At 42.2% G+C, this 57671-nt stretch carries 44 protein-coding genes and 1 pseudogene (1 of these 45 running past the window's edge); 24 read left to right on the top strand and 21 right to left on the bottom strand.

Annotated elements, in window-relative coordinates:
* The 3 genes from gyrB to rpoD form a co-directional block, all read left to right on the top strand.
* Window positions 1-166: the end of a DNA topoisomerase (ATP-hydrolyzing) subunit B gene (gene gyrB, locus AACX33_RS24920; RefSeq protein WP_194002922.1), read on the top strand. Its footprint begins 1772 nt before the window's first position; 166 of the gene's 1938 nt are visible here — the last part of the coding sequence; the start codon falls outside the window, past its left edge; it ends in the stop codon at window positions 164-166.
* Window positions 167-699: 533 nt separating this feature from the next.
* Window positions 700-1317 (top strand): fasciclin domain-containing protein, encoded by a 618-nt coding sequence (locus tag AACX33_RS24915; RefSeq protein ID WP_194002924.1) that lies wholly within the window; start codon window positions 700-702, stop codon window positions 1315-1317.
* Between the two features lie 1623 nt (window positions 1318-2940).
* Window positions 2941-4116, top strand: a complete 1176-nt coding sequence (gene rpoD, locus AACX33_RS24910) for an RNA polymerase sigma factor RpoD (RefSeq protein WP_089090975.1) — start codon at window positions 2941-2943, stop codon at window positions 4114-4116.
* A gap of 145 nt (window positions 4117-4261) precedes the next feature.
* Here the strand turns inward: rpoD and AACX33_RS24905 are convergent, their stop codons facing one another.
* Together AACX33_RS24905 and gyrA are read right to left on the bottom strand one after the other, a co-directional pair.
* Window positions 4262-4441 (bottom strand): chlorophyll a/b-binding protein, encoded by a 180-nt coding sequence (locus tag AACX33_RS24905; RefSeq protein ID WP_194002926.1) that lies wholly within the window; start codon window positions 4439-4441, stop codon window positions 4262-4264.
* 639 nt (window positions 4442-5080) lie between these two features.
* A complete protein-coding gene (gene gyrA, locus AACX33_RS24900; protein WP_194002928.1) occupies window positions 5081-7591 on the bottom strand; it encodes a DNA gyrase subunit A in 2511 nt (836 codons plus the stop codon).
* Between the two features lie 227 nt (window positions 7592-7818).
* Here gyrA and AACX33_RS24895 point away from each other — a divergent pair, with 227 nt between their 5' ends.
* Window positions 7819-8223: a response regulator gene (locus AACX33_RS24895; protein ID WP_194002930.1), complete on the top strand. Its 405-nt coding sequence runs from the start codon at window positions 7819-7821 to the stop codon at window positions 8221-8223.
* A 195-nt stretch (window positions 8224-8418) separates the two neighbouring features.
* Here AACX33_RS24895 and AACX33_RS24890 read toward each other — a convergent pair whose 3' ends face one another.
* Complete coding sequence (locus tag AACX33_RS24890) at window positions 8419-9273, bottom strand: tetratricopeptide repeat protein (protein ID WP_194002932.1); 855 nt, start codon at window positions 9271-9273, stop codon at window positions 8419-8421.
* Window positions 9274-9955: 682 nt separating this feature from the next.
* Between AACX33_RS24890 and AACX33_RS24885 the strand changes: the two genes are divergently transcribed.
* The 6 genes from AACX33_RS24885 to AACX33_RS24860 all read left to right on the top strand — a co-directional run bounded on the left by AACX33_RS24885 (window position 9956) and on the right by AACX33_RS24860 (window position 18058).
* Complete coding sequence (locus tag AACX33_RS24885; RefSeq protein WP_194002934.1) at window positions 9956-11500, top strand: efflux RND transporter periplasmic adaptor subunit; 1545 nt, start codon at window positions 9956-9958, stop codon at window positions 11498-11500.
* A 21-nt stretch (window positions 11501-11521) separates the two neighbouring features.
* Window positions 11522-12793, top strand: a complete 1272-nt coding sequence (locus tag AACX33_RS24880) for an ABC transporter permease (RefSeq protein ID WP_194002936.1) — start codon at window positions 11522-11524, stop codon at window positions 12791-12793.
* A gap of 193 nt (window positions 12794-12986) precedes the next feature.
* Window positions 12987-13658, top strand: a complete 672-nt coding sequence (locus tag AACX33_RS24875; protein ID WP_275973763.1) for an ABC transporter ATP-binding protein — start codon at window positions 12987-12989, stop codon at window positions 13656-13658.
* A gap of 54 nt (window positions 13659-13712) precedes the next feature.
* Entirely contained in the window at window positions 13713-15128 is a 1416-nt protein-coding gene (locus tag AACX33_RS24870) for a TolC family protein (RefSeq protein WP_194002938.1), read from the top strand.
* 209 nt (window positions 15129-15337) lie between these two features.
* A complete protein-coding gene (locus tag AACX33_RS24865) occupies window positions 15338-16807 on the top strand; it encodes an efflux RND transporter periplasmic adaptor subunit (RefSeq protein ID WP_194002940.1) in 1470 nt (489 codons plus the stop codon).
* A gap of 33 nt (window positions 16808-16840) precedes the next feature.
* Window positions 16841-18058 (top strand): ABC transporter permease, encoded by a 1218-nt coding sequence (locus tag AACX33_RS24860; protein ID WP_194002942.1) that lies wholly within the window; start codon window positions 16841-16843, stop codon window positions 18056-18058.
* Window positions 18059-18206: 148 nt separating this feature from the next.
* Here AACX33_RS24860 and AACX33_RS24855 read toward each other — a convergent pair whose 3' ends face one another.
* Window positions 18207-18890 (bottom strand): DUF4351 domain-containing protein, encoded by a 684-nt coding sequence (locus AACX33_RS24855; protein WP_227788821.1) that lies wholly within the window; start codon window positions 18888-18890, stop codon window positions 18207-18209.
* 381 nt (window positions 18891-19271) lie between these two features.
* Complete coding sequence (locus AACX33_RS24850; RefSeq protein ID WP_194002995.1) at window positions 19272-19460, bottom strand: hypothetical protein; 189 nt, start codon at window positions 19458-19460, stop codon at window positions 19272-19274.
* A gap of 185 nt (window positions 19461-19645) precedes the next feature.
* Between AACX33_RS24850 and AACX33_RS24845 the strand changes: the two genes are divergently transcribed.
* Window positions 19646-20410 (top strand): ABC transporter ATP-binding protein, encoded by a 765-nt coding sequence (locus AACX33_RS24845; RefSeq protein ID WP_194002944.1) that lies wholly within the window; start codon window positions 19646-19648, stop codon window positions 20408-20410.
* Window positions 20411-20565: 155 nt separating this feature from the next.
* Here the strand turns inward: AACX33_RS24845 and AACX33_RS24840 are convergent, their stop codons facing one another.
* The gene (locus tag AACX33_RS24840) at window positions 20566-21096 is read right to left on the bottom strand and encodes an orange carotenoid protein N-terminal domain-containing protein (RefSeq protein ID WP_194002946.1); all 531 of its coding nucleotides are present in this window, start codon (window positions 21094-21096) and stop codon (window positions 20566-20568) included.
* Between the two features lie 203 nt (window positions 21097-21299).
* On the opposite strand from AACX33_RS24840, the gene AACX33_RS24835 reads away from it, so the two are divergent.
* Window positions 21300-21674 (top strand): hypothetical protein, encoded by a 375-nt coding sequence (locus AACX33_RS24835; protein WP_194002949.1) that lies wholly within the window; start codon window positions 21300-21302, stop codon window positions 21672-21674.
* 138 nt (window positions 21675-21812) lie between these two features.
* Here AACX33_RS24835 and AACX33_RS24830 read toward each other — a convergent pair whose 3' ends face one another.
* Both AACX33_RS24830 and queG read right to left on the bottom strand, forming a co-directional pair.
* A complete protein-coding gene (locus AACX33_RS24830; RefSeq protein ID WP_194002951.1) occupies window positions 21813-22448 on the bottom strand; it encodes an HAD-IA family hydrolase in 636 nt (211 codons plus the stop codon).
* A pseudogene (gene queG, locus AACX33_RS24825) lies at window positions 22423-23398 on the bottom strand (tRNA epoxyqueuosine(34) reductase QueG). Before queG ends, AACX33_RS24830 begins: the two are co-directional and overlap by 26 nt.
* A 342-nt stretch (window positions 23399-23740) precedes the next feature.
* On the opposite strand from queG, the gene AACX33_RS24820 reads away from it, so the two are divergent.
* The gene (locus tag AACX33_RS24820; protein WP_194002955.1) at window positions 23741-24187 is read left to right on the top strand and encodes a ketosteroid isomerase family protein; all 447 of its coding nucleotides are present in this window, start codon (window positions 23741-23743) and stop codon (window positions 24185-24187) included.
* 18 nt (window positions 24188-24205) lie between these two features.
* Here AACX33_RS24820 and AACX33_RS24815 read toward each other — a convergent pair whose 3' ends face one another.
* The 5 genes from AACX33_RS24815 to AACX33_RS24795 form a co-directional block, all read right to left on the bottom strand.
* Window positions 24206-24646, bottom strand: coding sequence for a hypothetical protein (locus AACX33_RS24815; protein ID WP_194002989.1), 441 nt, complete (start codon window positions 24644-24646; stop codon window positions 24206-24208).
* A gap of 338 nt (window positions 24647-24984) precedes the next feature.
* On the bottom strand, window positions 24985-25410 hold the full coding sequence (locus AACX33_RS24810; RefSeq protein ID WP_194002957.1) for an ATP-binding protein: 426 nt from the start codon (window positions 25408-25410) through the stop codon (window positions 24985-24987).
* Window positions 25411-25413: 3 nt separating this feature from the next.
* Entirely contained in the window at window positions 25414-27087 is a 1674-nt protein-coding gene (locus tag AACX33_RS24805) for a SpoIIE family protein phosphatase (protein ID WP_194002959.1), read from the bottom strand.
* A gap of 180 nt (window positions 27088-27267) precedes the next feature.
* The gene (locus AACX33_RS24800; RefSeq protein ID WP_194002961.1) at window positions 27268-27987 is read right to left on the bottom strand and encodes a response regulator; all 720 of its coding nucleotides are present in this window, start codon (window positions 27985-27987) and stop codon (window positions 27268-27270) included.
* Window positions 27988-28393: 406 nt separating this feature from the next.
* Window positions 28394-36457 (bottom strand): putative Ig domain-containing protein, encoded by an 8064-nt coding sequence (locus AACX33_RS24795; protein WP_227788820.1) that lies wholly within the window; start codon window positions 36455-36457, stop codon window positions 28394-28396.
* 853 nt (window positions 36458-37310) lie between these two features.
* Between AACX33_RS24795 and AACX33_RS24790 the strand changes: the two genes are divergently transcribed.
* Window positions 37311-38063 carry a WecB/TagA/CpsF family glycosyltransferase gene (locus tag AACX33_RS24790; protein WP_194002963.1) on the top strand — a complete coding sequence of 251 codons (753 nt, stop codon included), beginning with the start codon at window positions 37311-37313 and terminating at the stop codon, window positions 38061-38063.
* 213 nt (window positions 38064-38276) lie between these two features.
* On the top strand, window positions 38277-39050 hold the full coding sequence (ftsE, locus tag AACX33_RS24785) for a cell division ATP-binding protein FtsE (protein WP_194002965.1): 774 nt from the start codon (window positions 38277-38279) through the stop codon (window positions 39048-39050).
* A gap of 182 nt (window positions 39051-39232) precedes the next feature.
* Here ftsE and AACX33_RS24780 read toward each other — a convergent pair whose 3' ends face one another.
* The gene (locus tag AACX33_RS24780) at window positions 39233-40000 is read right to left on the bottom strand and encodes an armadillo-type fold-containing protein (RefSeq protein WP_227788818.1); all 768 of its coding nucleotides are present in this window, start codon (window positions 39998-40000) and stop codon (window positions 39233-39235) included.
* Window positions 40001-40363: 363 nt separating this feature from the next.
* Between AACX33_RS24780 and AACX33_RS24775 the strand changes: the two genes are divergently transcribed.
* A complete protein-coding gene (locus AACX33_RS24775; protein WP_194002967.1) occupies window positions 40364-41260 on the top strand; it encodes an alpha/beta fold hydrolase in 897 nt (298 codons plus the stop codon).
* Window positions 41261-41358: 98 nt separating this feature from the next.
* Here the strand turns inward: AACX33_RS24775 and AACX33_RS24770 are convergent, their stop codons facing one another.
* Window positions 41359-41892 (bottom strand): DUF4330 domain-containing protein, encoded by a 534-nt coding sequence (locus AACX33_RS24770; protein WP_194002969.1) that lies wholly within the window; start codon window positions 41890-41892, stop codon window positions 41359-41361.
* 241 nt (window positions 41893-42133) lie between these two features.
* On the opposite strand from AACX33_RS24770, the gene AACX33_RS24765 reads away from it, so the two are divergent.
* The 3 genes from AACX33_RS24765 to AACX33_RS24755 all read left to right on the top strand — a co-directional run bounded on the left by AACX33_RS24765 (window position 42134) and on the right by AACX33_RS24755 (window position 44522).
* Complete coding sequence (locus AACX33_RS24765; RefSeq protein ID WP_194002971.1) at window positions 42134-42271, top strand: hypothetical protein; 138 nt, start codon at window positions 42134-42136, stop codon at window positions 42269-42271.
* A 70-nt stretch (window positions 42272-42341) separates the two neighbouring features.
* Entirely contained in the window at window positions 42342-43196 is an 855-nt protein-coding gene (locus AACX33_RS24760) for a M48 family metallopeptidase (protein ID WP_194002973.1), read from the top strand.
* A 117-nt stretch (window positions 43197-43313) separates the two neighbouring features.
* Window positions 43314-44522 (top strand): RNA-guided endonuclease InsQ/TnpB family protein, encoded by a 1209-nt coding sequence (locus AACX33_RS24755; protein WP_227788817.1) that lies wholly within the window; start codon window positions 43314-43316, stop codon window positions 44520-44522.
* A gap of 41 nt (window positions 44523-44563) precedes the next feature.
* On the opposite strand, the gene AACX33_RS24750 is transcribed toward AACX33_RS24755, so the two are convergent.
* The gene (locus AACX33_RS24750) at window positions 44564-45322 is read right to left on the bottom strand and encodes a metallophosphoesterase family protein (protein ID WP_194003826.1); all 759 of its coding nucleotides are present in this window, start codon (window positions 45320-45322) and stop codon (window positions 44564-44566) included.
* A 295-nt stretch (window positions 45323-45617) separates the two neighbouring features.
* On the opposite strand from AACX33_RS24750, the gene AACX33_RS24745 reads away from it, so the two are divergent.
* The gene (locus AACX33_RS24745; protein WP_194003824.1) at window positions 45618-45902 is read left to right on the top strand and encodes a DUF2470 domain-containing protein; all 285 of its coding nucleotides are present in this window, start codon (window positions 45618-45620) and stop codon (window positions 45900-45902) included.
* An 18-nt stretch (window positions 45903-45920) separates the two neighbouring features.
* Here the strand turns inward: AACX33_RS24745 and AACX33_RS24740 are convergent, their stop codons facing one another.
* The 3 genes from AACX33_RS24740 to AACX33_RS24730 are packed head-to-tail and all read right to left on the bottom strand — an operon-like array spanning window position 45921 to window position 47348.
* A complete protein-coding gene (locus AACX33_RS24740; RefSeq protein ID WP_194003822.1) occupies window positions 45921-46280 on the bottom strand; it encodes a type II toxin-antitoxin system PemK/MazF family toxin in 360 nt (119 codons plus the stop codon).
* Window positions 46267-46497 (bottom strand): type II toxin-antitoxin system MazE family antitoxin, encoded by a 231-nt coding sequence (mazE, locus tag AACX33_RS24735; RefSeq protein ID WP_194003820.1) that lies wholly within the window; start codon window positions 46495-46497, stop codon window positions 46267-46269. Before mazE ends, AACX33_RS24740 begins: the two co-directional genes overlap by 14 nt.
* Window positions 46498-46550: 53 nt before the next feature.
* A complete protein-coding gene (locus AACX33_RS24730; RefSeq protein ID WP_194003818.1) occupies window positions 46551-47348 on the bottom strand; it encodes a Tab2/Atab2 family RNA-binding protein in 798 nt (265 codons plus the stop codon).
* 27 nt (window positions 47349-47375) lie between these two features.
* On the opposite strand from AACX33_RS24730, the gene AACX33_RS24725 reads away from it, so the two are divergent.
* The gene (locus AACX33_RS24725) at window positions 47376-49187 is read left to right on the top strand and encodes an ABC transporter ATP-binding protein (RefSeq protein ID WP_194003816.1); all 1812 of its coding nucleotides are present in this window, start codon (window positions 47376-47378) and stop codon (window positions 49185-49187) included.
* Between the two features lie 7 nt (window positions 49188-49194).
* Here AACX33_RS24725 and AACX33_RS24720 read toward each other — a convergent pair whose 3' ends face one another.
* Window positions 49195-49821 carry a Uma2 family endonuclease gene (locus tag AACX33_RS24720; protein ID WP_194003814.1) on the bottom strand — a complete coding sequence of 209 codons (627 nt, stop codon included), beginning with the start codon at window positions 49819-49821 and terminating at the stop codon, window positions 49195-49197.
* 93 nt (window positions 49822-49914) lie between these two features.
* Window positions 49915-50670, bottom strand: a complete 756-nt coding sequence (locus tag AACX33_RS24715; protein ID WP_194003812.1) for a YebC/PmpR family DNA-binding transcriptional regulator — start codon at window positions 50668-50670, stop codon at window positions 49915-49917.
* Between the two features lie 177 nt (window positions 50671-50847).
* Here AACX33_RS24715 and AACX33_RS24710 point away from each other — a divergent pair, with 177 nt between their 5' ends.
* The 3 genes from AACX33_RS24710 to metH form a co-directional block, all read left to right on the top strand.
* Complete coding sequence (locus tag AACX33_RS24710; RefSeq protein ID WP_194003810.1) at window positions 50848-52137, top strand: extracellular solute-binding protein; 1290 nt, start codon at window positions 50848-50850, stop codon at window positions 52135-52137.
* Between the two features lie 500 nt (window positions 52138-52637).
* Window positions 52638-53759, top strand: a complete 1122-nt coding sequence (locus tag AACX33_RS24705) for an acyltransferase family protein (protein ID WP_194003808.1) — start codon at window positions 52638-52640, stop codon at window positions 53757-53759.
* Window positions 53760-54149: 390 nt separating this feature from the next.
* Window positions 54150-57671: methionine synthase (gene metH / locus AACX33_RS24700; RefSeq protein ID WP_227788816.1), on the top strand; the 3522-nt coding region annotated here is incomplete at its 3' end.

Below are 57671 nucleotides of genomic sequence, written 5' to 3'. Positions count from 1 at the left end.
TACTACTATGAACCCAGAATCTCGAAAAATGAAGCAAGTAGAAATTGAAGATGCCGCCGAAGCTGATCGTATTTTTACCATTTTAATGGGCGATCGCGTTGCACCCAGACGCGAATTTATCGAAACCTATGGTTCTAAACTCAATTTCACAGATTTAGATATCTAAACATCCAGCTAATAAGTAGCCATCTTCCATCAGTGAACAGTTATCAGGCGGATGGTGGAGGATTTAAACCCGCTACCAACGCCTTTAACCAATTAGTAAGGGACTTAAACGCGGCGAATGAAATTGATCACTATCAACGGTTAACACTCTGAAAAAATTAAATACTCATAGGTTGGGGAGTCACTGTTTCCCGACTTATAAGTAGGTAAGCAGGAATAAACAAAACTATATTACAGCTTGTAAATACTCCTGAAACCCTTACCAATGACCAATGACAAAGGACAAATGACGACCCTAGCTAGTTAACTTTATTTACGCCGACCTACTTAGCACGTTTTGAGCAACGCAAAACCCAACGCTGGCGAAGATGTTGGGTTTCCTTACGTGCAGCCAACCGACACATCTGAAGTCATAAATATTCGTGCCTACCTACTGAAGTATTTTCAAACTATGCCGTTAGGCTGAGGGACAATATACCTAAAATTATTAACTATTGTCAGTAATTGTCTACTTAACGGAATTTTCACAAAACGATGAAAGTCAGTCAAAAGTTCATCAGAAAAGTATTGTTTAATATGATCAGTTTAGGCAGCCTAGTGGCTCTATCTGCCTGTGCCGAACCGATTACACAAGCTCCACCTTCTTCACCTCCCGTAACCGAAACTTCTCCGGCGGCTCCTCCCGTTGCAGATACTCGTCTAGAAACAACTGCTGATCTCAATTTAGCCGAACTGACACAAGCAGCCGCCAAGGAAGGACAGTTTCAAACGCTAACAAGGGCAGTGGAAGCCGCCGGCTTACAAGATCAATTGGCAACCCCAGGGCCTTACACAGTATTTGCACCTACCGATGCCGCTTTTAACGCCTTACCCGCAGGTACTTTAAACAACCTCTTGAAACCAGAAAACAAAGACCAATTAACGAAGTTACTTGCCTACCACGTTGTCCCAGGACAATTTACCTCTAGTCAACTGACATCTGGAGAAGTCAAGACAGTTGAGGGTAGTCCTGTCACAGTCAATGTTGATGATGCTACCAAAGGTATCACTATTAACAATGCTAAGGTGACTCAAGCAGATATTCCCGCTAGCAACGGCATCGTTCACGTAATTGATCAGGTAATTCTGCCACCTAATTTTCCAGATACTTAGAATACAAGCCCAATATCACATAATTTCATAAAAAACAATGGCTCCCTGGTTTGATTTTCGAGAAAGCTAGAACAAAAACCGGGGAAATTTTATTTGTGCTTTTTAGTCAGTGAAAATTGTTTGATAAAATACATAAGGATGGAATTATCATCACTATTAGTTTTTAGCTATGACTTAAAACACACAACTGATTTATTGTCAAGGTTTATCCCACAGTGATGAAGTAATCACTAGTCATTAGTTGTTTGGAGTGCATACCCCACCGCTTGTGGTTTGCTGATCTAAAGACTAATGACTTGGAGTAGGGGGTTGATTTCCGATGATTGCGAGATCCCAACTGTATCGGCACTTCAGTCAGAGTCAAAAGCACAGCTCCATAACTTTGGGCTTAATTTCTCCCACAAGTTAGAAGAGCATTTGTTATGCTTGAATAGCAAAGCGAAATCTTGTCTAAAAAGCAAAATTGGCTAAATATCTTAAGGATTCAATATCACAGAATCACAACATTATCCTTAAGCCAAAAGTATTATATTTAACAATTTTGTTACTGAAAGCCCCTCTGCAAGTAGGTTCTCAACCGATCATCTGACTGTTCTATGTCCCAACTTTTCACTGCTAATACCTTCCAGTATTGCCGAAGTGATGGCGATTATTTTGCCTGTATCATCTAGATATTTGGTTTAAGTAGGCTAATATCTCTAATTTTGACTGTCAAATTTCTGCTGAATTGATTAAAATATCGGTGTATACAATAAGAACAGTTTGTCAACTTTCATTGGGTTGAAATTTCAGCAGTGCGCTAACGTGTGAATAAGACCAATCAGTCAAATCTCAATTGTTTGCCATTTCGCTGATTCTGCCACAGCCTCAACTCCTTAGTTTAGGCATTTGGCCTCAGTAAGTTAAGTGTCTTAAGATCAGCATTACCATTCTTGCTGTACTTAGACTGTCAGAATCTTCATGCAACTCTTAAGATTGAGCCATTTATGAAGGAAATGTAATAATGGGTGCATTAATATTTCTCGCTTAAGTTAACATTAAAAAAACTGTTTCTAAGTAATTAATGTTGCAGATCATACTGAAAAGTATGTAAAAGCGGGTGTAGTTTCCTTTGAATGTAAAGATAATGTCACTAAGATGCCAAAAAGTTTGAGAAAACTTTAAGGGCATGACTACCATTTCCAATATCTTTTTGTTATTAGTGGCTTTACCTTGCACAATGGCATCATGATTAATACACAAAAAGAGTGCAATTTTTGTGAAACAGGCTACAATCGGAAAAGTCTTTATCAGAAAATATGCCAACCCTCATATTACAGTCCTATTTTGTTTATATGGAGTGGTAGATTTTTGAGATCAAGACAAGCCTTTGTTTAGACGAATTAGTTAAAACTTGTATGTGATAGCAACACATATGATTTCTAACTAAAATGAGCAAGTCAGCAGTAACTGCGACTTTCCATATACAGTCAAAAAATCCTCTATGAAGAGGAGCAAAACTTCCGAAAAGATTTCCGGGAAAACAGCCTAAAACCCGATTTTCGGTAGTTAACTCGCTCATTTAAAAAGAGCAGTAAACACATCTTGAGTAATTGATTCTGCAAGGAGCATGAGGAACGCGGCATGAACCAGGCTAACAACGTACTCGAAAGCATTTATCAGCCTGACCTAGAAATAATAAATCAGCCTGAGCTCGAGTTAGAACTCTTAGTCGAAGAAGAAGAAGAAGAAGAGGACTTGCTGATTAACGATGATGGCGAAGATGAGTTTTTAGAGCCTCAGTCTGATGAGGACGACACAAAGTCTGGAAAAGCCGCTAAATCACGTCGTCGGACACAAAGCAAGAAAAAGCACTACACCGAAGACTCGATTCGCCTTTATCTGCAAGAAATTGGTCGGATTCGCCTATTGCGGGCAGACGAAGAAATCGAATTGGCGCGAAAAATCGCCGATTTGTTGGAATTGGAAAGGGTGCGGGATAGACTGCAAGAACAGTTAGAACGCGAACCTGAATATCGGGAATGGGCAGAAGCCGTACAGCTACCATTACCAGCATTTCGTTATCGCCTGCATATTGGTCGCAGGGCAAAAGATAAAATGGTGCAATCGAACCTGCGTCTTGTGGTGTCAATTGCCAAGAAATACATGAATCGTGGCTTGTCCTTCCAAGATTTAATTCAGGAAGGTAGTCTCGGTTTGATTCGCGCCGCAGAAAAATTTGACCACGAAAAAGGTTATAAGTTTTCTACATACGCTACATGGTGGATTCGTCAAGCAATCACCCGTGCGATCGCTGATCAATCCCGTACTATCCGCCTACCGGTTCATCTCTACGAAACCATTTCGCGGATCAAGAAAACTACCAAGTTGCTATCTCAAGAAATGGGTCGCAAACCCACTGAAGAAGAAATCGCTACTCGCATGGAAATGACCATCGAGAAGTTACGATTTATTGCTAAATCTGCCCAGTTACCCATCTCATTAGAAACGCCCATCGGTAAAGAAGAAGATTCTCGATTGGGCGATTTTATTGAATCCGATGGTGAAACTCCAGAAGATCAGGTTTCCAAAAATCTGCTGCGTGAAGACCTGGAAAAAGTCCTCGATAGCCTCAGTCCTCGTGAACGTGATGTTCTCCGACTCCGCTATGGTTTGGATGACGGTCGCATGAAGACTCTGGAAGAAATTGGACAGATTTTCAACGTCACTCGCGAACGGATTCGTCAAATTGAAGCGAAAGCACTCCGCAAGTTACGTCACCCGAATCGCAACAGTGTTCTTAAGGAATATATTCGGTAGTTATTAGTTATTAGTCATTAGTCATTAGCTTTACACCAATGTCTGATGACTAAAAAAATGACAAACAATTAAAAAACCTGGTAGTGAATCAGCATTACCAGGTTTTTCTTTATTTTTTTATGTAGCTAATTCTGTATAGTCAAATTTACAGAATGCCCCAAAAATGCAGAAAACCTTGACCAGAAAATAACTCAACGAGTGCGGCTGCTAAAAAGCCAATCATTGCCAAGCGACCATTCCAAATTTCGGCTTGGGGTGTAAAGCCCCAACGCCAATCGTTGCGATTTTCATTTACGGGAGCATTAACATTTGTTGCGTTTGTCATGGTTGGCACTCCAAACTAGATTTACGAAGTATTATTTCCTTATGTAAACTAATATAACAAAAATATTGAGAAATACCAAGTTTATTTATATTTTTATTGCTATATATTGACTAAGTTATTTATCTTTGATATCCAAAAACCAGCATCTATCGTAGGGTAGATTTACTAAAGGACTGACAAATAAATATATTTATTGCTATATATTAGCAACTATTGCACCATTTGATTGGAGATTTTTGGCTCAAAAGTTCAGATAATCTGTATTTGTTATGGAAAATCAAGATTTAGCAGTTGTCTTTCTTATAGAAAATTTTTGCAGTTATGGCAACCGCTAAGGAAGTTAAGAGATAAACTGATAATCAAACTTAGATACCAAAAGGGTTTTAACCCACTCCCTACTCCCCACTCCCCACTCCCCAGCTATATGACAATACGGTTCAGTTAAGGAACCAAATTGTTTGTCACAGTAATTTTTTTTAACGAACCGCAGAGGCACAGAGGACACAGAGAGTTAAGAAAGAGAAGAAAAATTTGCTTAACTGAACTGTATTGAGCTATATGAAAGTAAAAACCTCACAGGTAGAATCAGTGTGAGGTTCAAATCAGTTTTACTGGTTGTTCTGGTGTCAATTGGGCTGATTACATTCGCACTTCGGCAACAGTGATAATTCTTTCATCACGGTTCAGGTCAATAATGCTTTCACCCTTACCATCTCTACCTAATATCGGCACTGTGTCCACAGGTATCCGCACAACACGCTCTTTATTGGTTACTAGTGCGACCTCAGCAGAGGCGATCGCCTGAATCATACCAGCTAAATGATCGGTTTTGCTGGCAAATTTCAGCGATTGTGTGCCTAAATTACCCCGGTCAGCCCGTTTTAAATGACTCACAGGTAGGCGTTTGGCATATCCTTCTTCTGTAACTAGCAACAAGTTATCTTCCCCAGCCGCAGTGACACAGCCCACCATTTTTTGATGTTTCAGCAGGCGCAATGCTTGTAACCCCATGGCCGTCCGACCCATAATCGGCAGTTGTTGATCATCGGCGGCGAATTTTAACAAGCGTCCGCCCGAACTGGCTAAAATCAAATTTTCCTTGGGAGTGGTTAACTGGGTAAATAACAATTCATCATCTTCTTTGAGCTTTAAAATCGTAATTCCCCGACGAGTCAGATTCGTAAATTCTCCCAAAGTCAGGCGCTTAATTCGCCCCTCCTTGGTCAGGAGAACCATCTGCCTAGTTTCCAAATTCTCTGGAAGAATCAGGCGACCAACCAAGGCTTCTTGAGCGCCTTGAGCCGTAGTACTGAGCATGGTAATCAGTGGTGTTCCCCGTGGAGAACGTCCGGTGGTAGGGCGAATATCTCCCACATTCACAGGGTAAACTTTGCCACTGCTGGTAATGACCAGCAAGTCTTGATCTGTGGCGGTCAAATCGGTTTGGATGATGAAGTCATGATCAGGTAGACCGTTTTCAACTTTCGATTTCTTTCCTGATGGCTGAAGGCGACGCACATATCCCCGTTGGCTAAATTCTAAGACTACTTCTTCTGCTGGTTCAGAAGAGGGTGAATTTTGGGGATTGATTTCGGCGGCTGTGCTGGGAAGTTTTTCGACTCCTTTGACTTTGGCAAACTCCTCATTACTCCTAGCTAAGAGCTTCGTTCGGCGAGGATTGTTATATTTGCGCTTGAGCGATCGCAAATCTTTTTTCAGTGTCTTCAGTAATTCGTGGCGATCGCTGAGTAATCTTTGCAATGAATCAATTTGCTCACTGAGTTGCTCAAATTCTTGCTGCAAATTGTGCCGTTCTAAACTGGTGAGGCGGCGTAATGGCATCGCTAGAATAGCATCTCCCTGTGACTCACTCAAATCCAGACGGCTACAGAGGCTCATTTTTGCCGTAGTCCCATCAGCAGCTGTTCGCAAAATTTCAATTAATTGATCCAGTTGCGATAATGCTTTGAGCAACCCGGACACGATATGCAACCGACTTTCTGCCTTACCCAACTCATAACTGTAACGACGGTTGAGGGTTTGCTCGCGGAATTTCAAAAATTCCTGTAACATTTGCCGCAAACTTAACTGGCGGGGTTGTCCATCTACCAAGGCTAAGAGAATCGCCCCAAAGTTGCTTTGCAAGGCGGTTTGGTGATACAAGTGTTGCAGAAGTTCTTGGGGGTTGGTATCGCGTTTGAGTTCAATTACTACCCGCATTCCTTCGCGATCGCTTTCGTCCCGCAAATCAGAAATTCCATGCAAACGACCGTGATTGACTAAATCTGCTACTTTTTCAATCCAGGCAGCCTTATTCACTTGATAAGGCAATTCTGTGATAATAATTGCCGTCCGTCGCTTACTTCCTCTAGTAGGGGCAATTTCCTCTGTATTGGCGACTCCTCGCAACACAATACTACCCTTACCACTGGTGTATGCTTCCCGAATCCCTGTATCACCAACTATTTCTCCCCCGGTAGGAAAGTCGGGGCCAGGAATGATTTCCCATAACTTTTGTTCTGACAAATCCGGTTGGTCAATTAAAGCAATCAAGCCATCCACTAATTCTCCCAAGTTGTGCGGGGGAATATTGGTAGCCATACCGACAGCAATACCAGAACAGCCATTCAGCAATAGAAAAGGCAATTGAGCCGGGAGTACGGTGGGTTCTTGTTGGGAATTATCAAAGTTACCGATAAATTCCACAGTTTCATCGCCAATTTCTGCCAACATTCCTTCATGGCTGATGGCGGCGAGACGCGTTTCTGTGTAACGCATGGCGGCTGGTGGGTCATTATCGACGCTCCCAAAGTTACCATGTCCTGACAATAGGGGATAGCGGCAGGAAAATTCTTGTACTAATCTGACTAAGGCATCATAAACTGATTGGTCACCGTGAGGATGGTATTTACCCAGGACATCTCCGACTACACGGGCGCACTTACGATAGGGTCTATCTGGCGTTAAACCTAGTTCATGCATAGCATATAAAATCCGCCGATGCACTGGTTTTAAGCCATCACGCACGTCTGGTAACGCCCGCCCAACAATCACACTCATGGCATATTCTAAGTAAGACCGTTGCATCTCCGTGTGCAGGGCTGTTGTGATTACCTGTCCCGTGGGGAGAAGGTTTAACTGTTTTGCCATGAGTTTTTTCCCTGAAATTTAATTACACAAAGGTCACTTGAATTGAACACCGCAGCAAACACAGCATAACGGATGAAATGGCTTTCCTAACACAATCTTGATAGTCAAAGGATAAATAGCAGTAGTATTATCCTTGATGACGGGGTGGTAATTTGATCATTAAAAAGGAGCTAGACAACTGTTTTTGTCAGGTTGTCATCTCCATCTAGTCTATAAATAAAATTCTCATGAAAACTGTTCTAATTGTTGAAGACGATCTGATTAATGCTCGCGTTTTTTCCAAAATTTTGACCAAGCGGGGTGGCTTGGATGTAAAACATACAGAAAATGTGGAAGAAGTTATGGAAATCGCCCACTCAGGAGCAGCCGACCTGATTTTAATGGATGTTTCTTTGTCTAGAAGTGTTTACCAAGGTCAGTCTGTTGATGGGATCAAAATTACACAAATGTTGAAATCCAACCCAAAAACGGCACATTTACCTGTTATTCTGGTAACCGCACACGCTATGCAAGGCGATCGCGAGAACTTTCTCAAGCAAAGCGGCGCTGATGGCTACATCTCTAAGCCCGTTGTTGATCATCAACAGTTTGTTGAACAAATCATTGCACTTCTCCCCCAAGATATCCACTAAAAACTGACGATTTATGTCAGGAATACTCGCCCACTCAGACTTTGGGCGAATAGTTCCTGCATTATATAGTATTTATGTACTATAAGATGTCAAGTAAAAAAGGCAGAAGGTAAAGATTGTTGAATTTTGCCTCTGGGGATAGCACCTGTAAATCCGAATTAGCAATGAGTAATTACGCCCTTACCTGACGGCTGATTAGTTTTCCTGTGGCTCTAGAGCCGCTTGAATGCGTGGCAATTCTAAGAACTTTTTCGCATCAGAGAGTAATTTTTCACCCCAGAGATTTTCCTTGAGGAAATCTAAATTGGCATAGCGCTGATCTATGCCGAGTGCGGCTTCTCCCATTGACAGGGCTTGTTGGCGGTCGCCTTGATTATACAGTGCCACTGCTAATGCTAATAAAGGTTCTGCGGCTTGTTTGTCGATGTTAACAGAAGCTCGCCATTGCTTAATCGCGCTGTCAACATCACCCTGTTCGTATTTGATTAAGGCAACGTTGTTAATCGCCGGCCAGAATTTTGGATCTTGAGAGAAAGATTTATTGTACTGGGCGATCGCTTCTGGCAATCGACCTAACATATAGTAAGCATTCCCCAAATCAAACAAGCCTTCTGGGTTGTCAGGTTTTAACTGCAAACCTTTTTGGTAAAGCGCCGCCGCTGCTTGGTAATTTTGCTGTTGAAAATTAGCCGAACCCAAAGCAAACACAACGTCAGAATTTTGGGGATTGATCGATTGTGCTTTTTGCAAAGCCGCGATCGCCGCATCAAAATCTTTGGCTTGCAAATGTAAACCACCTAACAGAAACCAGACTCTATCATTATTAGGAGCCAGTTGACTAGCCAATCTAGCCCGTGGCAAAGCCAACTCAAACTGCTGAAATTGTCCGAGTTGAGCTGCTTCTTGTGCTAAACCCAACCCTTGTTTTTCCAAATTTTCTGCATCTATTTGCAGTGTATGAGGTATCAGTGCCTGTGCGTGAACTGCCTTGGGCATATTCCACAAACTACAGACAACCAGAAGAGAAATCAAACTAATATGTTTAGGCACACTACAGCCCCTTAGCCACAAATCAAGGAATCTTCCAGCTAGCTTATACGATCTCTACTTGAGAAGAAAGGTAAAGTTTATAGTCGTGAGCGCTGGCTGCATCCATCACCTTAACTAATTTAGCTGCTGATATCAATCACCATTGTCAGGAATTGAAGAACGCAGGAGGACAATTAGTCGGGGATTCTGACCTGTGACTGATTGAAAACCACTGGCGATCGCCAAACTACATCACCTATTTTGAACCCACAAGCAAATTGATGACTTTAGTCATACACCATTTTCAATTAATAGTGACTGCGGTCATGCCTCAAATTGAGTGTTTGTCGTTAATAATTACTTGTATCCATTGCCAATATCTCTGTCCGCACATCAACACCATTAAATTTCTGGGAAAATCAGAAGTCAAACCTTCCCTGTGGCTGACTCCCCATACCTAAAATAGGAGCTGCTGCGAGGAACGAAGAGGTGAGGTGAAAAGATAGCAGGTTACAATTGATTACAATACAATCATCCCAATTTTGGATGAAATTACTGAATCTCTAAACTACGGTCAGCCCTTTTTATAGTCATAAATAGAAACTAACGAAAATGCAAGTATAGGGCTACCAGGCGACAGTTCTAGCCGTTCAGAACTAGCTCGGTAGCCATTTTTTCTCAACACGAACTTTATTATATTTCTATGAAACTTGATACATCAAAGCCAGTAGATGCTTCATCTTTGATCACAAAGGTGGAGAAAAAGAGCCGCAAGCATTGGCTGTCTTGGTTACTCATCCTCGGACTTGTGGGTGGTGTGGGCTATGCAGTTTATTACCAATTAGCCCTCCGTCCCCACCAAGAAGCCAGAGAACGGGTGCTGACACAGCCTGTAGAAAGGCAGAGCTTAACGGTCACAGTTTCCGCTAATGGCACAGTCAAGCCTGAGAGGTCAATCAACCTCAGCCCTAAAAATTCTGGAATATTAAAAAAACTGTTGGTGAAAGAAGGAGATATCCTCACAGAAGGACAAATTGTCGCTTACATGGATGATTCCAACCTGCAAGGACAACTCACCTCGGCTCGTGGACAACTGGCGCAAGCTCAAGCAAATCTCCAAAAGTTAGAAGCAGGTAATCGTCCTCAAGATATTGCCCAAGCTCAGGCACAATTAGAGGAAGTGCAAGCAAATCTGCGAAGGGCAGAAACAGGAAATCGTCCCCAGGAAATTGCCCAAGCTCAAGCCCGCTTAAACAGCGCTCAAACTAATTTAAATCAAACAGAAGATAATTTACGCCGCAACCAGCAACTCTACAATGCTGGCGGTATTTCTCTGCAAATTCTCAACCAAATCCGTGCCGACCGTGACAACGCCCAGTCCCAGGTAAATGAAGCCCAGCAAGCATTGGCGTTGCAACAAGCAGGATCACGTCCAGAAGATATTGATCAACTCAGAGCGACAGTCAGGCAAAGACAGGAAGCTGTGGGACTTTTGAGAGCCGGAACGCGACGAGAAGATATTGATGCTGCTCGCGCTCAAGTGATGTCGGCTCGTGGTTCGCTGCAAAATATTCAAGCCCAAATCAATGACACGATTATTCGCGCTCCTTTTGATGGTTTGGTGACGAGAAAATTTGCAGATCCAGGGGCTTTTGTGACTCCGACAACTGCGGGTAGTGACGTATCTTCTGCTACTTCTTCTTCTATCTTGTCTTTGGCTTCCATCAATGAGGTGGTGACAAGTTTAGCTGAAACTAATATTTCCCAAATTAGCCTTGGTCAACCAGTGACGATTACAGCCGATGCTTACCCAGGAGAAACTTTTGCCGGAAAAGTCAGTCAAATCGCTGCTCAAGCTGTTGTAGTGCAGAATGTTACCAGCTTTGAAGTGAGGGTATCACTGGCAGACCCTGAAAGCCGACTGAGGTCAGGAATGAATGTGGAAGCAGAGTTTCAAGTTGATCAGGTAGAAAATGCTTTAGTCGTGCCGACAGCTGCGGTTGTACGTCGAGAAAATAGTACAGGTGTGTTTGTTGGCGGAGCTGATGGAGAACCTGTTTTTACTCGCATTGAAACTGGGGTGACTGAGAATAACTTTACTGAAGTGAAGTCTGGTTTGTCAGGAGATGAGGAAGTTTTGCTGAGTTTTCCACCGGGATCACGTCCGCGCTCAACACCACGAGGGGGTATTCTTCCTGGTATGGGTGGTGGTGGGGGCGGTGGTCGAAATCGAGGCGATCGCCCTTAATTTTAGGTTTAAATTACCAATATGCTAAAAACTGTTAACAAAGTTCCGAATACCCGTAAAGTACCATTGCTAGAAATTTTGTCAATGGCAGCAGAAACACTGTGGAGTAACAAATTACGCACAGGATTAACTATGCTGGGTGTGATTATTGGCATTGCTTCCGTGATTGCCATTACTTCTGTGGGTCAAGGGGTGCAAAGGGGTGTTGAGCAACAGATTCAGGGTTTGGGTACTGATGTGATTCAAGTTTTGGCTGGTGCGGCTAGAAGCGGTAATGTGCGTCAAGGTGTAGGTTCTAGTAGTACTTTGACTTGGCAAGATGCTCAGGCGATCGCCACACAAGCCCCATCAGCTGAAGTTGTTTCTGCCTACCTCCAACGCAATACACAAGTTGTTTATGGACAACAAAATACTTCTACAACCGTTTTTGGCACAGATTTGAATTACCCAGAAGCGCGGAATACTTTTCCCCAGCAAGGAAGATTTTTTACTCAAGAAGAACTCGATAAGGCGACACAGGTAGCTATTATTGGCCCTACAGTCCAAAGGACACTGTTTGGGCAAAATGCCAATGTCATCGGTGAGAGAATCCGCATTCAGGGAGAGCCTTATGAAGTAATTGGGGTGATGGAACCTAAAGGTTCTCAAGGTCCCAATGATCGAGATGACCAAGTTTTTATTCCTCTCACCAGTATGTCGCGGCGAATTGTCGGTAACAATGCCCTTACAGGTATTTCTGTGAATGGGATTTTAATTAAATCCAGTGATCCGGAGAAGTTAGAAGCGGCTCAGTTTCAAGTTACCAATCTGTTACGCTTACGCCACAATATCTATCCACCACAACCCGATGATTTTCGCCTGACTAACCAAGCTGATATTGTCAGCACCTTCACTAATATTGTCGGTTTATTTACAGTCATGATAGTCGCGATCGCCGGAATTTCCTTAGTCGTTGGGGGGATTGGCATTGCGAATATTATGCTGGTTTCAGTTGTGGAACGGACGCGAGAAATTGGCATTCGTAAAGCAGTCGGAGCCACCAATTCCGCCATCCTCAATCAATTTTTAGCCGAAGCGATCGTCATTTCCACATTGGGAGGAGCAATTGGGATAGGAGGTGGAATTGTGATTGCCTTTGGTGCGGCAACTGTGTTTAAATTTCCCTTTGTAATTTCCTTATTATCAATAATTGCCGGCTTCGGATTATCCTTGGGCGTTGGCTTACTCGCTGGTGTAATTCCTGCCCGCAATGCCTCCAAATTAGATCCAATTACGGCTTTGAGAAGTGATTAAATCAGTAGTTACGCAAAATAGCTAAATGTCTATCAGGATTTACGCAACAATTGCCGAAAAGCTTAATTTATCGAACCGCCAAGAAGCCAAGAACGCCAAGAACTGGTGTACCTCACTCAAATTAAATATGCTGTATCTGTGGGTCGAACCAAAATTTAAAATCCAAAATCTAAAATCTAAAATCTAAAATTGTATGACCACAATGATTTGGATGGAATCTATTACTAAAACCTACAATTTAGGAGAAATGGCTGTCCCCATACTGAAAGGAATTCAACTTTCCATTGAAGAAGGGGAATATGTCTCAATTATGGGTGCTTCAGGTTCAGGGAAATCTACCCTGATGAATATTGTCGGGTGTCTCGATCGCCCCACAGCGGGAAACTATATTTTTGAAGGCAGAAATCTGACTACCTTTGATGATGATGAATTAGCATATATCCGTAACCAAAGAATTGGGTTTGTGTTCCAACAATTCAATTTATTGGCTAGGGCGACAGCGCTGGAAAACGTGATGCTACCAATGATTTATGCCAATTTGCCCAAAGCAAAACGCCGTGAAAGGGCATTGTCAGCATTACAAAGGGTGGGACTAGGCGATCGCATTTCTAACCGTCCTAATCAACTCTCTGGTGGACAACAACAACGAGTAGCGATCGCTCGTGCGTTGGTGAATCGTCCTGCGTTGGTTTTGGCGGACGAGCCAACAGGTGCTTTAGATACGGAAACTTCCTACGATGTGATGAATTTGCTCACAGAACTGAATCAGCAAGGAATCACCATTGTGATTGTGACTCACGAGCCTGATATTGCTGCTCAAACTCAAAGGATTATTCGAGTGCAGGATGGTTTAATAGTAGGCTAATTCAGGACGATAATTTCTATAATTGCTGAGAAACCTGATTCTAAAAGCAAAAATATGCCTTCTATCTTCTTCTCTATCCATTCTACCGGGGTGGCCTTGGCGATTGCGCTTCTGATTCCCACTTTAGCCACAAGTGTAGCTGCACAGAGTCCCCCAGTCACCCCAGGGAATTCGGTACAAGTTCCCGATTTTCTCAACCCTAATCCCAATCCTCTCCAGTTTCCCACTAAGCCGGAAGAAGTGAGGATTCAGCGCACTCAGGCGATCACTTTAGCTGAGGCTTTGGAACTCGCGAAACGCAACAATCGAGATTTACAGGTATCCATATTAGCGCTAGAACGTAGTCGCGCGGCATTAAGAGAGTCTCAAGCTGTTTTTTCTCCTAATGCTGGTCTTAATACTAACTTGACTAACAGTGGTGATGGTTTTACTGGTAGCGCCTCTCAATCCAGTACTTCTGTCAATGGTCAAGCACAAATAAGTTATAACCTTTATACCTCTGGGAATCGTCAAGCTATCGTCCGCGCAGCTGAGGAGCAGCTACGGATAGATGAATTAAATGTAGAGAACCAGTCTTCAGAAATCCAGTTGAATGTCACTACTCAATATTACGATTTGCAAGAAGCAGATGAACAAGTCAGAATTAATCAATCTGCTGTGGAAAATTCCCAGGCGAGTTTGCGAGACGCTCAAGCTAGAGAACAGGCGGGAATCGGTACGCGGTTCGACGTGCTACAATCTCAAGTAAATTTGGCCAATGCTCAACAAGGCCTAACTAATTCTGTTTCACAACAGGAAATTGCCCGTCGTCGGTTTGCTACTCTGTTAAATTTGGCACAGTCAGCCACTATTAGTGCCGCAGATGCTGTAGAAGTGGCGGGACTTTGGCAGCAAACTGTGGAAGAATCGATTGTGCAAGCCTTTCAAAACCGCCCAGAATTGCAACAGTTTTTAGCACAACGGAATATTTCTGAGCAACAGCGACGACAAGCGCTTTCACGGCTAGGGCCACAAGTGAGTGTGAATGGCAATTACAACATCTTAGATCGATTTAACGATGGGCAAAGCCTGACTGATGGTTATTCGGTGGGACTCAGCGCTAGTTTAACTTTATTCGATGGGGGAGCAGCTAGAGCCAGTGCAGCTCAGTCTAAAGTTAATATTGCGATCGCCGAAAGTCAATTTGCTAGTCAGCGTGACCAAATTCGCTTTGATGTGGAACAATTCTATGCTCAGTTACAGTCAAATTTAGATAATATCCAAACTTCTAGCGTGGCTTTAAATCAAGCCAGAGAAGCTCTGAGTTTAGCCAGATTGCGCTTTGAAGCCGGCGTAGGTACTCAAACAGATGTCATTTTTGCGGAAAACGATTTGACCAGAGCTGAAGGTAATCGAGTCTCAGCGATTTTAAATTACAATCGCGCTTTGGCTAATTTACAAAGGACTGTGACATTCCGGAGTACCAGATAATCACACTGGCAAAATTAGTTGATCAGGTGAAGGCGTAAACAAGGACTAAAAGCTAAGATAAAGAAAGATTAAGCAACTATGAAGCTGAATTTCAGCTTTATAGTTTAGTCTATGGATAAATATTTAGTGTTTAGTCCACACGTCTTTTAAATTCATACACTTGCTTAATTAAGCTATTAAAGCCAAGTGATATTCGTAGGCTATTATTTATGGTTAGGCAAATAGAATTGCCTCTAATTGGCAAAGTTAAATATCCACTACGTTGGGGAATTGGGTTAATAGCCGCAGGTTGTTTGGCTGTGGGTACAACTATTACCTATAATCTGGTCAATGAAAAAAATCGTGAACAAAATATCACCGAATTAACTGTTTCTGTAGAATCACAAAATGTGACTTTACGGATTACTGCTAGTGGGAAAGTTGTGCCTGTTCAAAGTGTGAATATTAGTCCCAAAAACCCCGGTGTATTGGCACAGTTATATGTAGAACAAGGCGATCGCGTTGAACAAGGACAAATTCTAGCCCGGATGGATGTGGGCGATATCCGGGCGCAAATCCTCCAGAATCGCGCTAATTTAGCCCAAGCACAGGCACAATTAGACCAAGCCCGTGCGGGGAGTCGTCCCCAAGAAATAGAGCAAGCCAAGGCGCGTCTAGCCCAAGCTCAGGCGCAGTTAAATCAAGCTCGTGCGGGGAATCGTGATCAGGAAATTGCCCAAGCCCAAGCACAGGTAAATTCAGCCCAAGCACAGGTAACTCTGACGCAATCACGGGTAAATCGCTATCGAGAATTAAGTCAGCAAGGAGCAATTTCTCAGGATCAATTAGATCAGTATATTAGTGAAGACCAAAGGGCAAAAGCGAGTTTAGATGAAGCCCAAAAACGATTGTCACTGTTAGAAATTGGTAGTCGGAATGAAGAAATTACAGCTAGGGAAGCTGCTGTAACCGAAGCCCGCGCCGCATTGATACTTTTGGAAAATGGCAATCGTCCAGAGGAAATTGCTCAACGTCAAGCAGCCGTGAAAGCGGCAGAAGCTCAAATTCAGGCGGCAGAAGTGAGGTTACAAGATACTGTAATTCGTGCGCCATTATCCGGAATTGTGACGCAGAAATACGCCAATGTCGGTGCTTTTGTGACTCCCACAACTTCGGCTTCTACTAGTGCATCGGCAACTTCTAGTTCGATTGTGGCAGTTGCACGGGGTTTAGAAGTGCTGGCGCAAGTTCCAGAGGTGGATATTGGCAGAATTGAACAGGGACAGTCGGTGGAAATTGTGGCTGATGCCTATCCTGATCAAGTATTTCAAGGTAATGTGCGTTTGATTGCTCCGGAAGCGGTGGTGGAACAAGGCGTAACATCCTTTCAGGTGCGGGTAGAACTGGATACGGGTACAGAGGAACTGCGTTCTGGCTTAAATGTGGATTTGACTTTTTTAGGCGATCGCCTCAGTGATGCTTTGGTGTTGCCGACGGTAGCAATTGTCACTGAAAATGGTAAAACAGGTGTCTTAGTCACAGATGACCAAAATCAACCCCTGTTTCGGGAAGTGACGATTGGGGCGCAAATTGAAGACCAAACTCAAATTTTACAGGGAGTGCAAGAAGGCGATCGCGTATTTATTAACCCACCAAAAGACTACATCACCGAAAAAGCTAAAGAGCAGAATAACCAATAAAATCTTCGGCGCATCTCTTAATTACGAATTAATATGAATTTCCTAGAAAGTATGCAAATGGCAGGAAAAACCCTGCTATCCAATAAGTTGCGTAGCGCCTTGACGATGTTGGGGATTGTCATCGGGAATGCTTCGGTAATTGCGATGATTGGGATTGGGGAAGGCGGACAAAGGTTTGTCTCTAAACAATTGGAATCTTTAGGGCCAAATGTGTTATTTGTGATTCCAGGAAATCAAGCCACTCAGCGCATCTCTAGAGAGGTACCGAAAACTTTAGTCTATGAAGATGCTGAAGCGATCGCTAATCAAGTCCCAACGGTAGCCGCAGTCACCGGAGAGTTGAATAGCAGACAGGTAGTCACATATGGCAATCAAAACAGTAATGTGAATATCATTGGCACAACTCCCACTTTTTTGACCGTGCGCGACTTTGAAACTGCTACAGGGCGATTTTTTACCGACGTAGATATGAGGCGCAATAACCAAGTTGTGGTATTAGGCGCAGACTTAGCAGAAAGATTATTTGGTAATAGTAACCCTGTCAGTCAGCAGTTGCGGATTAAAAATGCCAGTTTCCAAGTCATTGGAGTCCTAGAAAGCAAAGGCTCAAACTTAGGCGTTAATTACGATGAAGCCGCCTTAATTCCACTGATCACAATGGCTAACAGAATTGTGGGGCGAACTTCTCCCTTCGGATTAGAGTTAACTTATATTGTCGTCTCAGCTAAGGATGCTGATAGTGTGGATGCAGCCAAGTTTCAAATTACTAATTTGCTGCGTTTGCGGCACAAAATTACTGGAGAAGATGATTTCACGATCAATACTCAGAAGGATGCTTTGCAAACCGTCGGTCAAATCACAGGTGCATTAACGATTATGCTAGCTGCGATCGCCGGGATATCATTATTTGTGGGCGGGATTGGCATCATGAATATTATGCTAGTTTCCGTCACCGAACGCACCCAAGAGATTGGACTCAGAAAAGCAATTGGCGCAACCGAACAAGATATTCTACTTCAATTTATTATTGAAGCGGTGATAGTTTCCGTGATCGGTGGTTTAATTGGGACTGCGGTTGGTGTGAGCGGGATTCTATTGGTAGCAGTAGTCACTCCCTTAGAAGCTGCAATTTCTCCCATTGCGATCGCTACAGCCGTTGGTGTCTCCGGCGGAATTGGCTTATTTTTTGGTGTCGTTCCCGCCCGGCGTGCTGCTCAACTTGACCCCATTGTCGCCCTCAGAAGTGCTTAGAGGATGAATGCATAAGTTTAATTTATTACAAGCCTCGGCGAGAAGTCGCGGCTATACAGACTAAACCCTTCTACGTGGGTTATTTCATTAGTCCACGGAGGTAGACTAAGTTTGTGTAGTAGCGAATTATATTCGCCCTATACTTTCCTTAATCTCCTATATTGGGTTGAGAGGTATTCACCAAATAATTCACTAAATCACTTTGGCTAGAGAAATCTAACAACGCCTCAGCTAAATCCTCTAGTCGATTAATGGATAAAGCGCGAATTTGCTCTTCTATTTCTGGTTCAATTGCACCAAGGCGACGTTTCAAAAGACGCAATATCACCGCCACCTCTCCTTTTTGCAAACCTCTTTGTTCTCCTTTTTGCAAAATATCTTGGTAAATCACAGATTCTTGCATAATTTCCTCTCTAAATAGCTGTTGAATCAAACCTTTATCAAATCGCAAACCAGCTAGAACCTGAACACAAGCTGAAATATTCTGTCGCTCGTCTGTTACCTCAATCATATCGACACTAGCAGCGACTTGCTCTAATAAGTCTTGGGGTGAATCGGTTCTAGCCAATGTCGCCAGTGGTAAGAGTGCAGGATTAGCTAATAGGGGTGTATGGTCTTCTTCCCATAAGCGAATTACGCGATACTCATGTCTAGTTTTCTTATCTACATATTGTGTATTAAACACAATTTCTGAGGAAGTGGGTTGTAAGAAAATCAACACCTGTTCAATATCACACCAATATTGGCGTTTTAATCTGGTGTAGTAATCCAGCATCCGAAAGTCGAGTGGATATGTGGATTTCGGTGTAGTTTGAAACTCTAAATTTGACACTCCCCGCGATAAATCGACGGGGATTCTTGGTTCAACGAAACCACTTAACCTAGAGTCCTTGCGTCATCTAGACCAGAGGTGGGATTCTCCCCAAGCGTTAATTCGGGTATGCCCTACCCTATTTGCATTAGTGCAAGTCCTGTTTAGTTTGAAACAAATGTTTCAAAATTCTGAGTCGTCTAGCCCCTATAAATCTTTTACCTACTGCTAGGAAGAAACTAGAATAATGCAGTAGAACCGCATAGATTCAATTATCAAGGTTCAGTGCTTTGTTTTTCAACGGCTAGGTTTTTTAAGTGGTTGATTACCTTTCCACTACAATTAGTATAGCAGTATCTTAGTACACTAATGAATTAAAAGCCGTCGTAAAACGACGGGGCTTTAAACCCAATTTTTCGGTAAAATTTGGTTGGCAATTTGCAAAAACGTCACCGAATCAGCGCGAATGGGTTCCAGGTTCAATTCTGTTTTGAGGACTTGGATATCTGGGGTTTCAGAATCAAGTAACCATTGAGCAAATTCAGTGGGATAGTTTTCGGCAAGGTATTTGCAGGTGTTATCGTAACTCAAGATTGCTAACTACGTGACTGTATCTATATATTAATGGTGAAAGTAGTGTGTTTTACTCCTTGATTAGACTTATCCGAAAATTAGGTTTTGACCCTCGCTGTACAAGGTTTTGATACTTATTTGCGGATATGTCTATTGTACAGACGCGATTCATTGCATTTCTCAGAACCAATAACTAAATTCTTATGACAAACACTATCACAATTACTGATGCTCACTTTCCTAATCCTGCACCGAAATCGGCAATTATTCGCCTAGAGAATATCTTTAAAATCTATGGAAGTGGTGAAACCGAAGTCAAAGCCCTTAATGATGTGAATTTGACGATCAATGAGGGGGAATATTGTTCAATTATGGGGCCTTCTGGTTCTGGTAAATCCACAGCCATGAATATTATCGGCTGTTTAGATCGCCCTAGCAACGGCCATTATTATCTAGATAACCTTGATGTCGCCCAAATGAACGATGCAGATTTGGCAAAAATCCGCAATAAAAAACTGGGGTTTGTGTTCCAACAATTCCACTTATTACCCCAACTGACAGCCTTAGAAAATGTCATGCTACCAATGGTATACGCCAGCGTCAACCCCAGCGAAAGACGCGATCGCGCCACCGAAGCCTTGATAAAAGTTGGTCTAGAAAAGCGCCTGAATAACAAACCCACGCAATTATCTGGGGGACAGCAACAACGGGTTGCGATCGCACGTGCTATAGTCAATCGTCCCGTTGTCCTCCTCGCCGATGAACCCACAGGCGCACTTGATTCCCATACAACCCAGGAAGTATTGGATATTTTTACCGAATTAAATAGCAGTGGAATCACCGTTGTCATGGTGACTCATGAATCAGAAGTGGCGCGTCAAACCCAACGCATTGTTTGGTTTCGTGATGGCGAAGTCGTCCACAGCAACTTGACACCAAAGGATTTAACTCAAGTCACAATGTCCTAAGAAATATGAATTAAATAATATCTTACCCAGTCTTAAATATTGATAAAAACCTCCCCTCTCCTTGCTAAAGAAAGGGGTTGGGGGTGAGGTTCCATATTTTATTATTCCCGATTCCCCAGCACAAACGCGACGAATCGCGCCTCTACAAATTCTGATTACAAACTGGAGGTTTTGCCGGTTTGCGCTTGTGTCTCAATAGGTTGAACATCGCTATATCCCATTTGACCAGCGATTGTGCGAAACACAGATATTTGTCCTTCAAAATCGAGTTTTTCAGTTTGGGAAAGCAAATTTTTGATTGCATCAGTCCGGTTGTAATTATTTGGCATTCCCACTACTTGATCTCCCATAGCCACAGCCCAAGCATACCAAACTAAAAGTTGATTATTTTCTTTAATCGCGCCATAAGCACGGGAGTATTCTGTGTCTTTACACTCCACAATATCCCGCATAATTGTTAATTGTTGTTCCGGTGACAACTGGAAATAGTCTCCTAAAAGCAGGGGTGCAAGTTCTGGTTCAGCCGCATCTGGAGCCGCAGGAGTAATGGATTTACCCATTTTTTCATAAACAAAATAAAACCATGCTAATTTAGCATCGGTATCTAAGGCATTAAACTCTTCAACTACTTTTATAGTTTCATTGCTTAGTGCTTGGGAAACATTCTTTTTAGAAGTTGTAGTCACAAGGAATCTCCATGAATTTATAAATCCTATTAAGGATTACCAAAGTTTCACATCCATAATCTACTTCCGAAAGAAAGAGTTATCTTAAATAGTTTTTATCTACCTTTAGTAGATGTATAAGTCTCTCTCAAGACAGAAACAAAATTACTACTTGCTTTGGTAAAATCGCTCCAGCAATTGCAAATTTACCCAAGGTCTTATTTATGGCTGAACAAGTGAAACCCAATGTAAATCAAGCTTCTACCCATGATGCACAATTAGCTGCTGAGAATATGGCTAGTGGTGAAGAAAAAGCAGCAAAGGTTGATTTTGAATCTGATTATGCAGCTGCACAGGAATTTAGTGTCAGTGAAATCGACCGAACAAATGAAGGTGTAGCCGCCGCTTCAGCCGCCACCGCACCTAAACAAAAAATTTCTGAAGTCGCAGAAACAAAAACTGAAACGGAATCGAGCGGTAACCCCAAAGACTATGTAGAAATGGCAAAGGAACTTGGAGGTTCTAGAACTGAGGGGGTAACTAATGTTAATGATGATTTAGTTCAAAAAGCTTTCAAAAAAGGTGAATCAAAACAGTAATTTTTTCCAATTTTTACCAGGAATAAATATGGTATATTCCCAGCATCGACCATAATAAAAGCTGTTCCTCTTCCCTGCCCTGTAGAGAGGGTGGGAGAGAGGTTATTCGGTTAAGTTTGGCACTAGAGAAACAACCTCTCAGCAGTTTTTGATCACTTCCAGTAGTTCGCTGGGTTGGTTAATCAGAAAATCTGGTTTTTGTTTAGCTAAAGCTTCGGGAGAATTAAAGCCCCAAGTAACTGCAATCACTTTGATATTAGCTTTTTTTGAGGCTTCTATATCCCTGGTTTCATCCCCAACGTAAATGACTCCTTGAGTTTTCAGTTCTTTTTGTCTTAATACGTTATTTATTATCGTTGTTTTACCAAAAATCGTGACTCCTGAATAAATAAAGTCGAATAAATATTCTAATGCGTTATTTTGCAGAAAAGCCGTCACGTTTTCTTGAGAATTAGACGTAATAATGCCTAACTTATAACCTTGATGTTGCAGTTCTATTAAGGCTTCCTGAATACCCGGTATCGGTTTTAATTCTGGAAGTTTGTGTTTTAATTCTCCTTTAACTTTTTTGAGTAGAAAGGGAATTTTAAATAAAGAGATGCCTGAGTATTTAATAATTTCCCTAGAGGTAAAAGTTCTGAGCAGAGCAAGTTCCTCTGGGGTAATTTGTATATAACCAAACTCTACAGCTAAACGATTGGCAATAGTCACAAGAGCATCTACTGTATCCGCAATCGTGCCATCAAAATCAAAAATAATTACTTTTTGGGTCATTCGTTAGGTTTGGATGCGTCAAGATTAGCACGGGCATTTCTTCTGAACATTTCTGGCTTAATCCGCCGCAAGGCTGATGCGGGAAATCGTTTATCCCACTCTTGGTTTGAGATGTTGGCTAATTCTATCAGCTGTGGTGCAATATTAGCCGGATAAGGTTGAAAATCTGCCACATCTGTTGTCTGGGCAAAACGCTGATTCCACGGACAAACATCTTGGCAAATGTCGCAACCTGCTACCCAACCTTGTAAATTTTCTGATATTGCTGCTGGTAATGTTTCCGAGCGGTTTTCGATGGTATGATAAGCGATGCAGCGATTAGCATCGACTACAAATGGTTGGGTGATTGCACCTGTGGGACAAGCATCTAGACAACGAGTGCAGCTACCACAGTGTTCTGTATGTGGGCGATCGCTTTCTAGTTCCAGATTTGTAATGATCTCTCCTAAAAATACCCAAGAGCCATATTCTCTAGTGATCAAATTCCCATTTTTGGCAATCCAACCGATTCCGGCTCGTTGCGCCCAGACTTTATCTTGTACTGGGCCAGTGTCTGCATAATATCTCGCTTGTATCCCTGCGCCCAATGATTCTAGCCAGAACATCAGCGCCTTGAGCTTTTTATGCATCACTTTATGATAGTCTCTACCCCAGCCATAGCGAGAGATTTTGGCGTATTCTTCGCCTTCAGGACGTTGATCTGGTGTGTAGTAATTGAGGGCGACACATATTAGCGATCGCGCTTCTGGCATAACTAAGCTAATATCTTGACGCTTGGGGCTATTCATCCATTCCATATCGGCGTGATAACCCAGACTTATCCAGGCTTGTAACCTCTGTGCGTCTGTATTATCTACCCCATCTACAGCCGTAATCCCTACTTTGTGGAATCCCAACTCTCTGGCTTTTTCTTTAACTACACTGCTGGTAGTCACAGAATGCTGATCCATTTTTCTGATGTGAATTTAGCCGCAATCATAGGCATCTTCTTTATACATTATCCTGGCAAAACCTTGGTTAAAAATTTACTCACCTACCTATCTGTAATAATTATTTAATTTTTGTGAATAAATCGCCAGGAAATCAAGTACACATCTTTCGATGATCAATCTTGTGGGGGAGGGCATACTTCGATTCTTCGGCAAACTCAGTACAAGTCTTGCCCGCCTTTGTGGGCAACATATCAGTACAAAGATGTATTTCCGCTTTTGCCAATCTCTTTCCACCGCATCTTTGTTTTATTCAATTTTTATCTTTAAATTAACTTCAGCTAGCCTCATCAAGGTAATTATATGACAGCTGCTGAATCAACAGAAGCCACCCAGATCAAGGTCGCCGCAACAACAGAAGAATGTCAGATTGAGGGAATAGTCGAACCCATGATCCGGCGTTACTTTGAAACGCTCAACACCGGAGAATTTCAGACAACTGCTGCTCTATTTGCCGATCATGGCGTGATGTATCCGCCCTTTGAATCTGGTATTGTGGGACCAGAGGCGATCGCTATCTATTTACAACAAGAAGCTGAAAAAGTTCAAGCTTATCCCCGTCAAGGAATTGTCGAAACTTTAGAAAATGACCAAATCCAATTTCAGGTCACAGGTAAGGCACAAACATCCTGGTGTGGTGTAAATGTCATGTGGCTATTTATCCTCAACCGACAACGGCAAATTATCAGCGCTAAAATTAAACTCTTAGCATCTCCCCAAGAATTACTTTCTCTACGTCGGGAAGATTAGCCCAAATTTTAATTTTGCTTATTTTTTGGTAACAGCAGCTTGCTGCAAAGAACGCAGTAACAATCTCTGACCTAACTCAATACCTGATGAAGCACATTGCCATTCTGGGTGTGCCGTCATTAATAAACTATCTAAAGTTTCTTGATCAAATAGATGCCAAATCAAAGCATGATTAATTTCTTGTTCCACAGCATAACAATTCGGACTGACACAGTGAATTGTGCAATCACTGGCAATTCTATTTACAGTCATTTGTTCCCCAGGCTGCAAAGAGCGAAATTGGCGGATAGCTTGCTGCAATTCACTCATTGACGACACTACCAACCCAGGTATAGCTATTGTGAAATTCTGGTCTCCATTCACTGCAATCCAGTAATGACGACTAGGGTCAATAGCCTCTAACCAAGGTGATTCATCATCAAGGCGATAGCGTGGCGACAAACAAAATAAAGTTGCCATAGATTTCGTCATAATTGTAATTTCTGTAGGGTAATTTTGTTTACCCATTTGACAATACTAGGGGTTGTAGAGCTATGCCATGAGCTTTTTTGCCGTAGATATAAAATCAACAGTTAGCCTGGCTTCTATATCCAGTATTTAATAATTACCCTTGATAAATCTATAAAATTAGCCACAATTATCAACTAAATTAACAATTTTTAATAAATTCACCTCTAGTTCCGCTTACAGCACTACTGCAAAATCAGTAATTACCAGACTTTTTGTGTAAATAAGCTTAAAGAATACCGAAAAAGTCTAGCAATCGGCAATCTGTCCAGACAAAATTGCCAAAAGTTTCAATTAGCTAATTCTGGTAGAGTCGCTTCTAACTTGAGACAATTTGCACCATCAACTTGTAATTGATATTCAACATTATCCATCAGACGATTCATAATCAGCCATCCATAGCCGCCTTCTTGTTTATCTGTGGGGTTAGGCGGAAAGTAGGTAGACATATCGAAGCCTTCGCCATAGTCCCAAATTTCTATGGCAATATCTCGGTTTTTCAGTTCTAACCGCAGTAAAATCGGTAAACTAGGCTGTTCTTTGTGGGCATGACGGACTACATTTGAATATGCTTCCACCAAAGCTAGCCGTAAACGACTTGATTGTCTGGACCAATCCACGGATTCTTTGAGATGAATTTTTAAGCATCCTAGTAACCAGCTTTCGACGATATTTAAATAATTCAGGTCACTTGGTACATGAAGCTCACTTTTCATTACTTATAAAACCTCCAGTGAAAGTATAGTTTGATCATCTTCTTGAACGTGGTTATCTGCCTGAATAGCAGCTATTAAATGATGAAGAGAAAACGGTTGGGGTTCTCTTTGTAACAGTTGCCAAAGTCCTTCTTGATTGAGCATAGAACGGCTGATCAGCTGTCCGCTATCCTCGGTTTCTTCGGGATTCAATAATTTATTTGATACCATAGCTTCTGTAATCCCATCACTAGCTAGCAGTAAGGTATCTCCTGGAGCGAGAATTAAGCGACCCGACTGTGCTTGCCATTGAGGCAAGATACCCAAAGGAATGCCACGTACTTTCAGATAAATCGGGTTAACGGCTACATTGCTCTCATGTGACCAAACTAAGGGATAGATGTGACCAGCATTAGCATAAACTAGCTCTTTAGTGGTAGGAGTATAACGAGCCAAGACGAGGGTAATAAAGTAATTGTTGCCAATCAAGTCATCACCTAGAGCGTTGTTGAGGTGATGTACTACTACATTGGGTTCGGCTGGTGTTTCTTGAGCTAGTTCCCGGCGTAATACGGAAATCGCACTAGCCATGAATAAAGCAGCTGGAACACCCTTACCGGAAACATCACCTACCGCCAACCATAAATCGCCTTTGGGATGGACAAATACTTCAAAAAAATCGCCTCCCACTTCACGAGCTGGGTAACAACAGGCTTGCACCTTCCCACCTTTGATATCAGGTAGAGTTTGGCGTAAGAGATTGTTTTGAATTTGGCGCGCCACTTCCAATTCAGTCCCTAGCTGTGCTTGCTTTTCCTGGAGGCGCTGGTAGAGTTTGGCTTGGGAGAGAGCTAAAGCTGCTTGTTCCGCCACACCTGCAATCAGTTGGATTTCTTCCTCTTGCCAAGGTTGCTCGTTTCCCCACTGATAGATAGCCAGGACAGCTAGCAAATGCTGCTGATAGGAAAGTGGTACAACCATCTGCTGACAGTTGTTGCCCTGATAAGTCTCTTGAGTCAGTTGATAATGGCGGGTTTGCAGAACTTTTTCAATTAACAGACTGGGGTCGTAGACACCATCAGGTAAACTGGATTTAGAATCTTGGTAACAAAATTCCTCTTGTGTTAAGCGATCGCTTTCCACTGGTCTGAGCAAACAACAAGTAGTTGCAAATGTGTGTCCAATGGTGGCAACAATTTTTTGCAACATACTGTCATAATCCAGGGATTCCCGAATTGCTGTTGTCACCGCATTAAACAAAGATTCTCGCCGCAAAGCCCGACTTAACTCGCGGGTACGCTTTTTGACTAGGCAATATGTATCAGTGGCTTGCTCAACTAATACTTTCAGTTGTTCAGGACTCCAGGGTTTGGTGATGTACTTGAACACTTGACCGGAGTTAATTGCCGCTACCAAATCTTCAACATCAGTAAAACCAGTCAATAAAATCCGAATCGTATCAGGAAAGCGCTCCACTGTCAGACTGAGAAACTCGGTACCGTTCATTTCCGGCATTCTTTGATCCGAAATAATCACAGCCATCTCGCCTTCTTTGTCCAGAATTTCTAGCGCAGTCAGAGCATGATTAGCTTTATATACTTGAAAATCTCGCCTAAAAGTACGATAGAGTAAATCTAAATTATCCTGCTCATCGTCTACTACCATGAGCTTCAATTTGCCTAAGTCTGTCTCAGTCATATTTGACTTTAAATTTTGGGATACTAAAATGGCGAGATTTGGCAATTTTTATCCCACCTGTTATCTAAACATTAAAAAGTAATCTCTACAAAAAAGTTACTTACTTAGAAGTGATAAATTCACTTTGGTTTTTTAACTGTGGTGGAGTTGGCTGGATGGTTTTTACACTCAAATTTAACTTTATCCCACTAATCCAGAACGCAAGGCGCGGACTGCTGCTTGGGTGCGGTCATCGGCACATAGCTTATTCAAAATATTTCTGACGTGTGTTTTTACAGTTCCCACAGTAATATATAGTCGTTCGGCAATGAGTGCATTGCTACAACCTTCAACGATTAACTGTAGCACTTCTAACTCCCTTTCCGTAAGGGTATAAGCCTCAATATTTTGCTTTTCCTCCTCCGATTCTGAGTTTGGTAAAATATTTTGAGAATTTGTGGTCACGGTTTCCCGTAATGGGGGATTTTCTTGTGCTTGTTGTAACACAATTCGTGCGATCGCTGGATCAATCCAAGCATTGCCATCATAAGTTACTCGCAAAGCTTCGAGCAAATTATCAAACTTGATATCCTTCATACAATAAGAATCAGCCCCAGCTGCAAAAGCTGCCAGCACGGATTCTTTGTTATCCTGAAGCGTTAAAATTAGCACCTTTGTGGCTGAATCGTCTCCATTCGTGAAAGCTTTCAATTCCCGTGTCAGTTCAATACCATCCTTATCTGGTAAACCAATATCGACAATTGCAATATCTGGTTGTAACTTTTTTAACATTTTTAGACCTTCGGCAGCACTAGCAGCTTCTCCTACAACTTCAATTTCTGCATTTTGTAGTAAAGCTGTCCGAATACCTACACGGGTGAGGTCATGATCTTCAATTAGAGCAATCCGAATCTTACTCATAGTCACATTTTGTAGGTTACATTACTTTAACTTCAGTCTAGGAGTTTTAGCGAAAAACCCAGGTAATTTTCTAATGGGTAAATTTAGGAAGGAATTATAGATTGTATGCGATCGCCAAAATTAAATTTATGAAAAATTTCACAATAAGCTGTAAACCTTTCATTCGCTGGCATTACAGCCAATTCATCCTCAATTAATTGCTCCTCAACTTGCAAGCTGCAAATTGAGGAGCATGAAATTTAACAGAATCGGTTATCTCCAGTCCCGCAGTATTTTGATACAGCAGGTGATACTTTTTACTTTCTCTTTATCCGGGTGGAAATTGTGCGATCGCGCACCTGAACAAATCGACTTACCCCATTACCAGTTCTATCTCCCCCGAAAAAAAATCGCTCTCCAATTTACATCACACAATACTCAAATTGACTGCCACGATCACATCATTGAAGTCTTGATCACCACCATTTGGTAAATCCTCAAAAGCAAAGGTATTACTGCCCAACAAGCGAATGTGATCTTTTCTGTCAGTGTTAGCTCCCAAGAAGGGGAAGTACACTGCTGGATCATTATTTGAATTGCTATCAAGTAAAGCATCGGGTCTACCATTCACAATAATAAATGGAGCAAAGATAGAACCAGGCTCAAAAATTCCGGTATAAGTTGCTGTACCTTGGTTGTTAACTGTCAGGTCAATACCTGCAACACGTCCACCAATTGCAGCTTCAATATAACCAGCTTGTCCAGTCAGAATATCTGCGTTACCATCTCCGTTGATGTCAATACCACCATTCTCATCAGCTACTTGATAGAAACCGACGAAATTGTCAAAAGCTGCTTCTCGATTCACTGTAAAATCAGCTTGTACTTGACTTGTAACACCCCGCAAGTCAATAACTTCGCCCTGTGGATTTCCTTGCAGATTTGTACCTAAAGGTAATGAATCATTCGTGGGCTGAACTGTTACCACTAGATCCTGGAAATCAGAATTATTACTCGATCCATCCTTCCAAGCGAGGGAGAATTCGCCATTACCTAAGTCTGTAATCTTTTGCCTTGAAGGATCAGAAAATAATACATCTGTGATTGGCGTTATTCCAGCCCTTACAGCATCAATTGTACTATTTTTTACTAAATAAAATCTTAAGTTTTCACCAGAGTTAAATTCCAACAAATGTGTCAAATTATCGGTATTAAACCCATTGGGGAGATTAGAAATAGCAGAGAAAATTACCTGACTTCGTTCTAAAACTGCTTGAGTGTAACCTGCCGCGCCTGGTGCAATACCATTAATTTTACCTTCAGCGTCATCAACAGTAAATACTCCTAATTCATTAACAAGATTAGAATTTCTTTCTGTTAGTGTAACCTTAATTTTTGATTTGCCGCTACTATTCGAGATATTAAAGATATCATCGGCAATTTTTGAAAGCTGAAATGTAGGTACGTTGTTATTTTGTTCGACAGCTAAGGCAAAAGTATCAATGGCACTTAAACCTTCATTGTCTGTGGCTAATACCTTAATTATCAGACTTGCTAAATCTGTTTTAGTTGCTATCCCACTGAAGGTGCGAGTAGCTGCGTTAAATTTCAACCAATTAGGTAAATTACTGCCATCTTCTAGAGTTGCTGAGTAACTCACATTATCTCCAGCATCTATGTCAATGAAGGTATTAGCATCAAAAGTAAAACTGAATTCTGTATCTTGTTTGGCTAGTTGATCGGAAATTGCATTTTGTAGAGTCGGTGCATTATTAGTATTAGCAACTGTCAAAGTAAATGTATCGTTAACACTTGCCCCAGAATTATCGGTAGCAGTAACCTTGATGTTGAGACTACCCACATTATCATTAGTTGGTGTGCCGCTAAAGGTGCGATTTGTGGCATTAAAGGTTAACCAACTTGGTAAGAGATTGTCATTTTCTAATGTGGCAGAATAGGTGAGGATATCACTAGGGTCTATATCTGCGAAAGTGTTTTCGGGGAGAATGAAGGTAAATGTTGTGTCTTCCGTTGCAGTTTGATCTACAATAGCTTGCTGAATTGTAGGTGAATTATTGCCAGCAACAAGAATAGTTGTTGTTGCATCAGATTGAGTGGGGGCTGTTTCGGTTAGACCTAAGTTATCAGTTGCTACGCTATAGAAAGCATAAGTGCTTCCCACCTGACCATTATAGACGGCTGAATTATTGGTAATATCGTCTTTCCAAAGGACATATTGACCGCCATTTGTAGCCGCATAAATATCATAAGTAGCGATACCACTACCGTCATCTGAACCTGTCCAAGATACCGTAAAGTTAGCGTTACTGTTGACAGGTAAGGCATTTATTTGACTGGTGGGAATATCACTATCTAAGGTGTTAAAGACAGGGTTGGTTTGAATAGGCGTTTGGGTATTGAAGGTAATACTGGCTTGGGAATCAATGCGAGTATTATTGGTTGTATTGGCTTTGGGTTGGATGCTGTAGCCGACAAAACCACTTCCTACCCCATTTTGATCATTAGGAGGTAAGAAGCCCTGAATAGCACTGTCGGCGGCGTTGCCTGTAGTGGGGTCAATGGCGGCAAACGTCCAAGTAACCACACCTGTGGAAGTCTCTATTCCCGCGTTGACATCGACATAGACACCTGTGGTGCTGCGGAGGTCAAGACGTTGGCTGTAATTTTGTACGCCGTTGGGAACATCAACCGTAATATCCCCAAAACCAAAGTCTTGTAAGGTAAAGGTGTTGAGGTCGAGGTCGGTATCCAGGGTTTGGGTAATAGTAACTTGAGCAACAGGTGTAGTTTCTGCGGCTGCGTTGTTGGCAAAGCGGATGGTATAGGGAATGACCGCATTGGCGGTTAAATAGTATTGAGTTCCCAAACCATCGGGGTTTATCAGGGTGTTGGGTGCGCTGATGGTTTCTATCCGTTGTTGGTCGATTGCCCCATTGAGCGCCCCTTGGATAAATTCAGTGTTGCCATTGCTAAGGAAAATATCAAGGATGACATCTTCTAGTACATCAGGGTCAGTAATCCCGGCATCTCTGGCGATTTGCTCGGCTGCGGCGCGTTGTTCGGGGGTTAATGTGGCTGCTGTGACAATATTTTGGGGGAAGTTGAGGTCGGTAAAGGTGTTGGTATCCTGTCCGGTGGCGTAATCAAAAAGAGATGTTGCTTGGGTAATACGCCAACTTGCTGCATAATCACCGTAGAGTTGTTGATTGGTGATAGTCCCGCCAATAACTGTACCGTCACGGAGGGCAAATTCATCATTGCGGTTATCGTTAAAGTTGCCCAAGAGTCCGACTACGTTACCTTGACGATTATCAGCTAGACCAATATTAATATTTAGCCAAGTACCATTATCTTTAACGAGAATGAGGTCATTATTGGCAGTAATAATACTGTATTTGCTTCCTTCTCGGATAATGAGGTTTTGACCGACTGCATAGAGTCCACCTTCAGGAAGGGTGACAGCAGTACCGTTGATGAGGAGAGGGTTGGTTTGATTCGCATAAATGGCGATGCGTTGACCACCACTGTTAATTGAAATGGCAGAGTTAGCAGAGGCGCTGGTGCTAATGTTCCAAGGTTGTTGGCGGGTTTGGATTTCAAAGTCGTCGGTGGTGGATTTGACGAGGGTAAATTCACCTACAGTTTGGAAGCCGTAGCGTAGACCGTCGGGGGTTTTTAGGTGGGGGTCGTTATATGTGCCGCCGTCGGGGTTAGGAGGAGTGGGTGTTGGTGTAGGATTAGGTTGAGGACTAGGGTTGGGGTTAGGAGGAGTGGGTGTTGGTGTAGGATTAGGCTGAGGGTTGGGGTTAGGAGGAGTGGGTGTTGGTGTAGGATTAGGTTGAGGATTTGGAGTTGGTATTACTACTGTTCCACCATTATTATTAATTACAATTCCACCATTATTAATTACAGTTCCACCATTATTATTAACTACAGTTCCGCCATTATTATTAATTACAGTTCCGCCATTATTATTACTCTCGGTTCCGCCATTATTATTACTCTCGGTTCCGCCATTCTTAGGAGGTTTAGACAGATAATTGATTATTGCAACTGCTATACCTCCTACCGCGCCTATAGCAGCAGCAATAATTGTCGGGTTTTTTCCTGCGGGGTCAAAATATGTCAGTGGATTATTGCTGACATATCTGTATAAATTCGTATCCCCACCATTTAACCCAATCGGATCAACCGCAGTAAACCTTCCCAACCCACTATCATAAAACCTTGCTCGCATGAAATCGAGTCCATTACCCTCATCCATGACTCCCCATTGACCGACATATTCAAAGGGGTTAGCAACGCCTTCAACCTTTGTTAAATCTTCTCCAAAAGGTAAATAACTGTAACGGTTAACATAACTCCCATCCGTTGCTGTTAACCCTACCGTTGAACCGATCGCATCGGCATCATAATAATTACTATTACTGCCATTTACCCGACTCACTAAACCAATACCGTGAGTGTAGTTGGCAACTAAGGTACTACCGTTATATTCTCCGACAATATCCCCAAACCCAAAAGGATCAAGTAAATATTCCGTGCGTTGACCATTTAAAATAGTAGCAACGCGGTTTCCTAACCCATCATATTGATAATCCCAAGTTCCTTGAGCATTGACAACTTTAGTTAGACGATTTTCAACATCATAAGTATAAGTTGAAGTCTGTCCCCCTTGGGTTTTGCTAATCAAATTCCCATCTGTGTCGTAGGTATAGACAGCATTACCGACATTGGTATATTGATTCAGGTTATTGGTGGTGTAGTTCGTAGTCGTCCCGTTATCCGTCAAACCAATGCGATTTCCCGCCGCATCATATTGATAATTAATGGTACGACTATCAGGCGTAACCACAGAAGTTAATTGACCTGTGGCATCATAACCATATTGAAAAGTTCCTTCCAATGTGGTCATGCTAGTACGCCGACCTAAGTTATCGTAGGTATACTCAAACTTAGAGTTAACGGTATTATCTGCTTTATAGTTAATTAACTGAGTTAACTGATCCTGTAAATCATATTGATAGGTCGTATAAGTTCCGTTACCATTGGTTTCCTGAGTCAGACGACCTGCACCATCATAGTCATAACTGATAATGCTTTCTGCTGTACCATTGGTTAAAGTTTTTAAGCGTCCAACGGTGTCATAACTGTAATTAACCGTATAACCATCTTGAGAAACAAGTTGAGTCCTTTGACCATCAGCATTGTAGGTATAGGTTAAAGAACGCCCTGTAGGATAAGTTATTTTAGTAAGCTGATTTGCAACATCATACTCCATTGCAATAGTTCCCGTTGCATCGGTGACACTGGTAAGATTTCCCTTGGTGTCATAGCCATAGCTAATGCTAGAACCATCAGCGTATTGTTTCTGGGTTAGCTGTCCACTGGTGTTGTAGGTATATCCAATGGTGCTACCACGACGATTAACAGCACTGGTAATATTTCCCAACGCATCCACGCTAAACTGTTCGCTGCTACCGTCGGGATATGTGATTTTGGTGAGATTACCTTTGGTGTCGTAGGTATAATCAACTCCATTACCTTTAGGATCTGTAAAACCTGTCAGTTGATTAAAGGTAGCATCGTAAGTAAATTTAACGTCTTGACTGAGTAAGTTTGTTTGCTGGGTTAAATTGCCATTGGTGTCGTAAGTGTAACTAACTTTACTACCATTAGGCAGGGTTGCACCAATCAAATTCCCATCTGCATCATAGCTGAAAATCAGATTTTGGTTATTAACACCGCGAATTTGTCCGCTATTTCCTCGGTCATCCAGTAGGATAGTTTGAGATGCACCTGTACTATCGGTAATCGTCACACCGCCTGTACTATCGTAACTGTAGGTTAGGCTTTGGGTTTGTCCATTGCTAAACTCTTTAGTCAGACGACCTTGGTTATCATATTCAAAAGTACGCTCATAACCTAAATCCGATGTTACCGATAACAAAGAATATTTTTTCGCGGCAATATCCCCTGTATCGTAAGTGTAAGTAGTTGTTCCTTCAGGACTGGTGACAGATAGCAGGTTTTCCCCAGAAGCATCATAACTGTAACTGGTGACTTGGGCTGTGGAGTCGGTAATCTGACTAATCCGCCCTTGGGCATTGTAATCTAAGGTTAAACTGTCGCCATTGGTGTGAACTAACTTACTCAGATTGTTATTTGTATATGCCAGGGTAATCCGATTACCGTTGGTATCTTCAACATAGCTGAGTTTGCCATCAGTTCCAAATAATGAAACTAAACCACTAACTTCTTTTAAGCGATACTCACCATTAGTAATCGTTAGAGTTGCACCACTGTTTTCTGTAAAAGTGCCATCGGTTTGCTTCTCAAAAACGCGCTGCAAATCCCCAACGCTACGAATAATTACATTATCTTGACTATCAGTTGTTGCCCTTAAATCCCACTGACTAGCCCAACCTCGTCCTAAACCACCTAAATTGTAGCGTTCAGCAATAGATTGATAAAAGGTGCGATTAAAGGTTAATGATAACCCTGGTGCAGCATCAACTACATCTGTTGTACTAATTAAGCTAACATTAGTCAGGGTATTAACTGCTTGTTTCCATTCAAAGGCAAATAATCCAGTTAAATCACTGGTTTCCTGTCCCAGTTGACTTAAATAATTAGCATTTTCTGTCATGACAGCTTGAAACTGTCCCGCAGTTGTGCCTAAAGCAGCCGTTAAATTACTCCAAATTGCATCCCAGCTTGCATCATCAATAAAACTATAATCAGCGCGAGATTCAGCTTTAATACTTGCCCAATTAATCACTTCATTGGGTTGAACTTGTTCCACTGCAAAGGAAATTAAACCGTTACCGTTGGGAGTATAAGCAAAGGAAAATTCCCCATTTTTACCAGGTGCTAAAATTCCTGCTGGTCCATTATCACTTGTTCCTAAAGTTAAATTCAGCAGTTGACGCAGAGTAGCACTAACGGTATCTTCTTCAGGGTAAGTAACTTGGGCATTTGTAGGAGTAATTCTGAACAAAGGTGCAATGACATCGGTTTGTCCGACATTGGTATATTTAACTGTAACTACACCATTTGCTGGATAACTTAACTGAGTTTTAATATTCCCCAGTGAACCATCAGTGACAGTGAAAACATCATTAGAAACAGAGTCATTTTGTCCATTGGCAACTTTAACATCATATTGCCCAATGGTTAATCCCTGTAAATCAAAAGTTGCCCAGACTTCTGTTTCATTCACCCAATAAACTTGACTAGCAACTTGTGCTGTACCATTGGGGGCAATGATGCTAATTTGATCGTTGGGCAAAAAATTCTGTCCCGCAATAACAATTGTTGTTTGACCTTTATTACTTCCTGATGCACCTTGAGGAAGTCCTGTAATTAAAGGTGCATCTTTATCAATAATGGTCAATGTGGCGCTATTTTCCGTGCCAATTGTTGCCCCTCCTGTTGGCGTTGTGAGGATTAATTGGAGAGTTTCATCAAGTTCTATGTTTGTGTCATTAACGATGGGAATAGTGACGGTTTTACTGATTTCTCCATCAGCAAAATTAACTGTAATTGCTGTGTTGTCGTAGTCGCTTGGTGCTTTCGCTGTTCCATCTTTTAGATTGATTTTGGCACTTACAGCACCGTTTTTTCCTCCAGTGCGAGTAACGGTGACAGCAGAAATAGCAATACCATCTTCTCGGATAGTAAATTGAGGGGCGCTAAAAGCTAATGTTCCTGAGTTAGTAATAACAGATGCATCAATAGTGCGATCGCTAAATTCAATTCGTTCAATACCACTCAGAGTGTCAACATTATCACGATTATTAATCGTATCGGTAACTATTATTCTTCCATCATTTACAATAATTTCATATTCCGAAAAAGCACCTGTAAAAACAGCCGTATCAGTTCCAGTACCTCCAGATAGAGTGTCATTACCCCTTCCCCCAATCAGGCGATCATTACCTGTTTCACCAAATAATCTGTCACTACCACTACCACCGTTGATGGTATCGTTACCTAATCCACCAAATAAATCATCACGGAAACCAGTCCCGTTGATTTGATCATCATCGCTAGTGGTGTTAAAAATAAAGTCACTTTGTTGTAACTGCTCACGGCTCAAACCCACAATTTCCATTTGGGACAAGCTATTTGCCAGTTCAATGGTAATCAGAGCATTGCCATCGCTGTTATTGGTAGTCAGGGTGCGTAAGGTTTCAAATTCTGAAATTCCCACATTTCGCAGGTCAATCTTGTCTTCCCCTTGCACGAAGTCGGTGATTAAGTCATAGGCACCATTGGAAAGTCGTTCTAAAACAAACTCGTCTGCACCTGTTCCACCTGTGAGAGTATTGTTTCCGGAACCACCAAATAATCTATCATTACCTGCTTCAGCGTTGATGGAATCATTACCACTCTCACCTTTAATGATGTCGTCTGCATTTGTGCCTAGAAGGGTATCGTTGCCGTTAGTACCGTTGATTTCGCTCATGGGTAGTGCTTGTAAAGGAGTAAAGAAAAATTTAGGTATGTAAAAATGTGACCATCTTTTAGGATGGTTACAATGACCGTATTTTGGGATGTCGTCAACCTGGATATTAACGCTAGCGTTTAATTCAACCTAGTATCTTTAATTATCAAGCTATGGCTAACGCCACGCTACCGCTATCAGTGCTTTGTCTTTCGACAGCTAGGTTTTTTAAATGGTTAATTACCTTTCCACTATGCCAAGTATAGCAGCATATTATTAGACTAATGAATTAAAAAACCTCGTAGAAAGACGGAGAAGCTCAAACCCAATTTTTCGGTAAATATAGCAGGGAACAGGCTCGAAAATCTTTAATTGTAAGGGTTTCATTATCTATTTCTGTCCTAACCTCCTTGGCGGTTGCTATATTTCATATTTCGAGATTTGTCGAGCATTGGATGCGGCAGAAAACACCCGTAACGCTGCTGACTCTGGCTAGCAACCAGACGGGAGAACTTATGGAATAGGCGACTTTAAATAAAACTACATAGATGGAAACACAGCTAGTTTTTAGGAATCAATACAGATGAGACTTGAAGAGAGATACATTTGTACTCATTTTCTGTATTTTTAACGGCGATCGCATTGTGATGATTACAGTTGGTGTGCGATCGCCATGTAGTTTTAGCTACCTCTGGTTTTATTGAGTCAATTGGGGATTCAAAATAGACTCATGGCATGGGTCAGATAATCTCAGGTAACTAATTTTTCCATTTTGCTCTAGCTTCAAATAATTGTTTTTTGCTCCATGAAAAAATTTGATAAACTAGCGGTCAAGAGAATCTGATATAGGTATAGTTCAAATTAAAAATAGTCTATGTTTAAACCTCTGCAAGTGTTTTCGGTACTGGGAATACCAGTTCATGTCATGAGTAACTATCCCGGCTGGTTGCTGGAATGCTTGCAACAAAGCCGAGGGACTCATGTAGTTACCTTGAATGCAGAAATGACGATGCAGGCAGAACGGAATCAAACCTTGGCTCAAGTAATTCAAAATGCCGAGTTAGTAATTCCAGATGGCGCGGGGGTAGTTCTGTATTTACGATGGCTGTTCTGGCAAAAAGTGCAGCGTTGTCCGGGGATTGAGCTAGCAGAAATGCTGTTGCAAGAACTGGGACAACAGCAGACAGATGCCAAAGTTTTTTTCTATGGTGGAGCATCTGGAGTAGCAGCAAAAGCCGCAGAATTTTGGCAGCAGCAAATTCCCACCTTGAATTTAGTAGGGACTAATTCTGGCTACCATAATCCAGAAGAAGAAGAGCAATTAAAACAAAGACTCACCCAATTGCAGCCACAAGTAATTTTTGTGGGTTTGGGAGTACCACGCCAAGAGTTATGGATTGCCGAAAACCGTCATTTATGCCCCCAAGCCATTTGGATTGGTGTTGGTGGTAGTTTCGATATTTGGTCAGGGATCAAAAATCGCGCTCCTGCTTGGTTAGGAAATAACAACTTGGAATGGCTGTATCGGCTGTATCAAGAACCCTGGCGTTGGCGACGAATGTTGGCTTTGCCGGAATTTGCTGTGAAAGCTTTTATTTATCGTTTGACTGCCAGGGGTGCAATATAGTGCTAAATGCTGAGTTTTATACAGGTTTTAATTGATTCATTTCACCACCAAGTCAAGATGATGGCGGGAGCCTTCTCACTGAGTTAGGTAAATTTTCATTTTTAAAGTTTCGGTTTGAGATTCCCCGCTTTTATCTGGGAATCCTGGTTTTAAGGTGAATCTCAAATCACAAACTTCCGGCTATTTAATTGCGGATATGAAAAAAGTTTAATAATGCCAGTATTAACAACCCCAAAAACTAGTGATCAATCAATTAACAAAGAAGATCACAAAACTCAACAGCCCAGTAGCAATACAGCTGCAATGGTACAATTGCGCTCTGTGACCAAAACCTATAAAAATGGCTGTCACGCCTTATTCGATGTGAATTTAGAGGTAAAAAAGAAAGAATTTTTATTGATCACAGGGCCTAGTGGTTCGGGGAAATCAACTTTGTTAAAACTCTTGTATGGTGAAGAGTTACCCACACAGGGCGATGTCATTGTTGATGATTGTGATGTGAAGAGTTTGCGAGGCGATCGCTTGTCAACATTACGGCGACGGATTGGGATTGTCTTTCAAGACTACAAATTGATTCCTCAGCGCACGGTAGCAGAAAATATCACTTTTGTGTTACAAGCTCAAGGCTATACCCGGAAAGAAATTCACCGACGTTTAGAACCAACTTTAAAGCTAGTAGGTTTACTGACTAAAGCCGATTGTTTTCCCGATCAACTTTCTGGGGGAGAACAACAACGGGTAAGTATTGCGCGGGCGATTGTCGGCACACCTCCGTTACTTTTGGCTGATGAGCCAACAGGTAACCTTGATCCTGATAATTCTTGGCAAGTTATGCAAATTCTCCAAAAGTTAAATACCTTTGGAGCTACCGTAATTGTGACTACTCATGATGAACAATTAGTGCGTCGGTGTAATCATCCAGTAGTGCAAGTCCGGAATGGAAGAGTTGATCGACAATCGCCAAACTTTCATAAACCTAAGTCGTGAGCTTAGGAATCCCCGACCGTTTACGGCGGGGAGGATGTCAAAGCCTCTTGTTGTGGCTAGTTGGAAAAATTGCCATTCTGGCAAACGCCTCAGATGGCGATGAGATGTTTTTCATCCTCTCCTGTGTTAATCTTGCTGCCAGCCTCAGTTAGAGGGAAAAATGAATTTTTCAGCGACCTAAATTAGGAATGAATCCGAACTGGCAATTTTGTAGATTGAGGGATTAAAGTTGTCACTTTGTCGGATAGTAGCGATCGCCTGCGCTCCAAGGCTTGTAAACTGTCTAAAGCAGCATCTCTGATTACTGTTTCCTGCTCTTGACTTAGTAATAGTCGCAAGCATTGAACAACTTCCTCCTGCACCTGGGAATCAACTCCCTGACTGGTGATGATTTTGGTTAATTGTCGTATGGCAATCAAACGCTTCAAGGGGTCTGGTTGTGTTAAATTAACAAATAACTGATCAAGTTTGTTTTGCTCTTGGTTTCCGTAAAAGCTGACAATTTGCCACATCAATAAAATTAAAGTTAATAACGTTCCCAAACCTTGCACAATCGTACCAGCCGCAATCCAGGAACTTTTAGAGTCAACCCAGATGGCAGCTGCCATGTATGTGCTAAGGGTGGCAATACCTCCACTACCTACCGCTAAGGCTAAACGACAATTGGGGCTGTTTAAGAACCTCCACATTTGGGATAAGCGCAGTTGCCAGTTCCATTTCTGCATTGAGTAAACTAATAACATTACCCCAACGCCAACCAGAAGCGCCAAGAGCAGTTTCCAGTTCCATAACAACATCGCCACAATAATTGTTAAAAAGCCCAGAATGCCTCCCGGCCCAGACAAAGGCTTAAAAGTTCTTTGCTTTGGGCTTCCTGACTTGAACTTTAAAAGTGACCAGTGAGGAATCTGGTTGATCCGTTGCTGCCAAGAAAATGAAGCCTTTACCACAGTGGTTACCTACTTAATTACAATAATGTTTAATCATAAATCCTTGTCTGGTAGCAATCATCAGCAAATACATTTTTTCCAAAAAGCCAAAAAAGTATCTACTTACAGCACTTCCCAGTGTTATGAGGTACAAGAACCCCACCCCCAACTCCCTCCCCGCAAGCGATGAGGGGGCTAAGAGTACCTCATATAATTGGAAATCGCTGTAATCTGACAAGGGCTAGAGTTGCAGAGTTTTTAGTTCTCCGATAATTACAATTGTGGGGTGTTTCAATCCAACAAATCAGTGCTTTGGGGTCAAGTAACTATTTGTCAAACTATCCGTCAAATTCAGTAACCATCACAGAACTTTAATCAACACCTATGTTTCAGCCACAAGGATTTGAGCAACGCTCCATAATTACCTCATTAGGTAAGATGGTTTATTATACTGCCACTAGCTCACCTTGGCAGGATGATTCGACTGCAAAACATGAGAGGGAAACTTTGGTATTCCTGCATGGCCTTGGTGGGGGATCTTCTGCCTATGAGTGGTCGAAAGTTTATCCGGCTTTTGCTGCTGAATATCGCGTTTTAGCACCAGATTTAATGGGTTGGGGTAGGTCTGAGCATCCAGCACGGAACTACATAATTGATGATTATCTGACAACGATTCAGGAGTTTATCCAGCACACTTGCACAGGGCCAGTGAAAGTGATCGCTTCTTCCCTGACAGCGGGCTTCACAATTCGAGTCGCGATCGCCCATCCTGATTTATTCAAATCTTTAATTCTCGTTACACCAGCCGGACTATCGGATTTTGGCGAAGACTACTCTCGCAGCGTTTTTGCCCAAGTAGTTAGCGTTCCCATTGTTGATCGTTTGCTTTATAGCGCTGGAATTTCTACCCGTGGCGGTATTCGTAATTTTTTAGAAAAACGGCAATTTGCCCAGTCTAATCGCATATACGAGGAAATTGTTGAGGCTTATCTCCTCTCTGCCCAGCAACCGAATGCTGAATATGCAGCCCTATCTTTTGTCCGTGGCGACTTATGTTTTGATTTATCCCTATACATTGAACAGTTGACAACTCCTACCGCGATTATTTGGGGACAACAGTCCGAATTTACTGGCCCGGAAATTGGTCGTCGTCTTTGGGAGAAGAATCCCCAAGCAATCCAAGTGTTTCAACAATTAGAAAATGTGGGATTAACGCCTCAGTTGGAATTACCAGCTGTGACTATTGGGTTGATTCGGCAATTTTTACCGATGCTGGATTAGCAGAGGCTCAGATCCCCGAATTATACAAGAAGTCGGGGATCTTGGAGTTACTAGCTGATTGGGGATTGCTGTAGCTATTAGCCAAAAATCAGGGAATGTTAGCTGTCTTTTATTCTCACATCGATCACAGTGGAATTAAAGTTATAGTTAAAACCTTCTAATTCAAATGTCGTACCAATTTTTACTTTGCTATTACCTAATACTGGACCACTGTCAGTAATTTGGGCTTTACCTTCTAAAGTTAAAAGCATATCTGTACTGAAATTGTTTGTCCTGGGATCTGGTAATTCTTTCACTGAACCATCTGGTTGGGAAACTGTTAAGGTTCTAGGTAGGACTTGAATGGATTTGATCCCAATCTGACCGTAGGGTTGATTGCGGATAATCACGTTGGTTTTACCGCCTTTTGTAAATCCTTGAGCAAATAACCGTTCAGGATCGCGGACATTCAAACCGCGAACTGCTAAGTCTACCTCAATGGGTACGGTTTTATTACCGACTTGGGCAACGGAACCAGTAGTTCCAGGAAAAACAAATATACCAAATATTACTAGCAGAATTACCAGTGCAGCACCTAAATCAAGTAAATTGATTTTGCCGAACAAGCGTCCTTTGGAATCTAAAATAGCCATAGAAATTTTTCCTAGATAGAAGCGGAATAATTGATTCTAGCAACAAGTTTTGTCAGGGACAGGAGAATTTTTCCGACTTGATTATTTGGTAATCGCTCAAAGCATCTGGGTGTTGTCGTTATAGGACAGTTGATCATGGGTTGGCAAATGGGGAGTAAGACAAGAGTCTGGAAGTAAGTAGGTGGGACTCGGAAAAACCAAACTATATTACGACTCGTAAACACCCATGAAACTTTTACCAATGACCAATGACAAAGGACAACCCCCGCCAGTTAAGTTTATTTACGCCCACCTACTTAAACACATTCTGTCTATTTTAGATATGGAAACAGGATTTGATCATCACAGATATGAGAACCATACTGGTATAGAAGTTTAGTTTTGAGTCAATAATGCAACTTAGAAGACTCTAAATACGTCCAATAATTTATCCCATTAACTTAATTACAATGAATTGGAACAGCTTTTTTGCAAATCTTGATCATAGACGGAGACGTTGGTTTTATCCGTTGATTTCGGTGGTAGTCGCTCTGAGTCTGTGCCTGACTACACCCATGCCTGGAAATGCCTTCGATATCCGGTCTCTTCTGTTCCGGGGAATCCAGGTAATTCAGATGTCTAATCTGTCTGATCGCCAAGAAGTTGATCTTGGTAGGCAGATGAATCAGCAGTTGCAGAGTAGTAATATTAAACTGAGCCGCAATTCTACGATTAATCGCTATGTGGAACAAATTGGTCAGCGCTTGGTAGCTAATAGCGATCGCCCATCACTTCCTTTTACGTTCCAAGTCGTTGAAGATAATGCTATCAATGCTTTTGCTACTTTGGGGGGTTATGTATATATCCACACTGGTTTAATGAAAGCCGCAGAGAATGAAGCGGAATTAGCTAGTGTGATTGCCCATGAAATTGGTCACATTGGCGGCAGACACTTAGTACAACAGATGCGGCAAAGAGAGATCGCTAGTGGTGTAGCTTCAGCCGCAGGTTTAGATCGCAATGCCGCTGTGGGAATTGGTGTAGAACTCGCACTCAACCGTCCCCGCAGTCGTCAAGATGAATTTGATGCTGATGTTAGAGGGTTAAGAGCTTTGACACAGGCTGGTTATGCTCAGTCGGCGATGGTTTCCTTTATGCAAAAGCTGATGCAAAAAGGGGGTTCTATGCCGACATTTTTGAGTACTCACCCTGGCACAGGCGATCGCATTCAGGCCTTGCAAAGTTCAATTAATGCCCAACCGAGCAATAAACGCGACGGATTGGATAAAGCTGCTTATCGAGGTTCTATCCGAAGCATACTTTAGTGGAAATGTCAATCATTACCAAAGAATTGGGTCTAAAGCCCCGTCGTTCTACGACGGCTTTTTCATGATTGTTGCTCATAATTGTGGTACGATTACGTTAGTGCAACTGACGTAACCATGCTGGTATTTGAGGCAAAACTTGAGGGTACAAACGAACAGTATCAGTTGCTTGACGAAGCGATTAGAACTGCGCGGTTTGTTCGCAATGCTTGCTTGAGATACTGGATGGACAATAAGGGTATTGGGCGATACGACCTGAGTAAATTCTGCGCTATCCTTGCCGCTAAGACCGAGTTTCCTTGGGTAGCCAAGTTGAACTCGATGGCTCGTCAAGCTTCGGCTGAAAGAGCGTGGTCTGCGATTGCTAGATTTTTTGATAACTGCAAGAAATCTCAACCAGGGAAGAAAGGTTATCCACGATTCAAGAAAGAGCAAACGCATGGTTCTGTTGAGTACAAAACCAGTGGATGGAAGCTTTCTGATGACCGGAGATACATCACTTTTAGCGATGGATTCAAAGCGGGAACTTTCAAGCTCTGGGGAAATCGTGACCTGCATTTCTACCAATTGAAACAATTTAAGCGAGTGCGGGTTGTGCGTCGTGCTGATGGTTACTATGCCCAGTTTTGCATTGACCAAGAGCGAGTAGAAAGACGAGAGCCAACGGGTAAAACTATTGGTATTGATGTTGGTTTGAACCACTTCTACACCGATAGTAACGGGGAAACAGTTGCAAACCCTAGACACCTGCGTAAGTCCGAGAAGTCTTTGAAACGGCTGCAACGTCGTTTGTCTAAAACTAAAAAGGGTTCTAACAATAGAATCAAGTTTATTTCTAAACTTGCTCGTAAACACCTCAAAGTAAGTCGTCAGCGTCAAGATTTTGCCGTGAAAACAGCAAGGTGCGTAGTGAAGTCTAACGACCTCGTGGCGTATGAAGATTTGCAGGTGCGGAATATGGTCAAGAATCATCGCTTGGCTAAATCTATTAGTGATGTGTCGTGGTCGTTGTTCCGGCAATGGGTTGAGTATTTCGGTAAGGTTTTTGGTGTAGTGACTGTTGCAGTTTTGCCCCATTACACTAGTCAGAATTGCTCTAATTGTGGTGAGATTGTTAAAAAATCTCTTAGTACCAGAACCCATGTTTGTTCTCATTGTGGGCATACCCAAGACCGGGATTGGAACGCGGCGCGGAACATTTTAGAACTCGGATTGAGTACGGCGGGTCACGTCGGAACTAACGCCTCTGGAGACATCGACCTCTGCTTGGGTGGAGAAATCCCTCCAAGTAAGTCGAGTCGCGGAAAGAGGAAACCCAAGAAGTGATTCTTGGAATCACCGTGGCTTCAGTCCGGTGAGGATGTCAATCATGCTCGCTGCTTATGGCGGCGACCAGCTATTTTTGACGGTTTAACCATGATCACCCCTTCGGCTAAGGGCAAAGTGCGGAGAGTATTGTTAAAAATGTTGACTTGATAAATTAAGTTATTTGTAGTATCTAGTCCAGTTAACCAGCCACTGCGGGGATGGTAAGCACCAGTATCTATATCTAGCCATCCCTGCCCTTGTGCCAAGTTGCCAGGCTGAACGCCAGGGAAGGTAAAGGTGATGGTGTGACCGATGATAATTAGTTTATCAGAAAAGTATGGTTGCTCAATGCTATGAAATTCGTCGCGTATCCAACAAAATTGCTCGGCAGTTTGTTCTGCTAAAGATAGGTTAGGGTCAACGCCAGCATGAGTTAACCAAATGTCTCCCAAATCGATATACAGAGGCAAAGTTTTCAACCATTCCAAGTGTTCGTCCGGAATAATAGCTTCTTCGTAACTGGCTATAGTTGCTTGTCCCCCACCATACAGCCATGCTTGCGTTGCTGGGGTGGAAGTGTTCTCACCAGTCAAGATGCTTAATAACATTTGCTCATGATTTCCCAGGAGACACCCATAATTATTGTCCTTGACAAAATCAATGACATGGCAGCTTTTAGGACCACGATCAATTAAGTCTCCGAGAAAGTATATTTGATCGTCTGATGCGGGGGCGATCGCCTCCATCAATTTCATCAAACCTTCGTAGTGGCCATGCACATCTCCAATCACAATTCGACGTTGGCTAGTTTCGCTCATCGGTTCTCAGCTTAAATAGTTTGATTGAATAATTTTGCTACTGTTGAAATTGTCTAGTTTCCACAACGATATATAAACAGTGTTTGACAAATGTCACTTTTATCTTAATTGAATTTTTACCTATAAAATTACATTGGCTGAAAAAGACGCAAAGTGAGATTTATTCATCAGACATCGCCGACGAAAGTATTGGAGTGAGACTGAAGTTTTTATGGGCAATTTCTTAGGCTGCAAATTTTGGCCAAATTAGCTTAAAATTTAGGCAATCGCTCTATTACTAACTCCCCAGCACACCATGTCTGATAACTTCTCTGCTGAAATTAGCTCACGCATTTGCACTCATATGAACGAGGATCATGCTAATGCGATCGTTCTTTATGCTCAGGCTTTTGGCGGTGTTACAAATGCGACAACCGCAGAAATGCTGTCAATTGATTCTCAAGGGATGAATTTAGCAGCACAAGTCAATGCCGAAACTGTGCCAGTTCGGATTCAGTTCGATCATGTGTTAGTAGACTCGGAAGATGCTCACCAAACTCTGATTGCGATGGTGAAGCAAGCACGGGTTCAGAGTAAGTAAAAACTGCATTAGTTAGACTTAAAATACAAATCCCAGAACTACATTGACAGATGTCCGAATGAGTTCCCAGTATTCTGCCTCTAATACACCCACCAAGCCCAAAATTCGATGATAATCGACAGCGCGGATTTGCCCAACATCAATAAAACGGTCTTGGTCTAATCCATTATTTGCTGTTGCTTTCACATTCACAATATAGGGGGCTTGTTTCTTTCCTCGGCGAAATGGCATGACAATTGTCAGTAATCCATACTGATTCATGATGTCATTCTGCACAATCAAGCAAGGACGAGTTTTTTGTGCTTCAGCCCCGAAGGTAGGATCAAGATTCACCCAACGGATTTCTCCCCGTTGATAAGTTAAATTATCCCTTGGCATTAATGCCATCTCCAACAACATGATCCCAATCAGCAATTTCAGCTTGATATTCCGGGTCTTCAGCATCTTGCTTCAGGGCGGTGATCATTTCTGCTGCTAAAATTTGGCGGCGGTGTTCTGCTAACAGTGCATTGACGTATCCACTGCGGTTTCCCTGTGCATACTGATCTACAAACCGGAGAATGTCTTCTTCTAAGGTAATTGTGACTTTGAGCATGAGTCTTACTCGATAGTATGACTTTATTATCTTACTAAATTTTTGTACAGATTTTATTGTTCTGCCCTTAATAACCAAAAGCCTGTATAAGTCATACCGGAATCATCGGGTTGAACTAACAAAAAATGCAATCCTTGGCTTTGTTGTTGACGCTGTTGATACGTTTTTGCAGCAGTAGCCACATCTGCATCTTCAAAGGTTGCCACAATCCATCTATCAACTAAACCAGCTTCTAATATTAAGCCATTTGGCTCGCCAGCTATGTAATTTAACGCCACTGGATGTGCTGCTTCTAACCACTTTGCCAAACGCATCGATTTTCTGCCACCATAGATAATGACACCAGGGACAGGGACTATGGATGCTAAACCCAGATTTATCGGTTGCAAAAATTCTGGTATAGATAAAATCGGCATCGGGCGTTGTGCAAACATATCCACGAGTTCGCCAGCTGGAAGTGTAGCAAACCGCCATTCTTCCCCCCAGAGATTTTCGGGTAATGGTGTTGGGGGTGGTTTATCCAGGGCTAAGGGATATTGCTTTTCTTCTAACCACTGTTTTAACGCCTCAGTGTAGCGGGTAGGTTCGACATCAATATCTAAGTTGTTTGCAGCTGCTTGAATTAAACTCAAAGACTGGGGACGAAATACCTGAATGATATCTGGTAAATTGTCACCAGCTGCTAACTGAAGTTGAGTCGCAACCCAATGAGAGTTGGCTGCTGACTGGGGACAAGTGGCTGTATATTTAAAGCTACGAGTTGCGTCACAAATCAGCAATTCCCAGAGAATTTGTCCAGATTTATCCTGCACCGGACGACGATAAAAATCAACTTGCCAAATTTTGATCATTTTATAAGAATCAGTATAAAAATAAGCATGAAAAAAATAAGAAACACTCTGCGTCAGTCTTTGGCTGTTTTTCGCTATAGCGGACGGGCTATTAGCTTAGTGTGGAATACTAGCCAGATTTTGACCATTATCCTTGCTACTTTAACTTTAGTCGCGGGTCTTTTACCAGGCGCGATCGCCTATATTGGCAAATTAATTGTGGATGCGGTGGTTTTGGCGGCGCAAGTCAATGACGGCAATATTTCTCAACCTTTATTATATGTGGGGTTAGAAGCAGTGGCGATCGCACTCCTCGCAGGTAGTCAACGGGGTATCTCTATTTGTCAATCATTGTTACGGGTGCTACTAGGGCAAAAAGTAAATGTACTGATATTAGAAAAAGCCCTGACATTAGATTTGCGCCAATTTGAAGATTCAGAATTTTATGACAAACTCACCAACGCTCGGCGCGAAGCCTCAGTGCGTCCCCTTTCCTTAGTAACCCGTACCTTTGGCTTAGTACAAAACGCCCTCTCCCTAGTTACCTACGGCATTTTATTAATCAATTTCTCCGCTTGGGCAGTCATAGTATTAATTTTAGCAGCCATGCCCTCCTTCATTGCCGAAACCAAATTTGCTGGGGAAGCCTTTCGTTTATTTAGTTGGCGCGTCCCCGAAGCCCGCCAACAGCACTACATAGAAAATATCTTAGCCAGAGAAGACTATGCCACAGAAATCAAACTTTACCAACTAGGCGAAACCCTGCTAGAACGTTACCGCAACCTGTTTCATCAACTATATGGCGAAGATAGAGATTTAACTTTGCGGCGGGGTTTGTGGGGATATCTCCTAAGTTTAGTGAGTACGACTGCTTTTTACTTGGCTTACGCTTGGATAGTCGTTGAAACAGCGATGGGGAGGATTTCTTTGGGAGATATGACAATGTATCTCACCGTCTTCCGCCAAGGACAGTCTACATTTTCTAATGCCTTAACTTCAATTGGCGGAATGTATGAAGACAACTTATATTTATCCAACCTTTACGATTTCTTAGAAGAAGAAGTTCCTAAATCTTGGGGTAATGCAACCAGAGGGATAAATCCTGAAGATGGAGTTCGTTTTGAGAACGTATCATTTACTTATCCGGGAAGTTCTCAACCTGCATTAACAGATATTTCTCTACATTTAAAACCGGGAGAAAAACTAGCCATTGTCGGTGAAAACGGTTCAGGTAAAACCACCTTAATTAAATTACTCACCCGACTTTACACCCCAGATTCCGGGAGGATTTATTTAGATGGCTTAGACTTACAAGAATGGGATGTTGATGTGTTGCAAAAACGTATTGGAGTAATTTTCCAGAACTTTGTGCGTTACCAATTCACCGTCGGCGAAAATATTGGCGTAGGCGACGTAGAACATTTAGAAGACAAACAGCGCTGGGAAATAGCCGCCGAAAAAGGTATGGCGCAACCCTTCATAGAGAAATTACCCCAAACCTTCCAAACCCAACTAGGGCGTTGGTTCAAAAGTGGACAAGAACTTTCCGGGGGACAGTGGCAAAAAATCGCCTTAGCCCGTGCATTTATGCGAACAAAAGCAGATATTTTAGTATTAGACGAACCAACATCAGCAATGGATGCTCAAGCCGAATTTGATATCTTCAATCATTTTCGCACACTGACGCAAAATCAGATGGTATTTTTAATTTCTCATCGCTTTTCTACTGTGAGAATGGCCGACAAAATAGCCGTTATCGAAGAGGGTAAAGTTGCAGAACAGGGAACCCATGAGGAATTATTACAAACCGGGGGACGTTACGCCAAATTATTCTACCTGCAAGCTGCGGGCTATAAGTAATTAACGTCTAACTTCCACGCAAAAATTTCCTTAACCACCTAATTGCCTCACTTGTTGTTTGCTCATTTGCAATTTGAAGGCATTGCTGCACAATTTCTCTGAGGTTAGGAAAATAGCTGCTTTCTGTAATTGTGTAAATTTCACCCTGCAATTTATAAATTAATAGCTGCTTATTCTTTAACAACCAAACCTCTGGTACTTTATAAGGAAGATAGTCATCAATACTAGTATAGCTAGTAACATCTACCTCAATCACTAAATCTGGTGGAGGGTTATTGAGCCAGTCGATCCGGTTTTTACCTACTACGGATCTCCAATTTTGAATGTAGAAGCAATAATCAGGCTCAATGCCGCTTACCAGAGGCTTACTCATGGTGATGGGCGTAAATGAATCGTATCTTTGTTCTAAATGATCTAGCAAAACCTTAGCAATATCTGCCAGCAAGCTTGCATCCCTGCCATGCTCTGGTAACGGTGCCATGAGCAAAATCTCTCCAGTTCGATATTTAATGCGAGGCGAGCAGCGATTTGCAAGTTGCTGACTCAGTACTTGATAGTCTTGCCAAGATCCCAACATCCTGACAACTGTGCCAGGCGGCAACTCAATTCTTTCAGGTGTAATTACAGTGTGCATATTCGCCTGCCTTGAGAAATTCCAGCTACACCAAACATTTCTTCCTGATCTTTCTTGACTTTGCGTACTTTGCGCCTTGGCGGTTCGTTACTCTTAAACCAACAAATCCAAAACACTGTCAGCCACTTCAAAATTAGCAGTCACATTCTGGACATCATCCAACCCCTCAAGAGAATCAATTAACTTGAGAAGCGATCGCCCTTGCTCAAAATCAACAACCTCAATATAATTGCTAGGAATCCAGCGTAACTCCACATCATTCACCTCAAAACCCATATCCCTCAACCTCTGACTGAGAACCTCCAAATTTGACACCTCAGTAAACACCTCAGCCATGTCATCCTCAGTCATCTCATAAAACTCAGCCCCACCTTCCAGAGACGCTTCCAAAAGCCGGTCTTCATCCTCCACCCCAGAAACCACACACACACCCTTTTGGTCAAACATCCAGCTAACGCAACCCGTTTCACCCAGATTTCCACCACATTTACTAAAAGCCCCACGCAAATCAGCCGCCGTGCGATTACGATTATCCGTCAGGGCTTCAATTAAAATCGCCACACCACCGGGTCCATAACCCTCATAGCGAATCGCCTCAAAACTAGCACCATCGCCGCCAAAAGTTCCCGCCCCTTTAGCGATCGCCCGTTCAATATTATCATTAGGAATATCCGCAGCCTTAGCCTTATCAATAGCTGTACGTAGCTGAAAATTTAAGCTAGGGTCTGGTACACCACTTCTAGCAGCAATAATAATTGCCCTAGACAACTGAGCGAAAGTCTTGCCCTTTTTGGCATCTACTACCGCCTTCTGACGCTTAATATTTGCCCATTTACTGTGTCCTGCCATAATCTAAAATGATGAACGCTTCCTTCAAAGTTTAGGATATATATATATAGTTTTTGCCTAGATGCAAAGGATAGCCTATTGAATTGTGGAAAAATTACCTCAATTGTGCGATACCTTATGAAACGTGATGCACGGCTTTTTTTCATACCCCAGAAATATAGGAGAAAAAGCCAGAACGTGCAGTACTACTTGAAAAGTTTACTGCTGTTACTGCTGGTGGGCATACTAGCTATCGGTGGATGTCAAACCATACGAACAGCCGAAACAGATGTAATTCATCTGACTTTATGGCAAGGTGTGAATCCACCAGCCAATCGAGATGTTTTACAAAAGCTTGTAGATAAATTTAATCAAACTCATCCGAAAATTCAAGTAGAGTCCCTTTATGCTGGACAACAAGACCAGCAAACGCCGAAAATTTTAGCCGCAGTCGTAGGAAATGCGCCACCGGATTTATTATGGTATAACCCCACCATTGCAGGTCAATTAGTCGAACTGCAAGCTTTAATTCCCTTAGACGAAAAGCTAGACAATTCTCCAGTTAAAGCCGAAATTGACCCGGCTTTGTTTGAGTCAATGGAATATCAGGGGAAACTTTGGTCATTGCCATTTGCGACTAATAATGTCGCTGTCTATTACCGTCCCAGTTTGTTTAAAGCCGCCGGAATTACCGAATTACCCCGGACTTGGGAACAGTTTCGGGAAGTCGCCAAAAAATTGACTCGTGATACCACTGGCGATGGACGCATCAATCAGTATGGAATGTTTTTGCCATTAGGGAAAGGAGAATTTACAGTCTTCACCTGGCTACCATTTATGTGGAGTAGCGGCGGCGAATTGGTGAACGGGGAATCAAGGGATGCAGCAGCAGTGATGTTACAAGATAATCCAGGTGCGATCGCCGCTTTGCAATTTTGGCGTAATCTGATTGACGATGGTTCCGCTATTTTATCCGGCCCCGAAAGAGGCTATGAAACAGGTGACTTAATCGCTGGTAACGTAGCAATGCAAGTCACAGGCCCCTGGAGTTTGGGAGAATTTACTGAGAGTGGGGTAGATTTTGGAGTTTTTCCCATTCCTGTTAGTCAAGAACCCGCTACCAGCGTCGGCGGTGAAAATTTATTCTTGTTCAAAACCACACCTGAACGAGAACAAGCCGCCTTCACCTTTGCCGAGTATGCCATGAGTGCCGAATTTCAGACAGAACTCGCATTAGGAACAGGCTATTTACCAATCAACTTGAAGTCTCGCCAAAATCCACAATATCAAGAATTTGTCAAGAAACTGCCCCCGGTGCAAGTATTTTTAGACCAAGCCGAACATGGGCGATCGCGTCCCATCTTTCCGGGTTATAATCGCATATCCGATAGTTTAGGTCGGGCAATTGAATCAGTCTTACTCGGTCAAAATTCCCCAGCAGAGGCACTCAAAATAACCCAACAGCGATTAGATTTGATCTTCAAGTAATTAAATCGCAAATGGGTTAACAACCAAGCACCAAATTCACCTTGATTCATCTGACAAGTGGTAAGATTTTCTAGGAAACTTGAGATTCAGTAACTACCTCTAGAAGTTGCCAGATAGCTGATACCAATTTAATATAAAGATGCATAAATAGAATTTAACCAGAAATCCAGTTCCCCTCCTCGCTTGCGGGGAGGGGTTAGGGGTGGGGTCGAAATAATATGCAGCCTCACAAATAATTGGTATGAGGACATAAATTGCTCATAAAACCCTGTTACCTGCTAAAGTGCCGACATCCTTGTTCAGAAAATCTCATAAATTGAACATTCTGAAAATTCTTATCCCACAGCCGAATATATCTAGGCTGTTCATGGTTTAATTTAAAACATGATCATTAAATTAAGTAGCCGAGGCTGTTGTTGCTCAACAGCTAAAAAATCTTTGAGTCTAGGCTTATGGATTACAACTGTTTAACTAATTTTAAAGGCTAGCAATTAAAAAAAATGAAGCACAAAGTAGTTTTAGAAGAACATAAAAAAAATGCAAATAGAGATATAAGATTTGATATCTTAAAAACTATAGGTATACTTTTAATTATTCTTGCCCACGTTATTCCGCAAAATATTTTATTCCATATAAGAAGCTTTGATGTTCCCCTCATGGTAATTATATCTGGCGCACTTTTTTATTCTTCTAGTCACAATAAAAATTATACTTTAAGAATTTATTTGCAAAAAAGAATCCCTCGGCTCATAGCTCCTGTGTGGTTTTTTCTGACTTTTTTCTTTATCTCATATTATCTCATATTTCTCCTAGTGGGCAGCAACTATCCTTTTTCTTTGAAAAGCGATATTATCGGGAGTTTTTTATTCTTATGGGGGATTGGCTACGTATGGATAATTCGTGTATTTATTCTTGTGGCTATGATCTCAACATTAGTTCTCAGATTATTCAGAGCTTGTAAAAATAGCAATCATTTCCTGGGATTACTATTAATAATTTATGGTTGCCATGAATTGATATTGCTCTTACTTGAAAATATCACCATAGAAAATAAATTATTATCAGTTTTGATCCAGAATTATTTTTTGTTTATTATTCCCTATGGTTGCTTATTTGGCTTAGGTCTTACTTTACCAAAGATGACACGAAAATCACTATTAATTATTTGTGGCATCTTTTTGATAGTATTTCTGATCATGAATGGCTACTATTACTATATACAAGAACCTAACTTATACCCTGAAACTTTCAAATATCCACCAAGGCTTTATTATGAATCCTATGGGATTTTTGCGTCAATTCTAGCGTTTCTGCTAGTAGATAAATTAGCTACAACTTACAATTTAAACCAGCAAGAAAATTCAGTAACGAGAATTATAATTTTTATCAGTAGTTCAAGTTTATGGATATATTTATGGCATATTTTCTTTCTAACTTTACCAAATTACTTTTTGCAAATAAAACTAATTTTGTTTAAAAACAGTCTCATGTCTTTTATCGTAGTTGTTTTCCTATCAATCGCCGCAACTTATCTTCAAAAAATAACTATTTCTCGACTCATCAAAAAGACTAAATTTGGTCAACATAACTCGGACCTTCTTGCTACATTATTTTTGAAATAGTAAAAATTTTGGGCGACTATAATTCGCTATACCATTTCCTAGTACAAGTCGGCGTAAATAAATAGACCATTCAAAATCCATGAAAAGCCCATTTTATAAGCTTTTTGACTTTTGACTTTTGACTTTTGACTTCCGCCTTGCGGTACTAGTCTAATAAAGTACAAAACTATCCGCCTTTATCTGCGTCTGCGTTTAATTATTTCAGAGAATGTCTAAAAACTCTTTGGTGTAGTCTTCAACACTTGTATATCCCCCTAAATCCACGCCAGATACTCTACTTAGGGAAACTTCTCAACCCATCCTTTAATCAAACTCTGGTAAAACGCAGACAATTTGGGAAAATAATAAAATAGAACACTACAAGACCGAAGCAATTTCCCGTAGGAAAATATGACTCATCCTTTCCTAGAACATCTACATAGTCCAAATCGCCCAGTTCTCGTCTTTGACGGTGCAATGGGAACCAACCTGCAAACGCAAAACCTCACAGCCGAAGATTTCGGAGGGGCGCAGTACGAAGGTTGTAACGAATACCTCGTCCATACCAACCCCGAAGCCGTCGCCAAAGTTCACCGAGATTTTCTCGCCGCCGGTGCTGATGTCATCGAAACAGACACCTTCGGCGCGACATCCATTGTCTTAGCAGAATATGACCTAGCAGACCAAACCTATTATCTCAACAAAAAAGCCGTAGAAATAGCCAAGCGCGTCGCCGCCGAATTTTCTACCCCAGAAAAACCGAGATTTGTTGCCGGTTCCCTGGGTCCCACAACCAAACTCCCCACCTTGGGACACATTGACTTTGACACCCTCAAAGCCAACTTCGCCGAACAAGCCGAAGCCCTATTTGATGGCGGTGTGGATTTATTCCTCGTAGAAACTTGCCAAGACGTGCTGCAAATCAAAGCCGCATTGAATGGTATAGAAGAAGTTTTTGCCAAAAAAGGCGATCGCCGCCCGTTAATGGTATCTGTCACAATGGAAAGCATGGGTACAATGCTTGTCGGTTCAGAAATCAGCGCTGTCCTGACAATATTAGCCCCGTATCCCATAGATATCCTCGGTTTAAACTGTGCCACAGGGCCAGACTTGATGAAACCGCATATCAAATATTTGTCCGAACATTCACCATTCATAGTCTCTTGTATACCCAACGCAGGTTTACCAGAGAACGTCGGCGGACAAGCACATTACCGCTTGACTCCAATGGAATTACGCATGGCGTTAATGCACTTTGTTGAAGATTTGGGTGTCCAAGTGATTGGGGGTTGCTGTGGGACACGTCCAGAACACATTCAACAATTGGCAGAACTTGCCAAAAACCTGAAACCAAAAGTCAGACAGCATAGTTTAGAACCAGCCGCAGCATCAATTTATTCCACTCAGCCTTACGACCAAGATAACTCCTTCTTGATTATCGGTGAACGTCTCAACGCCAGTGGTTCCAAGAAATGTCGCGATTTGCTGAATGCCGAAGACTGGGACGGCTTGGTGTCCATGGCCAGGGCGCAAGTCAAAGAAGGCGCACACATTCTTGATGTCAACGTCGATTATGTGGGACGTAACGGTGTACATGATATGCACGAACTAGTTTCGCGCATCGTCAATAATGTTACACTGCCTTTAATGCTGGACTCCACAGAATGGGAAAAAATGGAGGCGGGTTTAAAGGTAGCCGGTGGTAAGTGTTTGCTCAACTCTACCAACTACGAAGACGGAGAACCACGTTTTCTGAAAGTGCTGGACTTAGCGAAAAAATACGGTGCTGGCATAGTAATTGGTACTATCGATGAAGATGGGATGGCACGGACAGCCGAGAGAAAGTTTCAAATTGCCCAACGCGCCTATCGTCAAGCTGTAGAATATGGTATCCCTGCCACAGAAATATTCTTTGATACCTTAGCTCTACCGATTTCTACTGGGATTGAAGAAGACCGAGCCAATGGTAAAGCCACAGTTGAATCAATTCGGCGTATTCGCCAAGAATTACCCGGTTGTCATGTAATTTTGGGTGTATCGAATATTTCCTTTGGTTTAAATCCTGCATCACGAGTTGTCCTGAACTCGATGTTTTTGCATGAAGCCATGCAAGCCGGAATGGATGCCGCCATTGTCAGCCCTAACAAAATTTTACCGCTAGCTAAAATTGAATCCAAGCATCAAAAAGTTTGTCTCGATTTGATTTATGACCGGCGAAAATTTGATGGTGATGTCTGCGTTTATGATCCTTTAGGAGAGCTTACCACCTTATTTGAAGGGGTAACAACCAAACGCGACAAAGGTGTTGATGAAAGTCTCCCCCTAGAAGAACGCCTAAAACGTCATATCATCGACGGCGAACGCATTGGTTTAGAGAAACTTCTGACAACAGCTTTAGAACAGTATCCCCCCTTACAGATTATCAACACATTTCTTCTGGATGGGATGAAAGTTGTTGGAGAGTTATTCGGTTCCGGACAAATGCAACTACCTTTTGTATTGCAGTCTGCGGAAACCATGAAAACGGCGGTTGCATATCTCGAACCATTCATGGAGAAGTCAGAAACTGATAGCAATGGCAAAGGAACCTTTATCATTGCCACAGTTAAAGGTGATGTCCATGATATTGGTAAAAACTTGGTGGATATTATCCTCACTAACAACGGCTACAGGGTGATTAATCTCGGTATTAAGCAGCCGGTGGAAAATATTATCCAAGCTTACGAAGAGCATAAAGCTGATTGTATAGCTATGAGTGGGTTGTTGGTGAAGTCCACTGCTTTTATGAAGGATAATTTGCAGGTGTTTAACGAAAAAGGAATTACCGTTCCGGTGATTCTAGGTGGTGCAGCGTTAACTCCTAAGTTTGTGCATCAAGATTGCCAAAACACCTATAAAGGTAAGGTTGTTTATGGTAAGGATGCTTTTTCTGATTTACACTTCATGGATAAATTAATGCCAGCTAAGGCTGGTAATAACTGGGATGATTTCCAGGGATTTTTGGATGAAGTCGTCACAGAAGAAGCAGAAATCAGCAGCAAAGTAATTACGGAAGAAGTCTCCACTCCCCAAACTCCAGTCCCCATTGATACCCGCCGTTCTGAGGCTGTGGCGATAGATATTCAACGTCCTACGCCGCCTTTTTGGGGAACTCAGTTATTAACGCCTGATGATATTCCCATTGAGGAAATACTTTGGCATTTGGATTTGCAAGCTTTAATTGCTGGACAATGGCAGTTCCGCAAGCCGAAGGAACAGTCTAAGGAGGAATATCAGGCATTTTTGGCTGAGACGGTGCATCCGATTTTGGAGAGTTGGAAGCAAAGGGTAATTGAGGAGAATTTGTTACATCCGCAGGTGGTTTATGGGTATTTTCCCTGTCAGTCTGAGGGGAATACTTTGTATGTTTATGATCCGAAACGCCAAGGCGCAGAGGACGCGGAGGTAAGAGCCAGTTTTGAGTTTCCCCGGCAGAGGTCTTTGAGAAGGTTGTGTATTGCAGATTACTTTGCAACCAAGGAGTCGGGGGTGATTGATGTGTTCCCGATGCAGGCGGTGACTGTGGGGAATATTGCGACGGAGTTTGCACAGAAGTTGTTTGCTGACAATCTATACAGTGATTATCTGTATTTCCACGGTTTGGCGGTGCAGGTGGCTGAGGCTTTGGCGGAATGGACTCACGCCAGGATTCGCCGGGAGTTGGGTTTCGGCGCTGATGAACCGGATAATATTCGGGATATTTTGGCACAGCGTTATCAAGGTTCGCGGTATAGTTTTGGCTATCCGGCTTGTCCGAATATTCAAGACCAGTACAAGCAGTTAGATTTGTTGGGGGCTGACAGAATTAATCTGTATATGGATGAAAGTGAGCAAATTTATCCAGAACAGTCTACAACGGCGATTATTGCTTATCACCCGGTAGCGATGTACTTT

The sequence above is a fragment of the Nodularia sp. LEGE 04288 genome (assembly GCF_963896525.1).
In the GTDB taxonomy this organism is placed as follows: domain Bacteria; phylum Cyanobacteriota; class Cyanobacteriia; order Cyanobacteriales; family Nostocaceae; genus Nodularia.
Note: the sequence above shows the minus strand (reverse complement) of the source record. Positions and strands in the feature narration are given on the sequence as shown.

Excerpts from the sequence above, each read along its gene's own strand:
- AACX33_RS24820 (WP_194002955.1), top strand. The coding sequence starts at position 23,741 with ATGACAGCTGCTGAATCAACAGAAGCCACCCAGATCAAGGTCGCCGCA.
- AACX33_RS24775 (WP_194002967.1), top strand. The coding sequence starts at position 40,364 with ATGTTTCAGCCACAAGGATTTGAGCAACGCTCCATAATTACCTCATTA.
- ftsE (WP_194002965.1), top strand. The coding sequence starts at position 38,277 with ATGCCAGTATTAACAACCCCAAAAACTAGTGATCAATCAATTAACAAA.
- AACX33_RS24725 (WP_194003816.1), top strand. The coding sequence starts at position 47,376 with ATGAAAAAAATAAGAAACACTCTGCGTCAGTCTTTGGCTGTTTTTCGC.
- AACX33_RS24705 (WP_194003808.1), top strand. The coding sequence starts at position 52,638 with ATGAAGCACAAAGTAGTTTTAGAAGAACATAAAAAAAATGCAAATAGA.
- AACX33_RS24905 (WP_194002926.1), bottom strand. The coding sequence starts at position 4,441 with ATGACAAACGCAACAAATGTTAATGCTCCCGTAAATGAAAATCGCAAC.
- AACX33_RS24860 (WP_194002942.1), top strand. The coding sequence starts at position 16,841 with ATGAATTTCCTAGAAAGTATGCAAATGGCAGGAAAAACCCTGCTATCC.
- AACX33_RS24720 (WP_194003814.1), bottom strand. The coding sequence starts at position 49,821 with ATGCACACTGTAATTACACCTGAAAGAATTGAGTTGCCGCCTGGCACA.
- AACX33_RS24795 (WP_227788820.1), bottom strand. The coding sequence starts at position 36,457 with ATGAGCGAAATCAACGGTACTAACGGCAACGATACCCTTCTAGGCACA.
- AACX33_RS24765 (WP_194002971.1), top strand. The coding sequence starts at position 42,134 with ATGACCAATGACAAAGGACAACCCCCGCCAGTTAAGTTTATTTACGCC.
- AACX33_RS24845 (WP_194002944.1), top strand. The coding sequence starts at position 19,646 with ATGACAAACACTATCACAATTACTGATGCTCACTTTCCTAATCCTGCA.
- AACX33_RS24715 (WP_194003812.1), bottom strand. The coding sequence starts at position 50,670 with ATGGCAGGACACAGTAAATGGGCAAATATTAAGCGTCAGAAGGCGGTA.
- AACX33_RS24730 (WP_194003818.1), bottom strand. The coding sequence starts at position 47,348 with ATGATCAAAATTTGGCAAGTTGATTTTTATCGTCGTCCGGTGCAGGAT.
- AACX33_RS24830 (WP_194002951.1), bottom strand. The coding sequence starts at position 22,448 with ATGACCCAAAAAGTAATTATTTTTGATTTTGATGGCACGATTGCGGAT.
- AACX33_RS24865 (WP_194002940.1), top strand. The coding sequence starts at position 15,338 with ATGGTTAGGCAAATAGAATTGCCTCTAATTGGCAAAGTTAAATATCCA.
- AACX33_RS24870 (WP_194002938.1), top strand. The coding sequence starts at position 13,713 with ATGCCTTCTATCTTCTTCTCTATCCATTCTACCGGGGTGGCCTTGGCG.
- AACX33_RS24880 (WP_194002936.1), top strand. The coding sequence starts at position 11,522 with ATGCTAAAAACTGTTAACAAAGTTCCGAATACCCGTAAAGTACCATTG.
- AACX33_RS24805 (WP_194002959.1), bottom strand. The coding sequence starts at position 27,087 with ATGACTGAGACAGACTTAGGCAAATTGAAGCTCATGGTAGTAGACGAT.
- AACX33_RS24810 (WP_194002957.1), bottom strand. The coding sequence starts at position 25,410 with ATGAAAAGTGAGCTTCATGTACCAAGTGACCTGAATTATTTAAATATC.
- mazE (WP_194003820.1), bottom strand. The coding sequence starts at position 46,497 with ATGCTCAAAGTCACAATTACCTTAGAAGAAGACATTCTCCGGTTTGTA.
- AACX33_RS24835 (WP_194002949.1), top strand. The coding sequence starts at position 21,300 with ATGGCTGAACAAGTGAAACCCAATGTAAATCAAGCTTCTACCCATGAT.
- AACX33_RS24895 (WP_194002930.1), top strand. The coding sequence starts at position 7,819 with ATGAAAACTGTTCTAATTGTTGAAGACGATCTGATTAATGCTCGCGTT.
- AACX33_RS24875 (WP_275973763.1), top strand. The coding sequence starts at position 12,987 with ATGACCACAATGATTTGGATGGAATCTATTACTAAAACCTACAATTTA.
- AACX33_RS24755 (WP_227788817.1), top strand. The coding sequence starts at position 43,314 with ATGCTGGTATTTGAGGCAAAACTTGAGGGTACAAACGAACAGTATCAG.
- AACX33_RS24885 (WP_194002934.1), top strand. The coding sequence starts at position 9,956 with ATGAAACTTGATACATCAAAGCCAGTAGATGCTTCATCTTTGATCACA.
- AACX33_RS24800 (WP_194002961.1), bottom strand. The coding sequence starts at position 27,987 with ATGAGTAAGATTCGGATTGCTCTAATTGAAGATCATGACCTCACCCGT.
- rpoD (WP_089090975.1), top strand. The coding sequence starts at position 2,941 with ATGAACCAGGCTAACAACGTACTCGAAAGCATTTATCAGCCTGACCTA.
- AACX33_RS24770 (WP_194002969.1), bottom strand. The coding sequence starts at position 41,892 with ATGGCTATTTTAGATTCCAAAGGACGCTTGTTCGGCAAAATCAATTTA.
- AACX33_RS24740 (WP_194003822.1), bottom strand. The coding sequence starts at position 46,280 with ATGCCAAGGGATAATTTAACTTATCAACGGGGAGAAATCCGTTGGGTG.
- AACX33_RS24815 (WP_194002989.1), bottom strand. The coding sequence starts at position 24,646 with ATGGCAACTTTATTTTGTTTGTCGCCACGCTATCGCCTTGATGATGAA.
- AACX33_RS24760 (WP_194002973.1), top strand. The coding sequence starts at position 42,342 with ATGAATTGGAACAGCTTTTTTGCAAATCTTGATCATAGACGGAGACGT.
- AACX33_RS24745 (WP_194003824.1), top strand. The coding sequence starts at position 45,618 with ATGTCTGATAACTTCTCTGCTGAAATTAGCTCACGCATTTGCACTCAT.
- AACX33_RS24750 (WP_194003826.1), bottom strand. The coding sequence starts at position 45,322 with ATGAGCGAAACTAGCCAACGTCGAATTGTGATTGGAGATGTGCATGGC.
- gyrA (WP_194002928.1), bottom strand. The coding sequence starts at position 7,591 with ATGGCAAAACAGTTAAACCTTCTCCCCACGGGACAGGTAATCACAACA.
- AACX33_RS24915 (WP_194002924.1), top strand. The coding sequence starts at position 700 with ATGAAAGTCAGTCAAAAGTTCATCAGAAAAGTATTGTTTAATATGATC.
- AACX33_RS24790 (WP_194002963.1), top strand. The coding sequence starts at position 37,311 with ATGTTTAAACCTCTGCAAGTGTTTTCGGTACTGGGAATACCAGTTCAT.